Consider the following 57,671-nt stretch of genomic DNA (forward strand, 5'->3'; position numbering starts at 1 on the left):
CTTCGCGAAGCCGTTGTAGACATCATCAAGAGCATCGACGTAGTCAACGGTCGTGAGCGTGAAATCCAGAACATCGGCCACGGCATGCCCTATGAGTATATGAACCGCTTCATCTTCCCGAAGGTTTATCGCATCAAATATACGCTGACGTTCCGTCACGATGGTTTCGACAGCAACTCTGCTATGCAGCATCTGGGTTCAAACCCTGCAACGATGACGCTGGGTGAACTCTATGCCACAGCCGGATTCTATAAGAAGGGTTCTCGCGAATACAACGATATCGTGGACCTGACCGCCCGCCTCTTCCCTGATAATGCCGAGGCAAACATCAATGCAGCGGGCGTAGCTTTGACACGCAATGACGTAACCCTTGCCCATAAGTATCTCAAGCGTTGGGAGACAGATCCAAGAGCCTACTGCAATATGGGCCTTCTTTACCTTAGCGAGGGCAACCGTGATAAGGCAGAGGTTTATCTGAAGATGGCAAAGGCAGCAGGAGTGAAACAGGCAGACAACGCCCTGAACGAACTCATGAAGCTCAAATAACAAAGCAATTAAAACGATTGATCATAAATATAGCCTTATGAAACATACATTATACATATCATCAATGTTGGCGGCATGTATGCTTCTTTTCTCCTGTGCGGCGGATAATACCGCCATACCGGAGAACGGCTCCTCTAAGTCTGCCGTTGTGAACCTCTCGCTTTCCACGGGTGCCGATACGCGTGCCAACGGTGCACTGCCAACGGACAAAGGCTCAGTAGTGGGAAGTAACGAGGGAACACTGAACCATATATGTGTGGGACTCTTTGATGCCAATGACAAGCTGGTGACCCTGTATGAGTATAATTACAGCGGAAATGAGAACGTTCCTACCCGTACTGATGCGGTAAAGATGCTGGTCTTTGCCAATGTGCCTGTGGGGGCATTTGCAGGGAAGTATGTGTTGAGTGACTTTTATACAGTGGCTCAGGACTTGGGGTATACAACTTCAGCTGACGGTAAGACAAAGACTGCCGTTACCACGGCAAACTCACAGAGTATGAAGTCGCTACCGATGATGTCGGATGTGCAGACATTAAACTGGGCATCAGGTACAACCCTGAATCCGTCTGTAACGCTGAACCGTCTGGTAGCGCGTGTTGCATTGACTAATATCAGTTATAGTTTCAGTGGTTCATACACAGGCTGCTCTTTCACTCCCAAAGAGATATTCATGTATAATACAAGCAATCAGCTTACCAACTGGAATACAAAGGCTGTCAGCGGCAGTGTGAGTGGTGAGAACATTGCAGCGAATGCGAACACAGCCTATCTGGGCAGTGGAACAATCAGTTCATTCAGTAGCACTAGTCCCTATTACTTCTATGTGTTTCCTAACAGCAACACAACGGCACCGACGAAGTTGGTTATAAAGGGAACCTTCACCACAAAGAGTGGCACGACATACACAACATATTATCCGATAACGGTAAACAGTAGTTCAGCAACAGGTAATATCATATCAACGATAACAGGTGGAACAGGCGACTCAAAGATAAGTGCTAATACTACCTATGGACTGTCTGCGACCATATCAGGAACAGGAGTTAACAGTGTATCTGATGCACTTACTTCCACCAGCATTACCGTAACCACAAGTGTTGATAACTTCACGAATGCGACAATCGCGGAACATTTTGGTCCGGCTGTAGGTGATATATATTATTCAGATGGCACATATAGCAATAATTATTATGCCAGCAAGACACCTATAGGCATCATAGTAAGTACTAATCCGGTCTATTGTGAGTCGACAAATGGATATGGTCATGGACTTGTAATGGCGCTAAATGAAGCAATAAGTAGTGGCTGTTCATGGGGGGATGCAAGCGTTAATGAAAGTGTGCTGAGGGATAACCCTACTTTAAATATCGCTTATACCGATTACAGTGGATTAACAAATACAAAAGCTATAGCAAGTTCCCATACATTATCAACGACTGCTCAAACGGGATATCCTGCTTTTTATTATGCGTATGTGGCGTATAAGAGCAGTGTTCCTGCGCCGACAAGTAGCAGCGGTTGGTTCTTACCAAGCGTAGGACAATGGTGGGATGCTATGGAAAAAGCAGAAAAGAAATGTGGTTATACAGCTGATTTATTGAATCAGCATTATAATACAGGCATAGCATATATGAATAGTACGGAAACTGATCAGGCATATAGTTCTTTGATTACATTAATGAGTAATTCTGGTGCTAATTATACAGCTTTGGTTAGGACCTTTTATTGGTGCAGTTCGGAAATGAATGGTGATATATGGCGATATAATTTTGTCAATACTGATTACTTATTATGTAGTGGAAGTAAAAATAATTCAAATTGGCATGTTCGCGCCTTTCTAGCCTTCTAAACCTCAATGATAGAACTTGTTAGTAATGCATTAAATAACAAAAATATAGAATAAGAATTAATAATAAAAAACGTGAGACTATGAATAAGAATTATTTACTTATTGCAGTACTGATGTCAGTCGGAATGATGACATCCTGCTCTTCTTCCGACACGGAAGAAACCCCAACCGTCGGTAATCCAGCAGTTGTAAGTCTGCAGCTTAACGGTAAGTCTATGACCCGTTCTGTGGCTTCTACTGACGAAGCTAAAATTACTGATGGTCAAGCTGCAGCATTTGATGCTTCCGGTGCCATAGTCGGAACTGTGCAGAGCTTTTTAACAAGCACTTCAGCAACTCCGACTATCAGTACCACAACCCAGGCCACTCAGGTCAGCGTAGTTGCCAATCCTGGTTCTACTTCTGCATTTACTAGCATTGTAAATAAAACAAACCTTGAAGCAGTAACAACAGACTTGGCCAGTACAACTACATCTGCTACGACCGCAAATAGTCAGGATCCGACGAAACTTCCAAAGTATGGTAATACAACTCTTACTTTTGGCACCGATTCAAAAGCAAATCCTACGGTTGATATGTACAACCTTGTAGGGAAGATAAAGTTGAGTTCTATCAAAACAAACTTTCTCGGAACAGGTTATGCTGGAGCTACATTCGTGCCGAAGGAAGTCTTCCTGTATAATGCTAATACTACTAGTACATTCGGTGGTACAGGTTCTGCTCCACAGACTGGTGAAAATACTGATAATACAAATTATGCAGTTACCACTCCGAACAATTACTATTATTTGAGTTCTGGTGTAATTGCAAGTTATAATGAGTCTTCACCTACGCCTTATACCTTCTATGCATTTCCTAATACAAGCACAACGACACCTACAAAGATTGTCATAAAGGGTGCATTCACTCCTAGTGGGGGTACAGCAGAGTATGTTTATTATCCAATTACTATAAACAAGTTTCAGGACGGAACAACCATTACAAAGGGTGGAAGTGCACTGTCCTCAGCTGATGCAAGCGACTCAAAGATCGTGCAGAGTACAAGCTATGATGTAAGTATCACAATCAGTGGAAAGGGTGTAAAAACTCCAGACAGCAATATCACTCCTGCTACGGCAACAATCACAATGAATGTCAAGGACTGGACCGATTATACTCAGGTCGTAACTGTTAAGTAAAAATATAGGATACAATAAAACGAAATCGTATTATGAAGTTAAGATATTACCATCATCTACTGTTGTTCTCGCTGTTGTTGTTGCTTGCCTCGTGCATCAATGATGACTATTCCGACTGCGTTCAATGCTCTGTGATTGTGTCGCAAACGGACAGTGTTGGCAACGCCTTAACAGCAAATGTGAAGGGTAATATGATGGCATATCTCTTCATAGACGGTAAGTTTGACCGTATCGTCACATCAGATCCTGACAGCAGTTATAAAATTAGCTATGACGGCAGAAATGGAAATGCGTCCTTAGTGACTATAGGCAGTTCGGATAAAGACAGTGCTCAGATATTTACACCTGCAGTAGGATCAGACATGAATTCTATATCTGTAAGTGTAAAGCCCGATCCTCTCACGGGGGAATATATTCTCCCGTCTTCACTATATTATGGTACTTATGCCATCAGTTCTCAAACAGCAGGTGTAAGTACCGTATACGGTAATATTGTTATGAAGAAGAAACCTGCAACGGTTCATGTTGTTATCAGACAACTCAAGGAGTATTTCGGAGACAGGGATTATAAGGTTGTCCTGTCAGGATTCCGCAGTACCATGACCTTTGCAGGACAGATAACTGGAGATTCTATAGAATACTCTCCCTCAGCAGTTTTTGATACATCTAATCAACTGGTGACAAGCCGCGTTCATACTTTTCCAACTATGCAGAATGAATACGTGACAGTATCGGTGTTCAGTAATCCCGACGGATCAGCTAAGTCTCGTTCTTCAATGACGCAGCTTATCTGGAGTACCAACCGTGACAGTTATGGCAACAGAGTAACTCTAAATTCTGGTGATGACAAGGTAATCATCGTAGACTGTAGCAGCAAGCAGTTGACTTTGAATGTCATGCCTTGGAGTGATTATACGCAGCATGTCTTTATACCGTAACCTATAGAATTAGGCATAAACAATTATGATGAGAAGAATATCATATCTACTATATATATTATTTACATTGGCATTCGTTTCTTCTTGTAACACGATGGACGACATGCTTGATGAAAACAAGGATGCTGCTACGCTGACTGTAAAGATAGCGCAGCAGGATCCGAAGACGGTAGTCACACGAACGATCAGTGATGCGATAGAGAATGTGAATGTACTTGTCTTTGATGCTCAAGGACATTTAATAGGTAGTACGTACGCCTCAAGCAGCCCCACATCGGTTTCTGTTTCAGCGAGGGAAGGTAGTGGCTGTACTGTCTGTGCCATCGCCAACACAGGTAGTAGTTCCTATTTTGACGGTATAAGCACACTTACTGAACTACAGGCGAAGGTAACTTCAACATTGGCATCAGCGGATGCACTGGGAGCAAAGAGTAATGAGATATTATACGGTACGATTCCTGGTGTAACGCTGAGCAGTGGAATAAATACTCAGGCCGTTTCTTTAAGACGATTATACAGTAAATACACATTTACGATAACACCTTCAAGTGATATTGCAATAACTGCTTATCAGCTTTGCAATGTACCCAATGAATGTTATATTGCATCGGGGAATACATCAAATCCCTCTACAGGATTTTCTGGTTTGAGTTTCGGTTCAGTGACAACTTCAGGTTCTATCGGTTCCCCCGTTACAGCAGGACCGTATTATATCTATGAGAACTTGGCTGGTACATCCTCAGCATCAAATACTGCAGAATTGAGAACTGCAGCGAATGCACCCAGCGGTGCTTCTTATTTGTTGATAACAGCAACAAGCAAGGTTGGAGTAGGAGCAGGATGGAAGTCAACATATAGAGTGTTTTTGGGCGGGGTTACTAATGCAATAACTCCAGTTGTGGATTATACGAACTTTAATATTAATAGAGATTTTGATTATAAATGCAACATATCCATTGTTGGAAGTGGAATAAATGATGTCAGAGTTACTTATACTCCAAATAGTACTCGCACTCAATTATACTATACAGGCGATGCAACAGTCGGAAACTATTTGTATAACGATGGTTCTAACGGAACTACATTCAAGTCAGGTCAGACGGTTGGCATAATCTATTCAAATGAACTGACGCAGGCCCAATATAATGCAGGTTGCCGTCATGGTAGAGTGCTGGCACTTAAAAATGCAAATAGTAATAATTATGGCACTTGGTGTGACGATGGTTCATCATCTCCTTATACAGACCACAGCAGTACTGGTCACCCTTATGTATCAGATTTCAAGACATGCTTTCAAGATGTAAGCAGTGGTTATGATGCCCTGAGCGCCAACAGTAGCTACGTAAATACCAGCAGTAACTATGCTTGGTATTATTGTAATAATTACAGCGATGGTACTACACATAGTAATGACTTAGTGGGTAAAAATTGGTATCTTCCCAGTGTAGGTGATTGGTGGGATATAACGGAGAACCTCGGAACTTGGTCAGCTTCAGACAAGACAACGTTAACAACTAATCGTAGCAGTACAACTGGTTTGGAAAATTATATAATCTCAACTTCTAGTGGATCGTACTTTGATGCCTTGAATGTGAAATTAAATGCAGCGAGTGGCAATCCTATAGTTCCAAGTAATGGTGCGTATTATTTTTGGTCAGCCTCAGAGGCTGGTAGCGGTGCTGCGGTACGTTTCTACTTAGGCTATGAAGGCGTCTACTTGGGCGGCTACAGCAATAAGACGAATGTCAATTTCTACAGGGCCGTCCTAGCTTTTTAACTATTTATCTATTTAATAATTTATCTATAAAAAATATTATGTGTATACAACATTTTAAACACCGCCTGTGACGGTCGACAATCTAAAAACGAAAGTACCTATGGCATTATCACATGACTTACCAATCTATCGTGATACAATGAAGTTATTGAGTTTAATAATCGAAAAGACTAAATGTTACCCTCGCTTCTACCTTTATACGGTTGGCGAAAAGATGGTGAATATCAATCTGGATATGTTGTCTCTGATATATAGAGCAAACAGCAGTTACGAAAACAAGCATGATGATTGAACTTCTAATTAAATATAACAACGATGCTTAATAGCATTAGATAAAAAGATATAACTCAATTCGGATGCCTGTCAATGATTCAGCAATCGCTGCATCATGAAGAAAAAAGATTCGTGAGAACCGATGGCGTCTAATAATTATCACTATAATTAGATAGAATACTTTATTCTATCTTTCCTCGGATTGATGATAAATTGATTTGAGGAATTCACACAAGCGTGTGTGTCTTTCGAAAGCCTTTCCCCGTGAGGGGAGGGGCTTTTTTGGGTTCGCCCAGCATGGGCGGTGGTGTGAGGGGACAAAACTTAAAGTAGGAGAAAACTACTTTAAGTTTCTCCTACTCGATGGTAGTTCTATGCTATTGTTAATCCTTGATTTATTATTTTAAATATGGACATTCAAAATAATAATGTCCCGAACCAACATTGACTATTGTCTCATTGCCGATTACCTGTGATTTGTCTTTTGATAAAGGCATTCCATAATCTGTTATTTTGTCTGTCTCTGTTGTCGGCAGATGTACCACAGCTTTACTGTTTGCTGGAATGTTTATTTCCAAGGTGTACTTAGCACCGATAACTTTCCATTCACATGTTATCTTGCCATAAGGTGAAATGAAAGACGTTGTAGCTTCGTTTACGCTGCTGACAATTTGTGGATTGATGCAAACCTCTTTCCATGCAATAGAATTGTCTGTCTGACTAATTCCGCCTATGCCATTGAAAAACCATTCCTGAAGGTGGCCCAACATGAGGTGATTGTTGGATACAAAACCATAAGCTTGCCATGATTCAGTGAGTGCTGTGGCACCATGAGATAATTGCCAACCATAACCTGGTACGTCATATCTGCTGTTCATGTCGTTGATAACTTGTGAATATCCATTATCTTTTAACGTTTGAACAACATATCTGTAGCCTACGTCACCAGCAGTAAGAGAGTTTCCTCTTGACTGAATGTCTGCAACAAGATGCTTCATCACGATGTCTTTCTTGTTTTCAGGAACAAGCCCCATATATACAGCCATTGCGTTTGCCGTCTGACTATTTCGGTCATAATATCCATCACTGTTCAAATAACGTTTGTTGAAAGCCTGTTTGATACTTTCAGCCTTGTTATTGTAAAGTGTATAGTCATCTTGCTTATTAAGCAGTAAAGCTGTTTCTGCCATAATCTTTGTGTCGTAATAATAAATAGCAGTGGCTGTTACTCCATTTGATGTGAGCTGTGCCACGCCAGGTCTATCTGGTCCAATGTCAAACCAGTCTCCAAGACCGTAAGCCACAATTCCATCTTTATCTTCTCTTGAAGACAGATAAGACAGCATGCGTTTCATACTATCGTAATATCTACTGAGCAGACTTTTGTCTCCATACCATTTATAAACGTACCATGGACAGATGATAAATGCGCTTCCCCATTCAGGTGTGTCTTCAAAGCCACTGTCAAAATGAACATACTCTGGTGCAATTGTCGGAATATTCCCATTTGAAGTTTGCGAATCTTCCATGTCGCCCATGATCTTATGATAAAGCATTTCCAAATCATAGCGATATTGCATTGAATATTGCATGAGGTGGGCTTCTTCCAACCAACCCAACTTCTCCCTATGTGGACAGTCGGTGAGCAGACTTTGCATGTTGCTTCTTACTGCCCAGTCGATAAGTTCAAAAGTACGATTAAATAATCTGTTAGAACAATTGAAAGTACCTACTTCTGGAGAAGAACTGCACGTGTGAAGACCGATTAAATTTTCAACAATTGGTAAGCTGTCTGTGTTACTCTTATCTTGTGGAACAGCATCTTCTAATTGTACATATCTAAATCCATAATAAGTGAATTTAGGGCTCCATTCTTCGCTTTCTCCACCTTTAAGCGTGTAGGATAAAGTATATTTTCCAGTCGCACTTTGATTAACAGTACTGTCAGAATTTAATAATTCAGCAGGACGGAATGTAACTGTTTTACCTCTTTCGCCACGTAGTTTCACACGAATGATTCCAGAAAAGTTCTGTCCCAAATCATATACCCAGTTTCCTTTCGCATTTTTAAATACTCTGTTTACTGCAATTTCCTCATGAACTTTAACAGGAGGATTTTTCTGTGATTCTAATAATCCGTTATATGATGTGATTATAGCTTTGCGCCAAGGCGTATCCTCTTTTGTCGCATCATAGTCTTCACCGCTGTATATGCCAGAGTGAGTGATGGCACTTTGTGATGCTTTCCAAGTGTTATCGGTAATAATGTCTTTTACTTTGCCGTCTGCATATTCAAGGCGAAGCAGCATTCTAACTTTTGGAGCACCAAATGAGCCCAACCATTTAAAATATCCTTGTCTTGGAATGTTGTAAAATCCGTTACCTAATGAAATACCGATTTCATTATTTCCTTCTTTAATCTCTTTGGTTACGTCGAAAGTCACATAAAGTGCTTTCTTATCGTATTTCGTCCATCCAGGATCAAGGAAATCATCACCTACCTTATTTCCATTTATGCACAGTTCGAATTGACCGAGTCCGCAGACATAAGCCAATGCTCGTGTGATTTTTTTATTAGCGATGAAAGAATGTTTGAACTTCGGTAGCATATATTTGCCGAAGTCTTTATCGCTAATATGTTTCTTCACTAAAGGAGCGTGTATGCCTGGAACGACATACCAGTCTTTGCGATCTTTTTCAAGAGCAATCCATTTAGCTCCAGCCCAATCTTTGTCAGTAAACAAACCTGTGGTGAAACTACTTGGTTGACTCCATTCTGAAGTTTCCCCATTAGCTGACCAAATCTTTACTTTCCAAGTATATTGGGTTGCAGGATTTAGTTGTGGTCCATTGTATGGAACTAAAATAGATTCAGAACTATTAATTCTACCACTATTCCAAATAACTTTATCGTTTGATGAAAGTTCAATTTGGTATGCTTTTTGGTTAAATCCCCTTTTCTCAGAATTTATATTCCAACTGAAGCATAAATGTTCTGTGTTATCATAACCAAGTGAAGTGTTGTTTATCCGTAGATTATATGTGGAAGGATTTTCCTGTGCAAATGTCATGTTTGGCATAAGCATAAATAATACAATTGCGAATAATGTTTTGATAGCATTTTTCATAATAATGGTAGAAATTGTTTATATTAGAATCTATATCCCCATCCGAGATTTAGGTAGATAGGATACATATTAAATGTAACAGTTTTGAAATTACTTTCAAATATATTGTTTACGCCAAACTCCATGTCGGCATTTACACAAAGATGCTTATTGGCTAACCATGATGCACCGAATTGAACGCCCGGTTGTAGTTTTCTAAGATTACCAGAAAAATCATACGTGCCACGTTTGCCGTCGGTGAATTGTAGCTTCTGACCGATTGGTGTTCCTTCTCTCAGATATCCGTCGGTAACATATCCTGTAAATTCTCTGTTCAAAGCATAAGAAAGATACATTCCTGCTCTGAATTTCCATCTGTCATTAAGGCGATAGTTAGCCATTATAGGAACAGACACAAGGGTGGTGCTATATTTTGTGTTTACATATCCTGTCCAATATCCGCTAACCTTGCTACCGTCGTCGATTACTTCCGTCTGATAGCTTTTTACTTTGGCACCAGCATTCATACTCTTAGCTTCTATTCTAATTCCGGTTGATATACCCCAATGTGAATTAGCACTCATCCAATGTGTGATATCACCTTCGATAACACCATTGAAGCGTGGATTGTAACTTTCTATAGAACGAATTTCACGTGGCATAGACCAGGGAGCAGTACCTCCGATATTGATGCCGCATTTCAGTTCATATTCCAAATTATCTTTTACGATGCTGTCTGTTGGAATTTTACTTGCATTTGCGAGCATGGTGCAAGAAATTAATATATATATTGTTGATATTATCTTTTTCATCTTATCTTTATCTTATTTATAAAACAATTGCATTTCGTCTACATACAGTGTACTGCCTACAGCACCGTTGAATGTCGCTCCGTCAATACTTGATGACATGATTATTGAAATGTTGTATTTACCGTTTTTAAGTTTATCGGCATCAATAGTTTTACCGTCTTTCATTACAAACGGAATTGCAAATCTTGTCCAAGTGTCTGTTTCTTTCTTGTTTTCCAGTCTTGCTATTGATACGATATTGTCACTGGTAAGTGAGTTAGTCCCGTCAAGATATTGCACATCATCAGTTACCTCATACAGTATTGCATAGATGTCAAAGTTATCTCTCTTTCCTTTCACTTCATTGCTGTTAATGTCTGTATATACATCTCCAGCTTTGTATTTATAGTAACCTACAAGTTCTGTCGGCGTATTTTTGAAAGGTACACCGAAGTGTGTAGATTTAGCTGCGTTAGATAAGTCTATTTGAAATGAACCGATGAATAGATTTCCTGCAGCTATTGGTGCCTTAAACATAGCTCCTAATGTGCCTGTACTTTGAGTTGTGAGCTTTGCACATTTGCCAATATATCCATTATCATCCTGACATGTAGGGTAGGAATTTGCTGGTCCGTTATAGTTTGTAATCATGAATCCTGCGTTTCCGCTTCCCCATTCAATAGATGAACCGTCAGGTGTGTCACTGTAGAATATTTGGTAAAACGGTCTTGTCTCGTTTGTATTATAATCGGTATCATAATAGTATTTCACGTTATCAAAGTTGTACGAAGTAAGAAGATTCGAGAATGTGTATTCCACATTGTAAGTCTTCTTCCATTTAGCGTCTTGTGATGTGACAACATAAGTTTGTGGTGTTAAGAAGTTACGTGTTGTTCCGCTTTCTGGACTTATAGTAGCTCCTTCCGTGAGACTGAATTTTGGTGATTGTTGGCTAATATCAGTAGAGTCTTTTACGTAAAAAGTTACTTTCTCGTTTGATATTACCGGGTCACGAATAAGAATGTTTTTGTCAACTTCGCATGATGTGATGTCGGCTTCACTGTTAAGTGCTTCTTCTGAAATACAAGAAGTAAAAGTCATAAGTGTTAAAAGGCTTATGGCCATAATAAATTTTAACTTCATCTTTTACCTTATTATTTATTTCTAGCTTACAAATGTAATATAACTAAGGTTAAACTCAAAATTATTTAATTCTTTTTATACCGTGAATATAAAAAAAAATTGCTTAATATTGATGTTTTATAAAAGAAAGAAGTATATTTGCAGATTAAAACTAAAGTGAATGGGCATTACTGCTGACGTCATATTATCCGAACTAAAATATCTTGTTGATGAAGATAAAAGGATTGTATTGCCAAAATTCTTCAAGACTGGTAAAGGCGAATATGGAGAGGGCGATAAGTTCCTCGGAGTTGTCGTACCAAATATTCGAAGTGTAGCAACATCACATCTTGATGCTGCTGACAGTGATATTGCTATTTTGCTTTCTTCACCATGGCATGAGATGAGAATGTGTGGTCTGCTTATTATGGTGGAAAACTGCAAACAAACACGAAAAAGATCGTGGATAAAATCGCATTCTGATGAAGATGCAGAAAACTTACGTAAGCAATATCTAGATATTTATCTTTCGCATACTGATAGAATAAATAACTGGGACTTAGTTGATTTGTCTGCGCCAACGATAGTCGGTGAATATCTTGCTGATAAAAAACGTGATATTCTGTATAATCTAGCAGAAAGTCGTTTGCTTTGGGAACAGCGCATCGCGATTGTTTCTACGTATGCATTAATACGCAATAATGATTTAGACGATACTTATATGTTGGCAGAAAAACTTCTTCAGCATCCTCACGACCTTATGCAAAAGGCTGTTGGTTGGATGTTGCGTGAGGCTGGCAAACGAGATAAGCCACGACTCATGGATTTCTTGGATGAACATTCTACTGATATGCCACGTACAATGCTTCGCTATTCCATAGAGAAGTTCACTGATGGAGAACGTGAATATTATATGAAGAGGAAATAGTTTTATTAATGAAAATATGAGAGTTTTGGTTATTAACGGTAGCCCACGTAAAAAGGGCAATGTTGCAACAATGCTTCATGCTGTATCCGACACTATAAATGATGCTGATGTACATTGGATTGATGTAAACGACTTATCTATTCGCCCATGTATGGGCTGCATGAAATGTAGAGATACAGGAACTTGCGTGTTGCCTGAAGACGATGGTCACCGCATGGCTAAGGAAATTAAGGATTGTGATGCTATTATAATCGGAACACCTGTATATTGGGGAAACATAAGTGGACAGATGAAACTGATGTTCGATCGTATTGTTCCATCAATGATGGGGGAGTCTAAACTTGGAATACCTATCGCTCTGCATAAGGGTAAGAAGGCTGTTATCGTAAGTGCCTGCACTACGATGTGGCCGTTTAGTTGGATTGCTAGACAAACTAGTAATGCAAATCACGCTATGAAAGAGATATTGGGCTATTCTGGTTTTAAGATTGTTGGTAAATTAGTCTTACCAGGTACTAAGAAAAGAAGTGGCGTTCCGCAAAAAATAATAAATAAAGCCAGACGGTTGGCTTTAAAATTATATAAATAATTAAATTATGATAGATAAAAAAGAGGCTGCTTTATCGTCAATTATAGCCGCCGTGTTCCTTACGACGATGAAGTTTGTTGTGGGTATTCTCACATTTAGTTTGGGTATTATATCAGAGGCAATTCATTCACTGCTTGATTTGCTTGCCGCTATGATTACGTATTTCTCTGTGAGCATGTCTGATAAGCCAGCAGATAGGCAACATCAATATGGACATGGTAAAATCGAAAATCTTTCTGCTTTCCTGGAGTCTGTATTACTTGTTATTACATGTGTTTGGATTGTTTATGAAGCTGTAAAGAGGTTGTTGACTAATGAGTCTAGTGTTACTGTCACTGTATGGAGCTATGCTGTGGTAATAGTTTCTATGATTATAGATATCAGTCGTTCACGTATGCTATTTAAGGTTGCAAAACGTGATAACAGTCAAGCTCTGGAAGCTGATGCAATACATTTCTCAACAGACATATTGAGTTCCGGTGTGGTCTTGTTAGGTTTGATTTGTGCTCATTTCGGATATTATAGGGCTGATGCTATATCAGCTATAGGTGTGGCAATAATTGTATTGTTTATTTCATATCGTCTTGGAAAGAGTGCCATTGATGTATTGCTAGATCGTGTACCAGACGGATTGACGGAGAAAGTTGAGGCTAAGTTAAAGTTAAATACAGATATTGTTGGTTTTCATGATTTAAAGATACGTGTTGCAGGACCTGATACTTTTGTTAAGGTTAATGTGCACATCGGACATGACTTGGATCTCGAAGCAGCTCATGACATCTGTGATAGAATTGAAAAAGATATATGTACTATGATTCCAAAATGTGAAATCATCGTACATGCAGAACCTGAATAATATAATGTTGGAGGTGTCCTTAAAAATACCTCCGACATAATTGTCTGCTCCTAAATTTATTGATTTGAGAATTCAAAAACTTACCTATATTATTTCATCCTGATTATATTACTAATCAGGATTTTTTATTTCATAATCCACTAAAGCCTTTCTTTGTGAGTGTTTTTTATTTTAAAAATCTTTTTATTATGAAATATCCTACATGTTTTTGCATAACCATTTATTATTCAGTGTATTAGTTTATGTATGATTATCTAAAAACATACATAAAACGGAGTGATAAGGGCCTTATTACTCTGTAATCCTACATGCTTTGCTGAGTAATATGGCCCTTATTACTCAATAGCGCAACGAAAAAGGTGTTTTTGTATTTAGTGCGTTAACCATAAAACGGAATCGGTATGTACATTTTAGTTATACTTACCGGATCACTATACATCTTTCCAAAACTATTACGATTGTCTTTACATATTCTTATATTCTATACTGAAAAGGTTGACATCGCGAAATGTTATTACAAATTAGTTTGAGATGCATTTTTCTTTTAAAAACTTAAATTAAAATCGCTGTATCTAATATCCTGTATTAATGTAGAAAACATGTAGGAAGCATGTATGAAACATGTATGATATGGCAACATCATACATAAGTAAACTTACTGATATTGAATGACTTAATCTAAAAGATGTATGTTATGTATGTTTTTGCTAAATATTTTTTAAGTAAATCTATTTAGGTTAACATAAACTTATGACGATAATTTTATAAATCTATAAATTTATGAAGCATTATAATACGTAATATACAAAACGTAAAAAGCCTACTTAACATAAGAGACAAACAATTATTGGTATAAATGCTCATTTCGTATGCTAGGTAAGCCTCAATTCTTTATGTCTTTTAACCAACAGCTATGTTGGCTTATTTATCAAACTGAATCTTTACGGCAACCATATCCTTCTTTCCTTGTTCCAGTTCAAAAGTCACGGCATTACCAGTCTTTATTCCCTCAGGTGCGTTGCTAATATGGAAGAAATATTTATTACCATTGTTCTTATCTTTAATGAAGCCATATCCTTTGTCATCATTAAAGTAGTCTACAACTCCTCTCATCGTAGGATCTTCTTCAACCTTCTTTGGCGTAGCGATTTCTATTGAGTTTACATCAATATCCTCTTTCTTCTCTGTCAAATCTGGTGGAGTATCCACAATGTTTCCGTTGACATCAACATAGGCAATCATGTCGTCCATTGAATTGCCACCGTTAGCTTTGCGCTCATCCTTACGGTGTTGCTTCTCTTGTCTCTTTTTTTGTTTCTGTTTTTGAATTTCTCTTTTGTTGTTTCCTATAAAACTTCCCATAAATATAATTTTAATTTAGATCATTAAGCCTTAGGCTGATTGTTTTGCTACGACATTCAGTTTTTTTCCTGTAAGTTTTTGTATGTCACGTAGCATGACACGCTCATCAGACGAACAGAAAGTTATGGCCGAACCATTATGTCCCGCACGCCCAGTACGTCCGATACGGTGTACGTAGGTCTCGGCAACATCAGGTAGGTCGTAGTTAATAACCAGTTGTAGGTTGTCTATATCAATTCCTCTTGCGGCAATGTCAGTGGCTATAATAACATGAGTCTTGCCTGCTTTGAAATTCGTAAGCGCGCGTTGGCGTGCATTCTGTGACTTGTTGCCGTGTATGGCATCACATTGAATTCCATTTTTATTCAATATCTTTGCAATCTTATCAGCTCCGTGTTTTGTTCGTGAGAAGACAAGTGTTGATTTTATACCATCTTGTTTCAGCAAGTTAAGCAAAAGTTTGCTCTTATCTGTTTTTTCTATCATATACAAGCTCTGCTTAATTGTGTCAACAACTGATGAAACAGGTGCAACTTCAACTCTTGTAGGTTTGTATAAAATCTTTCTTGACAGTTCTGCTATTGATGATGGCATTGTTGCAGAGAACAGCATTGTTTGGCGCTCTTTTGGCAAAAGTGGCAATATGCGTTTTATGTCATGTACAAATCCCATGTCAAGCATGCGGTCTGCCTCGTCAAGAATAAAGTGCTTTATGTTGTCAAGATGAATAAATCCTTGACTAATAAGGTCTAACAGTCTGCCAGGTGTGGCTATAAGGATGTCAGTACCTTGCTTGATTTGTCTAACTTGTGGATTCTGATTAACTCCTCCGAAAATAACTGTGTGTCTCAATGAAGTATGTTTTGCATAGTCTGAGAAGCATTCGTCTATCTGTATAGCTAGTTCGCGAGTAGGAGTGAGAATAAGTGCTTTAATATTGTGTTTGTTGTCAGTTGCATTTTCCGTAAGCAGTTGTATGATTGGAATAGCAAATGCTGCTGTTTTTCCGGTTCCTGTTTGTGCAATACCAATTATGTCTTGGTTTTTTAGTGCAACTGGTATAGCCTTTTCCTGTATAGGTGTTGGATTTTCGTATTTTTTTTCTATTAGAGCTTTTAATATCGGCTCTGTTATATTTAATTCCTTAAATGTCATAAATGATTTATTAATATATATAATACTACTTACGAATAGATAATTTTTCTATCCGTAATTGTACGTAAGTATTATGATGGGAGAAGAGGGTGCTAAAAGCCCTGCACAATAGTAGTTACGTTTAACGATAATGTGCTATAAGGTTTTTAAACATTCTCATATAATTGTTTTGTTACCTTAAAACACCAATTTCGTTTGCAAAGGTAATATTATTATTTGGATAAACCTAATATTTAATATTACTTTTTAATTACGAGACAATCTAGACATTCGGATTAATGTTACTATTCTGCTAACCACGGAAATTGTTAACCTAGGAATATTACCTAATAAAAATATCCCAAGTCCTTTATTTATTGGACTTGGGATATTGAAATATTATTGATATTGAAAAGGCTATATTATAGTGATAACTATTTATAGCATAACTATAGATAATAATTATTTAACTTTTGTCTTGCCGGCACATTGATAATTGGCAATAGCTCTATGTAACAATGTGTTGTTAATAGTATGTTGCTCAGCACCTGTATTCAAAGAGTATTTATCGTGTGATAACTTAAACTGTTGTTGTTTATGTCCGGCACTGAGAACAATCATATTGTTGTTTTCTATATAACCAAGATTCTGGTATGTCGCCGCAAATGCACGTTGATGATACAATGGCGTTAGGACGTTCTGACCGAAGAAGCGAGACACATAGTTGAAATGCAAAATACCAAATACTGTTGGCATCAAGTCAATCTGGGAAACAAGCTTTTCGTTTACCGATGGAGCTATTATATCTGGTGCATAAATGAGTCCTGGAATATGGTATTCGTTTAAAGGAATAGCCATGCTTCCTGCACTAGATGCGCAGTGATCAGCTGTGATAATAAAAATTGTATTCTTAAACCAAGGTTGCTTCTTTGCCATTTCGAAGAACTTGCCAATTGCGTAATCTGTATATTTCACACCACCTTCACGACATTTCTTAGATGATGGTATATCTATCTTTCCATCAGGGTACAAGTATGGACGATGATTGCTTACTGTCATGATGTGAGTAAAGAATGGTTTACCCGTTTTTGCATTGTTATTCAATACCTTAATAGACTTGTTGAATAAGTCCTCATCGCAAACACCCCAAACAGTACCAAATGTCTTTTCGTAATCCTTAAAATCAGATTGATCGATAACCTTAAATCCATTTCCACTGAAAAATTCCTTCATATTATCGAAGTAGCTATCACCACCATATATGAAATCAACATTATATCCCTTTGAACGCAATACATGGGCAGTAGAGAAAAGATTTTCGTTATTTTTTTGCTTAATGACACTTTCTCCAGGACTAGGTGGTACACATAGTGTAACAGCTTCGAGCCCACGAACTGTGCGATTGCCAACAGCATATAGATTGTCGAAACACATGCCCTGTTTCATTAATTTGTCAAGATTTGGCGTGAGATTCTCTGTGTTGCCATATCTTTCAAGGAAATCACCGCTCATACTTTCAATGGTGATAAGTACGATGTTCTTGTGAACTTCAGGGTGTTTAGAGTGGATATGCTGCACATGATCAGCCATTCTCCAATACATAGAGTCTAGTATTTTGTTAGCTTCCTTGTTTGGAATCTTAGTGTAAAAGTCCTTATACGACAAGTCGTTATTAAAATATGCTTGACAGAATTTCACGCATCCATTAGCCTGTAACTCATTTACAAAACTATTTGTGTTGTGCTGAAATGAAAAATTGAAAGAAAGAAGTGCGTATGAAGCACCGGATAAAATGCAATAAACAAATGTAAAGATTATCTTGTTGCGAATAGTCATAGTATTCTTGAAGCAATCTTTCTTTATGTCGTGGAGTAGGAATATAGATACAACAATAGCAATTAATACGACTATTGATATAAGTGGAATCATAGGATATGATTCAAAGAAGTTTCCAATGACTTCATTTGTATATACCAAATAATCAACTGCTATGAAATTATAGCGCAGTCCAAATTCACTCCAGAAAAAGTATTCTGCAAAAGCGTTTACTATAATTAATAATACGTAGATGAAGAATAGAGCATAATATGTGTATTGTCGCCATATATTCCTAATAGAAGGAACTAACAGACGTATAGAATAACTTATTATTCGATATAGTATAATGTAACTTATTATTCTTGTAAGTGCGGCATTGAATTCTTTCAGTGGTGTGTTGAAGAATTGCAATACTATAAATGTGATGCCAAGCAATCCATAGATAATGAATACCCAAGGCTTATTATATTTCTCTTTCGAGAAGAATAATAGAAATACCCAGAAAAAAGAAAAGCTGAGTGTTGCGAAAAATAGGTCGTTAAAAGTACCTAGAATGAATATTTGTATCCATTCGATAAAAGAATAGTTGACAACTGTAGTAGGGTTAAACAGTAGAACTATTCTTAATAGTAATCCCAGTACAATAATTAGACCTGAAATTTTAAGAAATGCAGATCCTATAAGTTTTAGATTTTTCATGTCCCAATTATAATATATTTTAGTCGAATATGTAGTATTATATACTAGCTATTCATTCTAACATTTATATCTATTATGCAAAGATAAGTCTTTTATTCCAAAGATTAAAATAATTTTTCATTAATTGAGTATTTTCTTTCAGAAATTGCACAATTCTGTGTTTAAAAATGTGAATACTTTTGTTTAGTAAAGCCTTTTTATATGAAATAAAGTTGTTTATGCTAGAAAAAGTATGAATACTTTATTTCCATTCTTATTTTAAATAAGATAAGTTTGTGTCATGAATAAATAGCAAAAACTTCCTTATTTATTTTGTTCTTCTCTCATCTTACTGTATCTTTGCATTATAATGTTCGCTCCAAGCAAGTTTTCGCCATTGGATTCATTTTGACTAAAAAACGGAAAGTATGAAAAAGACATTTTTAATTATTGTATTAATAATACTAATACCTTTGGTAACTATAGCTGAAAGCTATACGTCCTTGTGGAAAAAATATCAGCATAATATAGAAATAGGTCATCCCGTGGCAGCATTTTCTGTGCTTGACAAGATCATCTCAAAGGCTACTGTAGAGAAGAAATACGGTGATGTTATCAAAGCCGAACTTGAGAAGTCTAAAAATCAAATTGATATTTCTTATGACTCCTTGAATGTTGTTATTGCTAATTTAAAGCAGAAAGCAATCAGAGTAGAGAAAAGTAATAAAGCTATGGCTTCAATATACTATAGTGTGCTTGGAACAGTGTATGAAAATCAATTTAGTGGAAATAACGATTCTTTAGCGGTAGGAAAAGAATATTTCCGTAAGTCGTTAGCACATCCTGAAGCCTTAGCAAATGAACAGGCAAAAGACTATGAACCAATAATGATAGAAGGAAGCGATAGCCGTATATTCTATAATGACCTTTTGCATGTTATAGGAATTGCTGCTAAAGACTATAAAACTCTTCATGATTGGTATCAGAGTCACAATAATAGAAGTGCAGCATGTCTATGTGCATATTATATGAATAAACGAGATATTAACGAAGATTGCTCTGAAATGTGTAAATCTGCATATCTCCAAAAGATAGATTCTTTAATAAATGTTTATAAAGATTTAGATGTTGCAGGTGAGTTGGCGATAGAGCATTTTAACTTTATGGATAAAGCGACTGATGCTACCGCAGAGGAAAAAATCGATTTCATCAATTATGCACTGAGCAGATGGGGAGGTTGGAATAGAATGAATATCCTCAGAAATGCTCAAAGCAGACTTACGTTGCCTAGTTATTTGGTAGATTTAGGAAGTCGTGTTCAAACACCAAACACGGAAAGAATAGTAGAAATACGACAGATTACTAATGTTGGTGCTATTACAATGACTGTAACAAAACTAGATGCTAAAGGGACTTTGAAGTTAAATGCTGCAGACAATGACGATTATTCTAAGATTGCCAAGATGCTGATGCGAGAAACTGCTGTTTCTGTGACGCATAAATATATTGGTGTGCCTAGTTATAAAGTGAGTTGTGATTCTATGAAGATGCCAAAACTTGATAAAGGTGTTTACCTTGTTGAGTTTAGTACAGATAATAAGAATATGCGACCTGAAAGAATGTTGCTGCATGTATCAGATATGTTTGCACTTACCGAAGGATTACCAGATAATAACTTGAGATTTGTTGTTGTAAGTGCTACAACAGGACAACCAATTCCTGGTGCGAAGATAAAACTCACGGCAGATTTTGGGAAAGATAGTCGTAAAAACAATAAAACATTGGCAACTCTGGTTGCTGATAAACACGGCGAAGCAATATTTCATTATGTAGATGGAAGAGCTCAACTTAAAATGTATGTTTATACAGACCAAGATGGGTTCTGCCCCGAAACATATACAACCTCAAGTTATTACTATTATGATGGGAATGAAGACAACAAGGATGAGGATGTAATAAATTTATATACCGATAGAAGTTTGTACCGTCCTGGGCAAGTTGTATATGTGAATGCAATGGCTTATTCCGTGGAGCATCATAAGGATAAGGTTTCTGCGAATGCAAGAAAGAATATTACTCTTAAATTGCGTGATGCTGATTACAATATTGTTAAGGAAATTAGTGTCATTACTGATGAATATGGTAGTGCATCTGCTAAGTTTGAACTTCCAAAGACAGGACGTACTGGGCATTTCTCAATATCAACAGAAAGTGGAAGTGCGTATTTTAGAGTAGAGGAATATAAACGCCCAACTTTCAATGTGGAATTTGATAAGTTAAGTAAAGCATACAATAGTGGTGATACTGTAAAGTTTGTTGGTATAGCAAAAACTTATGCTGGAGTTCCTGTGCTGAATGCCCAAGTTAAATATACAGTTACACGTCGTCCCAACAGATTTTGGTGGAGACTTGGTGCCGATGATGATGTTGTAGTTGCAAAGGATACCATAAAAACTGATGCCAATGGAAAGTTTGATATTCCAGTGTTGTTAACTCTTCCAGAGCGGAAAGGTAATGCTGCTCGATATTATACTTATAATGTCAATGCTCAGGTTACTGATGCTTCTGGTGAAACTCATGAGGCTGAAACTTCAATACCTTTGAGTAACAGAAATACAGTCTTTAATATTGATTTGCCACAGCGTATAGAACGTGATAGTTTGAAGACGATAACTTTTGATTATAGCAATATTGCAGGTGAAAAAGTGGATGCAAAGGTATATTATAAGATTGATGAAACCCCATATACAGCAAAAACAAATATTGTAACAGACTTTCCCGCAATGAGTTTAAAAAGCGGTGCTCATGAACTTGAGGCTATATGTAATGGTGATACCATCATGACAAAGTTTACAATATTCTCAATGAAAGACAAAAAACTCGCTGAACCTACATGTGATTGGTTTTATCTAAGTGATCAACACTTCCGCAATGACGACAAACCAATTTATGTTCAGTTGGGATCTTCAGACGATAATGTGCATCTTGTATATTCAATTGTTGCAGGCGACAAAGTAATTGATAACGGAACTCTAGAAATGTCTGCTAATGAAGTCTACACACGTTCATTTAAATATAAAGAAGAGTATGGTGATGGCATAACAATTGATTATGCTTGGGTAAAAGATGGCAAGATGTTTCAACATTCTGCTAAAATACCAAAGGCTTTGCCTGATATGAAACTGAATGTTAAGTGGACAACATTCCGTGACAGATTGACTCCCGGACAGAAGGAAACGTGGACTTTGTCTGTGACAGATGAAAAGGGGAAACCAGCTAAAGCGCAGCTTATGACAACAATGTATGACATGAGTCTTGACGCAATATATCCACATAATTGGAACTTTTATTTAACGTTAGATAGATTTGTTGCTGCTCTCTCATGGCGTGGTACCATATTTGAAAATAGTTCGCTGTATGGAGAAATGCCTATTAAATATTTGAATCAGAACGATTTGGATTTTACACATATGGTTGATTTGGGTATGGATGGCTCTAGTGAAAGTTGCTTTGCAACACGTTCTGTAATGATTAGAGGGGTCAACTCCACTAAAAGAATTGGTGTTGTCGGATCAGTAACAATGTCCAAAGCAAATTATGATATGCTTGCTGAGACTATGGTAGTTGGTCCAACATTAGCGAAATCAGCAACTGGTAACACTACAAATAAGAAACCAAATAATGATTATGTGCGAGATAACCTAAACGAGACAGCTTTCTTTTATCCAGCACTTCAAACTGATAAAAATGGAAACGTGGCATTGACGTTTACTTTGCCAGAAAGTGTTACTACATGGAAGCTTATGGGACTTGCTCATGACAAGAATATGAACAGTGGTATGATTACTGCTGAGGCTGTGGCAAATAAAAACTTGATGATAATGCCTAATGTTCCTCGTTTCGTGAGATTGGGTGACAATGCCACAATCGCTGCTCGCGTTATAAATAAAACAGATAAAAGACAGATTGCCAAGGCGTATATGACAATCCTTGACCCAGAAACAGAAAAGGTCTTGTTGGAAAATCATGTTCCTGTAACAATAGAACCTAATAGCAGTAGTAATGTAAACTTTAAGTTATCTCCATCTGAAATTAAAATTAATGATATAACGTCTCCGCTCATTTGTAGAATGACGATTGAAGGAAAGAACTTCAGTGATGCTGAACAGCACTACCTGCCTATACTTTCTGATAAGGAACATGTTGTTAACACCATTGCTTTTAGCCAGAATGTACCTGGTACATATAAACTTGATATAGATAAGTTGTTCCCTGTAAAAGAGAATAACAACAAGTTAACTGTGGCATACACAAACAATCCTGCATGGATGATGATTGAATCATTGCCATCTGTTGCTAAATCTAATGTAAAGGATGTAATGAGTTTGGCTGCTAAGTATTATACGAATAGTATTACTGCATATTTGCAGAAAAATATGGGTAATACAGATTCGCTGAAGTTGTTGAATACATATAAGGAAGATGCACTTTTCGCAATGAGACAGTTGCAGAATGGTGACGGTTCTTATAGCTGGTGGCCTGGTATGCATGGTAGTTTTTACATGACAGTAGCCGTAACAGAAATGTTGCAACGACTTAACGTGATGATTGGTGAACAGAATGCAACTAGCAGTATGATAGATAGCAGCATGAAATATCTATCTGATAGAGTTGCAGAAAATGTTGCTGATTTGAAGAAACTTGAGAAACAAGGTGTTAAGAAACTTTTGCCAGATGAAACTTCTGTAAGATACCTATATATATGCGCATTGAGAAACAGGGGACTGGACAATCCAAACAGCAAGTATCTTTTGAAGTTACTTGAGAAGCGCGACAATGTTTTCACGATATATGGTAAGGCAATGATGTCTGTAATCTTTGCAAAAAGTGGAAATATGGAACTCGCAAATCAGTATTTGTCTAGCGTAAAAGAATATTCTGTTTACACGGATGAAATGGGACGTTACTTTGATACTAGAAGAGCCGAATATTCATGGTTTGACTATAAGATACCTACAGAGGTGGCTGCGATAGAAGCTCTTAAGATAGTTACACCAAATGATAAGCAAACTATCGCTGAGATGCAGAGATGGTTGTTGCAGAGTAAGCGTACCCAGAATTGGGACACTCCAATAAACTGTGTTGAGGCTGTATATGCATTCCTTCAGGGGGAAACTCGTGAAAGTATTATAGGCTATGGCGATAATACGGTCCTAAAGCTTAATGGAGAAATACTAAGAACCACAGAACCTACTACTGGAAGAAATGTTGTTAAGGCAGAGGTAACCGGTAAGCATTTCGGAACTTTAACAGCAGAAAAAAAATCTTCGAATATCAGTTGGGGTGGTGTATATGCAGAGTTTGACCAGAATATTTCTGATATTGAAAGTAATTCTATGTCACTTTCTGTAAAGCGTGAAATTGTTGATGCGTCAGGTGCTGTTATAAAAGATAACGGAAGTCTGAAAGTGGGCGATAAGATAAAAGTTAGACTCACAATAAAAGCTAACCGTGACTATGATTTTGTTGATGTTCAGGATAAACGAGCTGCGTGTATGGAACCGGTAGACCAAACAAGTGGATATGGTTGGGGATACTATTATGCTCCAGGTGATAATACAACAAATTATTATTTTGATCGTTTATCTAAAGGTATTCACGTCGTAGAGACCGAATATTACATAGATCGCGAAGGTGAATATATGAGTGGTATATGTACAGCACGTTGCACATACAGCCCAGAATTCAGCGGGCGTGACAAGGCAATGAAATTAAATATTAAAGATGAAAAGTAAAATAATTATAAGTACGATGTTTCTGTTGGCTGCATTAGATGCGAATGCCCAGAAAATATCTGTTGATAATGACGTTATTAACGTTGGTCAGGTGCTATATAGAGTTCCTGTTAAGGCAGATTTTAAATTAAAAAACAAGAGCTCGCATTCTTTACATATAGAGAATGTTGAAGCATCTTGTGGTTGCACTACAGCTGATTATCCCAAGACAGTTGGAGGAGGAAAAGATTTTGTCATTTCAGCAGAGTATGATGCTCAGACTTTAGGTCACTTCCAAAAGATGTTGTGCGTGTATAGTACAGGCAGTAAAAAGCCTGTTATATTAACAGTAAAAGGTGTTGTTGTTAGCGAATTGAAGAGTTTCTCAGGTGAGTACACTTATAAATTAGGCGATCTTAAAACAGATGTGCATAATGTGGAGTTTGATAATGTGAATGTCGGAGATAGTCCTAAACAAAAAATTTATATATTAAACACTTCCGAAGAAACTGCAGAGCCTGTGTTTATGCATTTACCTAATTATCTTGAGGTAGAAATGTTTCCTGCAAAGATAGCTCCACATCACACTGGTGTTGCGGTGTTATCTCTTGACTCAAAAAAATTGCATGATTTTGGATTGAACCAGACTGATATCTATTTGGGATTTGCTCCTGGTGACAAAGTAGCAGACGAAAAGTTGATCACTGTATCTTCTGTATTGCTTCCTGCTTTTCAGAATCTTACAGCTAAAGAAGTTGCTGATGCTCCTAAAATAAAACTGTCAACAGACGTGTTGGACTTGGGAAGCTTTAAAGGAAAGAACAAACTAAAAGGAGAAATAGAAATTAAAAATACAGGTAAGTCAGTATTGGAAATAAGAAATTTGCAGATGTTCACGATGGGACTAGAAGTAGCTTTAAACAAAACGAAAATAGAACCAGGACAGAGTGCCAAACTGAAAATCTCGGCTTATGCAGAACAGATTAAGAACATAAGGAGCAAACCTCGTGTTCTGATGATTACTAATGACCCAAGTATGGGTAAGGTAACAATTGAGATAAAAGTAAAAAAATAAGGTAGATGCTTCAAATTGAGATAGACAATGGTAGTGGCTTTTGCTTTGGTGTCACTACGGCAATAAAAAAGGCAGAGGAAGAACTTGCAAATGGTGAGACCTTGTACTGCCTTGGAGATATTGTGCATAATGGAATGGAGGTTAAGCGGCTTCATGAACGTGGTTTGGTAACAATTGATCATGATCAGTTGGCAGAATTGCACAATGTAAAGGTATTGCTTAGGGCTCATGGTGAACCTCCTGAGACGTATGAAGTGGCAAAGCGTAATAATATAGAGATTATAGATGCTACATGTCCTGTTGTACTGCAACTACAAAAAAGAATAAAAAAGCAATACGAAAATCATGATGTTAAATCTACTGATAACAGGCAGATTGTGATATTTGGCAAGAATGGTCATGCAGAGGTACTTGGACTTGTTGGTCAAACTCACAGTGAAGCTATTGTTATCGAAAAGTTTGATGATGTAAAGAAGTTGGATTTTAATCGCGATATCTATCTTTATTCACAAACAACAAAGAGTCTTGATGAATTTCATAATATAATTCAGTATATCCAGACACACATATCAAAGAATGCTACGTTTAAGAGCTTTGATACGATATGCCGTCAGGTAGCAAACAGAATGCCTAATATCGCTCTTTTTGCAGGTAAGCATGATGTTGTGCTGTTTGTTGCAGGAAGGAAAAGCTCAAATGGAAAAGTTCTGTTCAAGGAATGTCAGATAGTGAATAGTAACAGCCATCAGATAGAAAGTCCTGAAGAAATAGATATGGCATGGTTTGATGATGTTTCAACCGTTGGTATATGTGGAGCTACAAGTACTCCTAAATGGCTGATGGAAGAATGTCGTGATTATATATTAAGGAGACAGATGAAATAAAAAAAGAAGGGCATCTATTCTCACGAATAGATGCCCGATTAAAAACAGTAATTAACTCAAAATTTATAATCTTAATTGAATCTATTACGCTTTTTTCGTCAAGGTACCAGAACTAAAAGTCCTGGTACGTCGAAATTAACATAAACAAAAACTTAATTATTATTAGTATCGCGCTTGATACTCTTCTTTGATTACAAAGATAACAATAATTCTTTCATATCCCCAATTTTGTTCAACGAACAGGCTGATTCTTTCAGCAAATAGTTCATTGTGCTATGTTAATTGCCTATGCTGATATTTTATTGAACTTTTTCGCAAGCAGCAGTGTATTTCTGCATTAGCCACTCACTTTGTTCTAAAATAGTCATATTACTATTATCTAGCTCTATGGCATCTTCAGCTTTGCGTAATGGACTGACCTCACGATGACTGTCAATGTAGTCACGTTCTTCTACATTCTTTAATATATCATTAAAGTCCGTAGGCATTCCTTTTTCTTTTAATTCGTCAAATCTACGTTGCGCACGAACTTTAGATGAAGCTGTAACAAAAATCTTTAGTTCTGCTTCTGGAAATACAGTCGTACCAATATCACGACCGTCCATAACCAGACCTTTGTCTTTACCCATGCGTTGTTGTTGTGCCACCATGGCCTTACGCACAAAAGGTATTGCTGCAATCTTACTTACATGACTGCTTACATCAAGAGTGCGAATGTCTTTCTCTACAAGTTCGCCGTTAAGAAATGTATCAGGACGCCCTGTCTCATTATTGAATACAAATGATATTTGAATATTGTTCATCATTTTTTCCAACTCAGTAGTCTTTACAGAACCGTCTTCGTTGAAAAGATTATTGCGCATGGCAAATAATGTTACAGAACGATACATTGCGCCGGTGTCGACGTATACATAACCTATTTTTCTAGCCAGATCCTTAGCCATGGTACTTTTACCACAAGATGAGAATCCGTCAATAGCGATAGTTATTTTCTTCATAAAGAGTATGCTATATTTATTATTAATGAATTACTACTGATATGATATTTGCCGTAAGCAATATTCAGTTTGAAACGTTCTAGATTGATACCTCCACCTAAAGAAAAACCAGCTCCGTGGCTGCTTTCATCATTGTTTGTATCCATAATCTTCATCTCGTTTGCACGTCTGAAGTTGTATCCTGCACCAACCCAAATGTTTGGTGACAACATTACGTCTACTCCAGCGACAAAATGATTGATAAACTTATAATTCCATTTAGTAAGATCAACTATTGTTGCTGAAACTCTGAATGGGGTATTGGTGAGTTTCTTGCTTAATCCCGCCTGCAAGTCAAAAGGCATTTTCTCAAATTCATCATTATATGCTTTGAGTTGTCCGCCAAGATTCTTGGCAACAAGAGACAGAGACCATTCATAATCAGGATCATAATAGTTGATGCCAAGATCAACACCCATAGCGATAGAGTTGTAGTTTCCAATATACGACGTGATAAATTTTGTTGTGATTCCGGCTGCAAGTCTATCTGTAAGAAGATATGAAAAATAAGCTCCAAGAGAAATATCCTTTGCAGTGAAGTCACCATTCTGAACATTATTTTCATCAACTTCCTTCATCGAACCATAATCAATATATTGTGCTGAAACAGCCCAAGATGCACGTTCCTTCACTATTCTGTTGAAAGTTGCACTTGAAGTGTTGACACCTTGCATATAGTTCATATAGTTTAGGTTGATGGTTTTATCACTTACACTTGATAATAAAGCTGGATTATTGAAAATCATTGATTCGTCGTCTTCAATTATCGTAATATTGTCACCACCTAAAGCTGCAGCATGAGCACTTGCTGGAAGACGCAGAAAGTTGTATCCGGTCTGGCTTTCCTGCGATATTGCTGAAACACAAAAAAGGCCCATAATAAGTACACATGCCGTTTTTTTCATTTATTTTTCCTAATTATTTGGCAAAGATAATGCTTTTTTCAAATATAAGCATTACTTTTGCGTCACAAAGTTATAACGCTATTTGAAAAGATATATTTTCTAAAAAGTGGAAATAAAGAAAACGCATAGTGCTGATATCGCAAACAAGTTGGCTGCTAATTTCCTGCTTGTACTAATACTTTTTTTGCTATGATATATTTGGCTTAAAATACCCTTCACGCCTTTCTGATATAGCAATAATGATGAAATCCTTGATGGTATAAGTTATTATATAGATATGACGCATGAATGTAAACTCGGAATAGAAAAGACAAACCTTGTTGTACAATGTTTGCTATACCGATAAACTTTAAATTATAATATGACCGCAGACGAGATTCTAGTTAAGGTTAATGAATTTTTAGATAACCTTAGATATGACAGAAAGCCTAATGGCTTGTATGATCCCATAAAATATGTATTGTCTATGGGTGGTAAGCGTATACGTCCAACGCTAATGTTATTGGCATATAATCTTTATAAGGATGATCCTGAGAGTATTCTGATGCCAGCGTGTGCTTTAGAAACATACCATAACTATACGCTTTTGCATGATGACCTAATGGATAATGCTGACGTGCGTAGAGGAAAAACCACAGTTCACAAAAAATGGGATCCTAATACTGCTATTCTAAGCGGTGATTCTATGTTGGTGCTTGCCTATGAACGTATGACTAAATGTGGTAACAAGTATCTTAAGGACGTATTAGATGTGTTCACTGAAACCGCATTGGAAATTGGTGAAGGACAGCAATATGATATGGATTTTGAAACTCGTAACGATGTTACTGAAGACGAATATGTAGAAATGATTCGTCTCAAGACTAGCGTATTGTTAGCTTGCGCCATGAAAATAGGTGGAATCCTTGCTGATGCTCCAAAAGAAGATCAGGAAAATTTATATAAATTTGGTGAACTTATCGGACTTGCATTCCAACTTCAGGATGACTATCTTGATGTATATGGAGATGCTAAGGTGTTTGGAAAGAAGATAGGTGGAGATATCACCAGCAACAAGAAGACTTACATGCTTATCAATGCCTTCAATATGGCTAATAACATTCAAAGAAAAGAACTTGATTCTTTGATTGGAGCTGAAGAGTTTGATAGAGATGAAAAGATTGCGTCGGTTACAAGGCTGTATAATGAAATAGGTATAGACAAGTTGGCGCAGAAAAAGATAGAATATTATTTTGAGCAGAGTCGTAGATATCTCGACGCAGTAAATGTTGAGAGTTCAAGAAAGGCTGAATTGGCACTCTATGCACAAAAGATGATGAAACGTAAATATTGATAATGATTTCTTTTACTGATACACATACTCATTTAGATGGAGAGGAGTTTGTTAATGATTTCCCTGATGTCGTCCAGCGTGCAAAGGATGCTGGTGTGGCAAGAGTGCTTATTCCCGCAATTGATTTGAAGAATGTTGGTTCAGTAGTGAAATTATGTCATAACTATTCTGGTTATGCCTATCCAATGATAGGACTGCATCCTGAAGAAGTGAAAGCTGATTGGGAAAGCGTACTTCATGAAATGAAAAAAATATTGAATTCCAATACTGATTTCATTGCTATTGGTGAAGTTGGATTGGACTATTATTGGAGCCGTGAGTTTGAAAAAGAACAACTGATGGCTTTTGAAGAACAAGTTAAATGGGCGGTAGAAACACAGTTGCCATTGATGATTCATTGTCGAAAAGGGCAGAATGAGATGGTGACGATACTGAAAAAGTATGAACATGATTTGCCTGGTGGTGTATTTCATTGTTTCACAGGCAATCAAAAAGAAGCAGAACAGTTGTTGCAATTCGATAAGTTTGTACTTGGAGTAGGAGGTGTGCTTACTTTCAAAAGCAGTCATCTAAGAGAAGATCTTCCAGCTGTTGTTCCACTAGAACGTATCGTACTTGAAACAGATAGTCCTTATATGGCACCTGTTCCACATCGTGGAGAGCGTAATGAGAGTTCTTATGTAAAACTAGTTCTGGAAAAATTGGCAGAAGTGTATGGTGTTTCTGCAGAAACGGTAGCCGAGATAACAGAAAATAATGTGAGGAGAATATTCCCCAAAATATAAATAATAGTAGCAAGTATTATAGATGTTGTAATTTTTTGCTACTGCTTTAATTTTATCTTTTATATTCTAACAGATATTGATGCTACAGATAGTATTGTCGAGAATTTATGTTTTCAAAATTGTTGAAAATAAAGTTCTTTGGTAATAATTTGGTGAGCCAATTTGTTATAAATCTTCAATAGTAAACATGAGCTATTCATGTTTTGTACATCCAATTTGAAGTCATGCTTCTATGACTTCTATCGAAGTTGTTTATTACGTTTCTGAAGAAAAAACAAAATGTCGTCAGAATTAATGTAATTGAAGAGTGTATCAATAAAAGCCTATAGAAATACCAAAATGAGTGTGATAGCTGATATAAAACAAGCATTACGTCAGATGAAAGGCTATAAAATTAACTATTCGTTAGTTGAAACAAAATAAATGTTATTCTTAAAAAGAATTACAGTTTAATACAAATGTTATTAATTTGTTGCAAAAGTCAAACATTTATACTAACTTTGCAACCAAATTAATATATAATATGTCACATCACAATTTAGATTCACTTGACAAGAAAATTCTTCGTCTAGTTTCAGAGGATGCTAGAGTTCCTTTTTTGGAAGTCGCACGTGCGTGCAATGTTAGCGGTGCTGCCATTCATCAGCGTATTCAAAAACTAACAGCACTTGGCGTGCTTAAAGGTTCTCAGTTTATCATTGATCCAGAAAAAATAGGTTACGAGACTTGTGCTTATGTAGCATTGTATCTTAAGAATCCGGAGAAACATGATGTAGTTGTTGCTGCTTTGAAGAAGATTCCTGAGGTAATAGAGTGCCATGCTACAACTGGTGGTATGGATCTTTTTATTAAGATGTATGCTAGAAACAATCATCATCTGATGGAAATTATCCATGATAAGTTGCAGCCATTGGGCTTGTCACGCAGTGAGACAATAATCTCATTCAACGTTTCAATAGATCGCCAGCTTCCAATCCTTGATAATCCTGTAGAAGAAGAGGATGACACCGATGAGGATGTTGTTACTGATTAAAATTTTATTTTATAAATATTTTAAAGGCGAATGCATAATCATTGTATTCGCTTTTTTTGTGTTCTTCAGATGAAACGCATTTCCATTTGTTGTAATCAGGAAAAAATGTGTCGGCATTACCAGGACAGTCATCTATTTCTGTGATATATAATTTGTCGGCAATATTAATAGCCTCGTTGTATATCATGCTGCCGCCAATTATAAACACTTCTTCTTCTTTTCTACATGCGTCAACAGCTTCGTTGATAGATTTCATGCATTCGCATCCGTCAATGTGTTTTTTGCTATTGGTGATAACTATGTTTCTTCTGTTGGGCAATGCTCCGAAAGGTAATGACTCAAAAGTATTTCTTCCCATAATCACGGTATGTCCTGTTGTTATGGATCTAAATCTTTTCATGTCATCATTAATTTGGTATAAAAGTTTGTTCTTATACCCGATGGCCTTGTTTTTTGCTACTGCTGCTATTATGGATATAGTCATTCAATAATGGTTATGTTTTCTTCTGGAATATGTGAACTTTTTATTCTCCATTCCTGTGGATAAAGGTTGTTGGCTCTGTTACCGATATTCTTAGCAAATCCTAAAGGATATTTCTTGTATGTGAGTATCACAATACCTTTTGGTGCATTGCTGTCAAGAGTTATAGCTTCTTTTCTTAAATAAGCTATAGCTTGATTATAGTCTATCTCCACGTTTGGGTATTCCTTTTTGTTTAGTGTTGTAGATATAGCTTTTGAATGATGTGGAATCGCCTGTTTACCCTTTATTGTGTCAGCCGGTATACCATTATATAATATATTTAAAGGCTTTAGAGTTTTTGCGTCGATATTACTGGTCGACATGCTGCCATCATAGTTTCCATGCTTTTTCAGTACTGCCATGAAAATGCCCTCTCCACGAGTTTTGCCAGGAATGAAGCGATACACAGGATTATTGTCTATAAGACTTCCGGTAATGTTCCATTCCTTTTTTGTGTCTATGCTAATGAAGCCAGCTCCAAGATTTTCTGCTATCCAAGCAATATTTTCCTCGTCTTCATGAGCATTAAAAGTGCAAGTAGAATATATCAGTATTCCCCCAGGTTTTAGGTTGCCCCATATATCACTTACTATTTCTCGTTGTAGCCTTTGACAGATCTGAACGTTATTAGTACTCCATTCGTTTATAGCCCCTTCGTCTTTTCTGAACATACCCTCGCCCGAACATGGTACATCAGTAAGAATTACGTCAAACATCAGTTTGCTTTTATTGTAATCTTTTGCGTAGTTATTAGTTACACATATATCGGTAATGCCGAATTTTTGAATGTTTTCGTTAAGAATCTGTGAGCGTTGTCTTATTGGTTCGTTGCTGAACATCTTGCTTCCTTTCGGCAAAGCCGACATAGCGCATGTGGTCTTTCCTCCAGGAGCTGCACATAAGTCGAGCATTAGCACCTGATTGTTCACAACCTGCTTCAATACATGATATACAAACATTGATGAAGCTTCCTGTACGTAATAAAGTCCAGCATGAAGCAGTGGGTCAAAAGTGAAGTTAGGACGTTTCTTTAGATACATTCCATATTCGCACCATTCAATGTTCTCACTTTTCAGCGGAATATTTATATTGTCTATGTCTGTCTTGAAAGGGTTTATGCGTATGCTTACAGGAGGCTCTTCTAACATCCCTTTTTCAAAAGTAGCATATAGTTCTTCGCCCATAAGACGACGGGTATAATCGGTAAATTCTTTCGGAAGGTTCATACTTTCTATTATATAACAGTGCAAATTTAAAAAAAAAATTGTTCCTTTGCAACTAAATAACAATACGTTTCGTCTAACATTCAGAAATAATAAAAAAAATATATTATGAAACAGATTTTAATGGCATTAACAGTTGCCCTTACGCTTAGTACATCTATGCAAGCAGGAGTTCGTTTGCATCGCCATACACCTCGTACAGAGGCTGCGGCTACAAAGGCTGATTCTGCGAAAAATCAAGGAGTTGAGGCCTTCTCTGATACAACATCAAATTATAATCAGGCGGCTGATGATACAACTTATACAAGTTCACCGGCCAAAAGTTATGACCATGATTATGACATTGATGGTAGTAATTGGTTTTTTAAGGCAATAGGAGGAGCATTGGGCGTTGGAGGCTTCTTCGTAGTAGTATTGATATTGCTTCTCTGCGCATTGATATTCCTAGCTCCTGTAATAATAATAATCTTGGTGTTAAGATATTTGCTTAAGAGACATAACGATAGTGTGAAACTGGCAGAAAAGGCTATGGAAACAGGGCAGCCAATTCCTAATACTATTAAGCCAACCAAAATTTACACAAGTGAGGAACAGTGGCAGCGTGGTGTCAAAAATGCTTCAATTGGATTAGGACTTATGATACTTTTCTGGTTTATTGATGCAGATTCAATCATCGGTGTTGGTGCACTAATATTATGTATGGGTCTTGGACAGATGTTTATAGCACGCACTACGCCCAAAAAGCATAATGATTCAGATGATGATTTAAAGGATTAATCGCTTTATTATAACCATAAATTACTTAAAGTGAAAGAATTAGACGATATTTCTCTCGTTACGCAGGTGGCTGTGTTTCACAACAGAAAGGCTTTTGATAAGCTTGTTGTGAAATATCAGTCTCCTATACGTCGTTTCTTTCTTACTCAGACTCGTGGAGATCAGCAATTGAGCGATGATCTCGCGCAAGACACATTTGTTAAGGCTTATACCAACATAACTAAATTCCATGGACTGTCCAGCTTCTCCACATGGCTGTATAGAATAGCTTATAATACTCTCTATGACTATTTTCGCCGCAATAAGATAACTGATGATATAGATGGTGTACCGGCTGTTGCAAGCCGAAACTCTGAGAATGGTGACAGTAATTTAAAAATGGACCTTAAAGATGCAATGCAAATACTTTCTGACAAAGAACGTTCCTGTGTTTCGTTGCAGTTAATAGAGGGGCAAAGCATTGATAAAATTGCTGAAATCACTGGTATGAATCAAGGCACTGTGAAAAGTCACTTGTCTAGAGGAAAACAGAAACTGACGAATTTTCTAAAACAGAATGGATATGATTGATAATAACATAGACGACGAACTCCTTGCGAAGTTCTTTGAGGATAATAGGATAGGCGACATTCCTGATGATGGCTTTTCTAATAGGGTAATGCATAACTTGCCAAATCATAATGAGTGGATTAATACACTTTGGACAGCAGCTTGTGCTATCGCAATAGTTATATATTTCATTATTCGTAATGGATTTGATGTTATAAAACTGGCGATACTTAATATATTTGGCGATGTTTCAGGAGCTGCGGTGTCATTCAAGTTCGGTGACCTCACTCCAATACTTATTTATATAGGCATTGTTACAGTCACGCTTGTTGCAGCATATAATGTAATCATGCGTGAGCGCCATATAGTTTGATTTGTTATTTGAGTTAAAATGTAACTTATCAATCATTTTATAGTATTATATTTACAGTTATGAATAGTATGTTCATCCTGTAAATATAATGCTGCGTTTATGTACTATATTTGGTCAATGATTTTTTGCTCGCGATTATAAAAGAATTTTGCTTTTATGAAAGCGGTATGATTCAAATGTAAGTGTAATAATCATTACTTGGCTTTATTAATATATATATTATTGAAATTCGTACACTCAGTTGTCTATAACCGTTGGAATTATGTCTACTCTTAAACAATTTTTTATGTATCTAAAAAGTATATTTGGACCGCTTAATATAAAGAATGTTTCAATTAAATGATCAATAGCTTTTGTTTATTCCTTTCGTGGGTATCACATCGGGACAAGTTTTAATTTACTTGTCCCCTTATTTTGTTTATCTTTCTTAAAAACTCGTGGCTCTAATCGTCGTGATGAATTTTTATTTGGCTGAGATAAATAAATGTAGTATATTTGCACTTCTAATAATATCTAGTCGTTTATACTTCTTAATAATACATATACATAAAATATAAGATTGTAACGATGAAATACTAAAATGCTGCAATGTGCAAGGAAGGTAAATAATTAAAGTTTAAATACAACAGGAATGGAATATGCCCTAATAACAGGCGCATCGCGCGGAATCGGAAAGGCTACTGCCATAAGGCTTGCCAGTAAAGGTTATGGAATTGTTATTAACTATAAAACTAATGACGAGTCTGCGCAGGCAACTCTTAACGAAATAACAACTCTTGGTGCACAGGCCGAACTACTTAAATTTGATGTTTCGGCGGAATCAGAAATTGAGTCCGCTCTTGAAAAATGGGAACTTGAACATCCTGATGATTACATATCTGTGCTAGTAAATAATGCCGGCATAAGAAAAGACAACCTAATGATATTCATGCAGAATGATGAATGGCATAATGTCATTGATACCACAATGAACGGTTTTTTCTATATCACGCGCAGATTGTTGAAGAACATGCTGACTCACCGTCATGGAAGAATAATAAATATCACTTCGCTTTCAGGAATAAAAGGTATGCCTGGACAGACAAACTATTCTGCTGCTAAGGCTGCATTGATAGGAGCAACAAAGGCTTTGGCACAGGAAGTAGCCAAGCGCAAAGTTACAGTAAATGCTATAGCTCCTGGATTTATTGAGACAGATATGACTGAGGAGCTTGATATTGCGGAACTTAAAAAACTAATTCCTGCCGGAAGATTTGGAAAACCAGACGAAGTGGCTGCTCTAGCAGAATTCCTTGTAAGTGAAGATGCTGAGTATATCAATGGGCAGGTGATACAGGTTAATGGTGGTTTATATACATAAGTAGTTGTTTGTACTTTAAGGATATATCCGAAGATAATAATAGTTATATGGAAAGAAGAGTAGTGGTGACAGGCATGGGCATTTGGTCATGTATTGGAACAGATAAAGATAAAGTTACTGAATCGTTAAAAGCAGGTCGCTCCGGAATAGGACTTGATAAAGATAGATTGGAATATGGTTATCAGTCGGGACTTACCGGTATAGTGGAACGTCCGGTATTAAAAGGCTTACTTCATCGCAGGCTAAGGCAAGGACTGTCTGAAGAGGCAGAATATGCATATATGGCATCAAAGGAGGCTTTTGAACAAGCTGGTATCGACGATGCTTTTCTTGCAAAGAATGAGGTCGGGGTGATATTCGGAAACGACTCTTCTGCTCGCCCAGTTATAGAAGCTGCCAATATAATGGCAGAAAAACATGATACCCAACTGCTTGGTTCAGGTTTCATCTTTCAGTCTATGAACTCCACGGTAAACATGAACCTAAGTAGTATATTTCATCTCAAAGGCGTAAACTTCTCCGTAAGTTCTGCATGTGCAAGTGGCAGCCATTCAATAGGACTCGCCTATCTGCTAATAAAGCAGGGATTGCAGGATCGGGTGCTATGCGGTGGAGCGCAGGAAGTTAACTATTACTGTATGGCTACATTTGACGCATTGAATGCTTTTTCAAAGCGCATGGATGAACCTCAAAAGGCTTCACGTCCGTTTGATCGCGATCGTGACGGACTTATTCCAAGTGGAGGTGCGGCTGCATTGATGTTGGAAGATTACGAAAGTGCCGTAAATAGAGGTGCTACGATATTGGCTGAAGTCTGTGGATATGGCTTCTCTTCAAATGGCGGTGGCATTTCTGAACCATCTGATGAAGGCAGCGTAATAGCGATGACAAGAGCTCTTGACGATGCGGGTGTTACAGCAGATGAAGTAGACTATATAAGCGCACATGCTACAAGTACCGTTCAAGGTGATATGTTTGAGGCAATGGCAATAGATCGTATGTTTCGTGGAAAGCATGCCCTTGTTTCATCCACGAAAGGAATGACTGGACATGAGTGTTGGATGTCGGGAGCAAGTGAAGCTGTATATTCAATATTAATGATGCAGGGTGGATTTGTCGCTCCAAATATAAACTTTGAAAACTCAGATGAATACAGTGAACATTTGAATCTAGCTACACATACTGTAGAAACAGAAATAAACACTGTGTTGAGTAACAGTTTTGGCTTCGGTGGAACCAATTCGGCACTTGTAATTAAGAAAATATAATTATGCATCTGTCTGAAGAACTTAAAAAGAGATACACAAAAGATAAGCATTCTGTACGTGAAGCACAAAGAATAGCTGAATTTATAGCTTTTGGACCTGTCGTATTTCAAGTGTCAAGACTGATGCTTAAATGGGGTATTTTGGAAATGCTTCGTGATGAAGAACTTACTTCCGATGAGGTTGCTGAACGTGCTGGTATTACAAAATACGCGGCAAAATGTATTATGGAGGCTTCACTTACAATAGGTACAGTCTTGGTTGATAGTAACAGTGGTAAGTTTACGATTTCAAAGGTAGGATGGTTTCTTGTAAATGATCCTGCAACGATAGTCAATATTGATTTCAACCATGATGTAAACTATCTTGGTATGTTTGATTTGGAAACGGCGTTGAAGGAAGGGCGCCCTGCAGGATTGAAACAATTAGGCAACTGGTCTACCATATATGAAGGACTCTCAACATTACCTGGTAAAGCTAAGTCTAGCTGGTTCGCATTTGATCATTTCTACAGCGACAGTTCCTTTGAGGAGGCATTGAATATCGTGTTTGCCTCGTCTCCAAAAACATTAATGGATGTTGGCGGTAATACTGGTCGTTGGGCGATGCAATGTGTGAGCTATGACGAGAATGTAGATGTGACAATTGTTGATTTGCCACAACAACTAGATCTGATGCGTGAAAATGTTTCAGGCAAGGACGGTGCTGATAGAATACATGTATATCCAACTAACCTTCTTGATGAGAACAATGGTTTGCCTGATAATTCGCATTGGGATGTTATCTGGATGAGTCAGTTTCTTGACTGTTTTAGTGAGAAAGAGATACTTAGTATATTGAAACGTGCCGTGAAGGTGATGGATGACGACAGTACGATGTACATAATGGAGACTTTATGGAATCGTCAGAAATATGAACCTGCTGCTTTCTGCCTTACTCAGATAAGTTTGTATTTCACAGCAATGGCAAACGGAAATAGTAAGATGTATGGTTCTGACGAACTTACTGAGTTGGTGGATAAGGCTGGATTAAAGATAGAAGCGATACATGATAATCTTGGACAGGGACACAGTATACTGTGCTGTCGTAAGAAATGAAAATATAATAAAAACAAACAATATTTTATGGAAAGAAACGAAATTGAAGAAAAAGTTAGAGAGTTCCTTATTGATGACCTGGAGGTTGAAGAAGAGAAGATTGCTCCAGAAGCATTACTTAAAGACGACTTAGGTATTGACAGTCTTGACTTCGTGGATATCGTTGTTATAGTAGAGAAAAAGTTTGGTTTTAAAATCAAGCCTGAAGAGATGGCTAGTGTTAAGACATTGAATGATTTTTGTGACTATATACAGTCAAAGGTTGCTTAGAAAATATGAGTGCAGAACAGGAATGGAAGGGTAGGACATTTGGTGCTAGATGGATGCACCTAAGTCTGATATGGATGATGCATAATCTTCCATATAGAGGAGTGTACTTATTTGCTTGCATCTTTGTGATTCCTTTCTGCATGTTGTTTTCTCATAAGGGATATATCGCCATATATCATTTCTTCGTAATGCGCAGAAACGAGAATATGGCGCTTGCCTTTTGGCATACATATATGAATCATTGCATGTTTGCGGGAATAATCCTTGATCGTTTTTATACATATTCAGGAGGTAAACTGAATATCGAAGTGGAGGATTGGGACTTATATCATAATCTTGTAGACTCAAAAGATGGCTTTGTTATACTTAGTGCTCACATAGGAAATTATGAAGTGGCTGGTTATACTTTAGAAGCTGAGTCAAAACGTTTTAATGCACTTGTCTATGCCGGAGAAGCTGAAACCGTTATGGATAATAGGCGTAAGATGTTTGAAACCAAGAACCGCCACATGATAGTTATAAAGAAAGACATGAGCCATCTGTTTGAGATGAGCAATGCTCTTGCAAACGGAGAAATACTCAGTTTGCCTGCGGATAGAATATTTGGTAGTAGTCGTCATTATGATATAGATTTCCTAGGATGCAAAGCAAAGTTTCCGGTAGGTCCGTTTGCTGTTGCCGCACAACGTGAAGTTGCTGTTTTGGCAATAAATGTGATGAAGACTGGTGCAAAAAAATACCGCATATACATAAAGCAGTTGCAACAGACTGAAGGTAACATAAAGCAGCGTGCCGAAAATCTAGCATGCCAATATGCTAACAATCTTGAGAATGTTGTGAATGAATATCCAACACAATGGCTTAACTATTTTGAATTCTGGAATTGATGGAACTTGAAAAGATTGATATACACGAACTTTTGCCTCAGCAGGAACCTTTTGTGATGGTAGATACATTGACTTTCTTTGATGAAAAGGAAACGTCGACAACGTTTACCGTTAGAGAAGATAATATATTTGTTGAAGATGGAGTTCTAAACGAATGTGCTATAGCTGAGAATATTGCTCAGACATGCGCTGCACGCCTAGGATATATAAATAAATATATTCTAAAGCGTGGAATACAGATAGGTTTCATTGGTGGAATAAAGAATTTGGTGTTTTCAGAAACTCCAAAAGTTGGTGATATTCTTGATACCACAATATACGTTACAGAACAAGTGATAGAGATAACGTTAGTCAATGCCACTGTGAAATGCTGTGACAGAATCATTGCTACAGCTGAAATGAAAATTGCAATGGCAGAAGAAGTAAAATTACAATAATGGAATTAAAGGCATCTAAAGAGTTTGAAATAAGATTCAGTGAAGTTGATTCCATGCAGTTTGTATGGCATGGTTCTTATCCTTTGTATCTCGAAGATGCACGTGAGGAGTTTGGGCGTAAATATAGTCTGGAATATATGACGATATACGGCAATGGATGTTTTGCTCCTTTGGTGGATATGAATATCCATTACCGTAAGCCTATGAGATATGGAATGAAACCAAGAATCGACATCATATACCGTCCTACTGAGGCGGCTAAAATGGTGTTTGATTATGAAATATATGATACTGAGACGGATGAACTACTTGTAACAGGACATACCGTACAGGTGTTTCTTGACAAAGAATACAACTTGATGTGGGAAAATCCGTTATTCTATCAAGAATGGAAAAAGAAATGGCTAAGTAAATGATAAGGAAAATCGCTGATAACATAACATCACCGTTAGGTTTTACCACCGCAGACAACTATAAGGCTGTATGCGAAGGTAAATCATGCCTTAAAATATATGAAGGCAAGTGGAAACTTCCAGAACATTTTGTGGCTTCCCTCTTTCAAGATAATCAGATTGGGGATATTTTTGCCTCTGAAATTCATACAGACAATATATATACACGATTTGAAAAGATGGTTTTGCTGTCAGCAACCAAGGCAATTCAAGACAGTGATATTGACGCTTCTTCTGAAAGGACAATATTTATATTGTCAACCACGAAGGGAAATGTCTCATTGCTCGAAAGAAGTGTACGCGGTGTCGATGGTGACCGTGTGTTGCTAGGAGTTATGGCGAATGTTATATCACGCCATTTTAATAATACCAATATGCCTGTTGTCGTTTCAAATGCCTGTATTTCTGGCGTTTGTGCGCAGATTGTTGCAAATAGATGTCTGGAAAGTGGCAAATATGATAACGCTGTTGTTATAGGTGCAGATGAACAGAGTCCGTTTATCGTGAGTGGTTTCCAGTCATTCAGGGCACTTTCCCCTGAAGTATGCCGCCCTTTCAGTAAAAATAGAAATGGACTGAATCTTGGTGAGGCTGCCGCAACGATTATATATCAGCACTGTGACAACTTGATTGACGGTTGGCAAGCTGTGAAAGGAGCTATAAGGAATGATGCTAATCACATATCTGGTCCTTCACGGACAGGTGAGGGAAGTTATCGCGCGTTGAAATACGTGATGACTGATGAAGTTGCGCCTGATGATATCGCTTGTGTTAACGTACATGGTACAGCAACTGCTTATAATGACGAAATGGAAAGTATCGCAATATCACGTGCCGGACTTTCTGAAACACCGATAAACGGATACAAAGGTTATTATGGTCACACAATGGGAGCAGCCGGAGTTCTTGAGAGTATCTTGTCTATGAAGGCTCTTGATGATGGACTGATACTAGCCACAAGAGGTTTTGATGAAATAGGAGTAACTCATCCTGTGAACATAAGTAATAAAATTCGCCATACAGACAAGAAGACATTTATCAAATTGCTTTCTGGCTTTGGAGGGTGCAATGCTGCAATGCTTTTTAGTAGAAGATGAATATGAAAAAAGCTGTTCATAAAATAACGATAACCACAACAGAAGTAGTGGTAGACGGGAAACCGCTTGACGTTACATGTTTGGGAAGTAGTATACTTACAGAAGTGTATCGAAAATATGTGAATGACTACCCAAAATACTTCAAGATGGATATTCTTTCTAAGTTGGGATTCATAGCCACAGAATTACTATTGCAAACAGAAGCGAAAGTAAGATTTGAACCACGTGAGGACAGAGCTGTAGTATTTTTCAACAGAAGTTCGTCATTGCATGCTGATAAATCTTTTGAAAGCAATATCTGTAATCGTGAAAGTTTTTATCCAAGTCCAGCTATGTTTGTCTATACATTACCTAACATAGTTACAGGCGAGATTGCAATAAGAAATAAATACTATGGTGAGACTAATTTCATCGTTATAGAAAAACGTGATGAAGATGTTCTTGAAAACATCATCGACGGAGTGTTTACTGACAATATGACGACTAGTGTCGTTACTGGTTGGCTGGAAGCAGAAAGTGAAGCAGAATTTAATGCGGAAATCTACATAATAGAAAAATAATATGGAACTGAAAGAAGAACTGAAAGGAAAAATAATTGATGCTCTAAACCTAGAGGATATAGTAGTTACAGATCTTGAAGACGATGCTCCTTTGTTTGGTGAGGATGGTCTTGGACTAGATTCTATTGATGCGTTGGAACTTATCGTATTGCTAGAGAAAAACTATGGTATAAAAATCAGTGATCCTAAGGAAGGGAAAAACATATTCAAGTCAGTCAATGTCATGGCTGATTACGTAGAGAAGAACAGAAATAAGTAATGAATAAAAGGATATTGATAACTGGTATGGGTGTCGTTTCGGCAATAGGTAATAATGTTGTTGAAAACTATGATTCGCTTAGAAAAGGTGAGTCAGGCATCTGTAAGGTCAAATATCTTGATACTGAGCATATAGAGTTTCCTGTTGGTGAGGTCAAACTTAGTAATGAGGAGATGTGTCTGTTGCTCAACATTCCTTATACTGATAAGGAGAGTCGTACAGATCTGCTTGGTATGCTAGCCGTTAGTGAGGCTTTGCAATCTGCCGGATTGAAAGATATTGAGCATTTAGCTTTGATATCAGGTACAACTGTTGGAGGAATGGATAGAACGGAAAAGTTTTATCCCGACAATCTTAGTGCAGATATACTTGAAAATCATGACTGTGGATCAGGTACGGACCGTATTGCTGACTATTTTGGTAATTTTGACTTTGCCACAACAATCTCCACGGCATGTTCCTCTGCTTTGAATGCTATAATAGTTGGTGCAGAAATGATAGAGTCTGAACTGAAAGATATTGTCGTTGTTGGTGGAACAGAGAGCCTAAGTCGCTTCCATCTTAATGGTTTCAAGTCGTTGATGATATTGGATCACTCAATCTGTCGTCCTTTCGATGCTGACCGAGCTGGACTAAACCTTGGTGAAGGTGCTGGTTTTATAGTTATCGAATCCGAGGATAGCGCAAAGAGACGTGGAGCCAATGTGTTGGCGGAACTGAAAGGAACAGGTAACGCATGCGATGCATATCACCAGACTGCATCATCAGAAAACGGAGAGGGTGCTTTCCTTGCCATGTCAAAAGCTATTGCTGAAGCTGACATTCAAGTTACTGATATACAATATGTAAACGCTCATGGAACGGGCACTCCTAATAATGACGCATGTGAGAGTACTGCGCTTATGCGAGTGTTTGAAAATAAAATGCCAAAAGTGTCATCCACAAAGATGTATACTGGTCATACAACGAGTGCTTCTGGAAGTATTGAGGCTATTTATTCCATTCTCTCGTTGCAGCATCAATTTGTTCCTGCAAATATCGGATGGTCAAAAGCTGACGAAAGTTGTGTAACACCTTATTTAATTGGTAGTTTAGGAAGGATAGACAATGTAATGTGTAATTCTTTTGGATTTGGTGGCAACGATTCATCTATAATAATTTCACGATATGGAGAATGATGTGTATGTTATAGCCGAAGTGGATAATGTTTCTGAAACAGAATATCGGGAATATCTTAATCCAATAAAGACCCGTAGATACGGCACACTTCTTAAACGTGCATTGGTCTCGGCATTGAAAGCCATAAAGATAAGTGGAATAGGGCAGCCTGATGCTATTATAAATGGTACTGCTTTGGGGTGTATAGAAAATTCAGAGAGACTTCTTACTGCATTATCTGTTGAAGGAGAATCTGTAAGTATGCCAACAAACTTCATGCAGTCTACCCATAACACGATAGCATCTCTCATTGGTATGTACACCCATAATCATGGATATAACTGTACGTATTCTCATAAGAATATTTCATTTGAGAGTGGAATGCTTGATGCCTATATGCAGATAAAACTCGGAAAGATAAAAACAGCTTTGGTTTGTGCAAACGATGAGATAACTCAAGATCTTCATTCAAAGGCTGATAAGGTTGGATTTAAGTCTACTATTAAGGATCGCTCTTATGCTGTTATGCTTTCTTCTGAAAAAACAGATAAAGCCTATAAGGTGATAGAGGATATAAGGATAAGCCACGACCGTATAAATGGTGATGCAGCAGAAATAATATACTCAAAGATATGAGACTGATAATATTATCTATATTGCAAAGCATGTTGTTATGTGGAGGACAAGTCTTTCTTAAGTTTGCCCTGCGTAAGATGGGCGACTTTCACATGTCATTGTCTTTCGTCTTCGATCAACTCGCCAATATGTATTGGTTGGGATGTGGTATATGCTATGGTGTGGCAACAATACTATGGATGTATATCATAAAGAACTTTCCTTTTTCAATGGCATACCCAATGATATCGCTAAGTTATATATTAGGAATGTTTGCAGCAGTGATATTCTTTCATGAATCAATTCCATATACACGTTGGGCAGGCGTATTACTTATTATGGCTGGCTGTGTGCTTGTGGCAAAATAAAGAGAATAAAAAAATAAAGAATATGAAAAAGTTACTGTTTTTTATAGTGTTGCTGTATTCGACGTTAAGCGTTTCAGCACAAAGAATGCAGAAGGTGAGCGGTGCTCAACAGGCAAAAATGATAAGCATCATAAATGCCACAGCTGCAAGTATAAAGACAATACAAAGTAACTTCTCGCAGGTTAAGTCTGTTTCTTTCCTCAACGAGAATGTTAAGTCGTATGGTAGGATGTATTACAGCAATCAAGGTAAGCTTCGTTGGGAGTATAATTCACCTTACAAATATACTTTTGCTATCAATGGTGGAAAGGTTTATATTAAGTCTGGAGCTAAAAGTCAGGTCATAGACATAAGAACTAGCCAACTATTCAAAAGCATTGCGCAGATAATGATCAACAGCATTACAGGGAAGAGTCTTAAAGAAAATAATGACTTTAATACTCAGATGTATGTTGATGGTAATGAATGGATAGCTGTGCTCACTCCAAAGAAAGCACAGATGAAGAAGATGTTTCGCACTGTTCAACTTCATTTCAACAGTCGTCACAATATGGTGTCGCAGGTTGTGATGACCGAGACTTCAGGTGATGCTACAGTAATAACCCTTTCAGGTGTACGTACAAATGAAAATATTTCAGACCAAATATTTTTTGTTAAGTAGTCTGCTGCTATTTTGTGTTTCATTACATGCGCAGAAGCATTATATTCTTGGCTGTACAGATAGTATTGGCAGACAGGAATATAAGATGAACATTGGTGTAAAGGATGCTGATGTAAGTGGAATACTTATAATGAAATGCGATTCTACCGGAGTCATTAAATGTGCTCTTATGAATGAGTTTGGTATCAGTGCTTTAAATTTTAGTATCAGTGAAGACAGACGTAAGGTTGAATTGGTAAATGTTATATCATTCTTGGACAAATGGTATATAAGGAAAGTATTGAAGTCGGACCTTGAATACCTTTTCTCTGCAACTGAAGATGATTTAGAAAAAGAAAACCATAATAGGGTGATAAAGCGTGCTGATGAAAGCGTGATACTAGAAAATAAGAAGTACAGCATAATATACACTTTGGAACAATTAAAAGGTAAGAATGATGAAGCTGATCAATGATATGTATTCCATAAAGACATGGAGCGATGACGGTAGGAAAGCTCACATAGAGTTTAATGCTGATCATATAATATATCATGCTCACTTCCCTGGAAATCCAATAACTCCAGGTGTCTGTATAATAAAGATTATCAGTGAGATAGCCGAACTGATTATGAAGAAGTCGCTTCGTTTATCTATGGTCAAAAACTTGAAGTTTGTAAGTCCTATATCTCCTGTTGACAGTCCTTCTGTCTGTGTAAGTATTGACAGAATAGAAGAAGACGGTGAAATGCTTAAGATAAAGGGAGTGATAGCAGACGAAAATAAGATATATACAAAATTCTCAATAATATATAATTGCCTGTGATGTACGATACAGCTGAGTTTATGAACCATGAGAGGATATGCGTTATAGTTCCTACATATAATAATTCAGGAACCATAGCCGACGTGTTGTCGCGCATATACAAAGTAACTCAGAATATCATTGTTGTTAATGATGGTAGTGATGATGACACACATAGCATATTGCAGAATATTCCTTTCCCATTGACGGTTGTGGAATATGACCATAATGGAGGAAAGGGATATGCTCTTAAATGCGGATTTAAAAAAGCATTGAGTATGGGATTTCTTAATGCTGTTACGATAGATTCAGACGGACAGCATTTCCCCGAAGATATACCTCTTCTTATTGATGCTTATCGTGAACATCCTGGATCACTGATAATAGGAGTGAGAAATCTATGTGAAGACAATATGCCTAGTGGTAACACGTTTGCAAATAAGTTTTCTAATTTCTGGTTTACTGTGCAGACTTTGGTTAAGTTGGACGATACACAAAGTGGCTATCGTCTTTATCCTATCAGTCGCATTAAAAATTCGTGGATATTTACGTCACGATATGAAGCAGAATTGGAGTTGTTAGTGTTTTCTGCTTGGCATGACATTGATATACGTCAGGTTGATGTACGTGTGTATTACCCTTCTCCTGAAGAACGTGTGACGCATTTCCGTCCTGGGTATGATTTCTTCAGGATAAGCATCCTAAATACCATGCTGTGCATGGGGGCTTTGTTTTATTATTTACCTAAACTTATATATAAGTGGTTAAGATGTTGAAGATATACGATATATTATCAAAGAATAAGGTTATAGCATCACTTATACTGTTTATATTCTGCGTCGTTGCAATTATTCTTGCAACGGGTATGCATTATGAAGAGGATATAGCGAAGTTCCTTCCGCATAATGCACAGAACGAGAAGTATCAGGATGTCTATCAGCGCATTGCTTTGCAAAACAGAATCGCAGTGATGTTTACGGCAAAGGATTCTACACGTACTGTTGATGCCGACAGTCTCGAAGCTGCTATGGAAATGTTTGGTGGAGAGATTAGCCACAGCAAGTTGATTGAAAATTTACAGGTGAGCGTTAACGAGACAAAGGTATTTGATATAATTCAGTTTGTCGGACAGAATTATCCTTATTTCCTTACGAAATCGGATTATCAGCGTATTGATTCGCTTCTCAGCGATGATAATTACGTTAAAGACCAACTTACTGATAATAAGAAACTGTTAATGCTGCCTACAGCAGGGATGGCTTTGCAGAACATAAAATATGATCCTGTTCATCTGTTTTCTCCGGTTTTAAAGAGATTGCAGAACTTCCAACTTAACAGTAGATTCCAGATCATAGATGGTTATCTGTTCTCTGAAGACGAAAAAATGTCGATAATCACGATGAACAGTAAATATGGTTCTAGTGAGACACATGAGAACGGTGAGATAGCAGATATGCTTGACCGAGCTATTGCAAAAACTCAGAAGCAGTATCCTAATATTCATATAAGTGCTATTGGTGCACCTTTGATTGCAGTCAGCAATGCTAATCAGATTAAATCGGATTCATTGCTTGCCGTGTCTATTGCTTCAGTATTGATACTGTTAATATTATGGTTGCATTATCGAAAGATCAGTGATATAATTTGGATAGGAATATCGCTAGCTTTCGGTTGGTTGTTTGCAATAGCTGGAATGGCTTTGTTCAATGATGAAGTGTCGATAATTGTACTTGGTATCGGGTCGGTGATAATAGGTATTGCTGTTAATTATCCGCTACATTTTCTTGATCACATACGTGAAGTTCATGACCGAAGGGTTGCGTTAAAGGAGATGATTCCTCCTTTGTTAATAGGTAACATCACTACAGTTGCTGCTTTTCTGTGTCTTATTTGGCTTGATGCTCAGGCGATGAGAGACCTTGGCGTATTCGGTTCACTGATGCTTGTGGGCACAATATTATTTGTGCTTGTATTCCTTCCTTTATATGCTAAACAAAGCAAGGGGAATGATAATCATGATACTGGTAGCATTGTAGGTAAACTGATTGAAAAGGTTGAAAACTATATTAATACAGGTGCTACTCGCAAATATGTATTTCCGGCTGTTGTAATTATAACTTTGATACTCGGATATTATTCCCTTCAAACCTCTTTTGATAGTGATTTAAGTCATATCAATTACATGACTGCTGACCAGAAGCGAGATATGAAGATGCTTTCTGGTATGCAAACCGAGGCTCCTTTATATGCAGTTGCCGAAGGCAGAAATCTTGATGAGGCTCTTAATGCGAATGAACATATTGATAAAGTTGTTCGGGGCACAGGTTGTAAGATGAGTGGAATAGGTAATTTCGTTCCATCAGAGATGATGCAGCGTGAGGCTTTAGCAAGATGGAACAACTACTGGCAGCATGGAAAGGGAAAGGCTTTCGTTGCTAAGATAAAGAAAGAAGCCGCTTTGCAAGGCTATTCATCAGGCGCATTTACGCCTTTCTATGACATGATGAATGCTGATCATCACGTTAAGGATATCACTTATTTTAATCCGATAATTAATTTGCTCAATGGAACTTTTATCTTGAATGATAATCGTAACTGCAAGATTGTAAACTATCTCACTTCTGTAAGCGATACCACAAATATACGGCAAAAGATAAATTCAACGAATTGTTATGCCTTTTCTTCAAAAGACATAGGGAATCAATTGGTAATACTATTAAATAATTCATTCAACTATATAGGAATTGTCTGTGGTTTTGTGGTATTCTTCTTCCTCTGGCTTTCATTTGGAAAGATAGAACTCTCGTTGATGTCTTTTCTTCCATTAGCTGTCAGTTGGGTGTGGATATTGGGAATTATGCATATTTTCGGTGTTCAGTTTAATATTGTCAACATCATTCTTGCAACGTTCATATTTGGACAGGGTGACGATTATACGATATTTATCACAGAGGGTCTGATGTATGAATATGCTACAGGTAAGAAACGACTTGCTTCCTACAAGCGTAGTGTAGCCATTTCCTCAATTCTTATGTTTATAGGTATTGGCAGTCTTGTCATTGCTCGTCATCCAGCTTTGCGCTCTTTGGCTACTGTCACGATAATAGGCATGTTTACGGTTGTCGTTATGGCATATTATCTTCCTCCTTTGGTGTTCCGTCTGCTTACCGTTAAGAATGGAAGTATACGTAAAGTTCCGCTTACATTAAGGCGTTTTGCCTATTCTTTAGGTTCTATGCTTTTCTTCCTTGCTATTATGTATTTCTTCCTTTTACCATATACATGGTTTTATTTCCATATAGGCAGGGATACGGAAAAGAAGAAACTGCGCTATCATAAACTCTTGTATAATATGGCAAATATTATAGTTAACAAGATTCCTGGAGTAAAGTTCAGATTTAATAACCTTTTTGGTGAGAAGTTTGATAAACCAGCTGTAATAATAAGTAATCATCTAAGCCATCTCGACACGCTATGCCTTATGACGTTATGCCCCAAGATAATATTTCTTACCAATAAATGGGCATGGAAGAATCATTTTTATGGTGCCGTAATACATCGTGCTGAGTTCTTGCCAGCATCTGATGGACTAGATGCACACATAGATGAATTGAGGTCTCTTTATGGTCGTGGATATTCAATATGTATATTCCCTGAAGGTACAAGGTCTCTAGACCATAAGGTACATCGTTTCCATAAGGGAGCGTTCTATCTAGCTGAACTTCTTCATGCAGATATCGTTCCTGTCGTTATGCACGGACAGGACCATATACTTCCTAAGACAGATTTCATGTTGAGAGAAGGAACAATGAGTGTCAGAATATTGCAACGCATATCTTCAGATGACACTTCTATGGGAACTGGATATCGTGAATTGACTCATAATATTCATAAACTCTATGTTGATGAATATACAAGAATGTGCGCCGAAAATGAGGACGCTGCATATTATGTCAATTTTGTTAAGTCTCAGTATCGATATAAGGGACTTGAAATAGAGCGTAGATGTATAAGAAACATAAAGTCTAACGATAGTTATTCTTCTGTTGTTGACACAGATAGTGAGAAAGGTCTTACTGAGCGTACTTTCCATAATGCCGGATTGTGTGAACTTCCTTATCTCTATGCACTCGTCCATCCTAGTACATCTGTGAATGCGTATGTTGATAGTGAGGATGACTATGTCGTTGTAAAGAATATGGCATACCTGCCACAAAACCTAAATATATATCATAAAGACAGATGACAAAGAAGTGTGTTATAATAGGAAGCGGTTTAGGCGGTCTGTCAACTGGAGTCATACTTGCCAAGAACGGATATGATGTGACTGTGCTTGAAAAACATTTCCAGATAGGCGGATGCCTGCAATGTTTCTGTCGTGACGGAGTAAAGTTCGAGACAGGAATGCATTTCATAGGGAGTGCTGACAAAGGACAGACAATGGATGCTATGTTTAAGTATCTTGAAATTGACCGTGATGTCGAATTGAGTCGACTTGATGAAACTGGATATGATGTCGTGTCTTTTGCTGGAAGAAAATATCGCTTTGCCAATGGACGTTACAATTTCATCAAGCAGATGCTTGAGTATTTTCCGGATTCAGAAGATGATCTCAATGCATATTGCGATATCATTGATAAGGTTTCTGCTGCGTCTTCATTGCATAGCCTTCAACACACTCAAACAGATGAGGCGATAAACAATGAGTATCTTCTTCGTAGCATAGATAATGTGCTCAACGAGACTATTCATAATGATGAACTTCGTAATGTCCTTGTCGGGAATCTTCCGCTTTATGCTGCTGAGAAGGGAAAAACTTCTTTCTCAACTCATGCTTTTGTTGCTGATTTCTATAACAAGAGTGCCTTCAGAATTGTTGGAGGTAGTGATCTCATCGCCAAGTCTCTTGCTCAAACTATAGAAAAGTATGGAGGAAAGGTTCTCACTCATAAAAATGTCGTACAAATAGAGTGCGATGACACTCATGCCGTTGCTGTCGTTACTGATGATGAAACACGATATGATGCCGATGTGTTTATTTCTGATCTTCATCCTGCTCGTACAATAGAACTTACTGATTCGCCATTGCTGAGAAATGCATATAGAAAAAGAATAAAGGCTTTACCTAATACAGTTGGCTGCTTTACCGTTTATATTAAGTTCAAGGACAAAACCCAACATTATATGAATAGTAATTTCTATGGCTATACAGAGCACTCTCCTTGGGACTGTGAAAAATATTCTGATGCCGATTGGCCAAAGGGATATTTGTATATGCACTTTTGTGATACAGCAAGCCATGAATATGCCAAGAGCGGACTTATCATATCCTACATGCAGTATGATGATGTTGTTAAATGGGAAGGAACTTCCGTCGGACATCGTGGTCAAGATTACGAGCAGTTTAAAAAGTTGAAGGCTGAAAAGCTTATAGCAAGTGTTGAAACAGAGTTCCCTTGTTTGCGTGACAGTATTGAGTCATATTACACTAGTACTCCGCTTACATATAGAGACTACACAGGAACTGAGGTTGGAGGAATGTATGGCATAGCTAGAGACATAACTCTAGGCCCTGCTGCAAGAGTCCATCATCGTACAAAGATACCTAATCTGTTACTTACTGGACAGAATGTAAACAGTCATGGAATATTGGGAGTACTTGTAGGTACTATTGTTACTTGTGGCGAGTTGATAAGTTCGGAAGAGATAATAAGACAAATGACTGAATCTACTGAATAAGATGAAAAACGATAATATACTAAATACAGTAACCGTTATAGGTGGTGGACTTGGTGGCTTGTTCGTCGCTGCTTTCCTTAGTAAGGAGGGCTACCGTGTCACGGTGTTAGAGAAAAATAAAGTTATAGGTGGTGGCTTGCAGACTTTTAATCGTCATGGCGTAAGTTTCGAGACTGGTATGCATTTGCTTGGGGGAATGCGCGAAGGCGGAGCTTTGAATAAGATATGCCGTTATCTTGGAATTTATGATAAGATGGATATTCGTGATACCGATCATGACTGTATGGACCAGATAACATATTTTTCTGACGGAAAAACTTATCGTGTGCCTGAAGGACGTGAGGCTTTCGCTGAATATTTTGCTTCGGAGTTTCCTTCTGAGCGAGACAATATACATGCTTATGTTGATGCCATTTATAAAATGGTTGATGAGATTGACTTTTTCTATCTTCGCCCTAATAATGAACATGTATACACCCATTCCGAAAAGTTTATGTGGCCTGCAGATGAGTTTGTTGCTCATTATATAAAGGATCCTAAACTTAGAGATTTATTGAGCTATATGAACCCTATGTTTGGTGGTGTCAAGGGTAGAACTCCAACTTATATTCATGCACTTATCAACGTGCTATATATAGATGGACCTAGCAGGTTTGCTGTTAATAGTCAGCAAATGGCAGATGCCCTTGCCGATATAATAAGTCAGAATGGCGGTGCAGTTATAGGCGGTGATAAGGTCGTTAATATTGATATTGTCGACAAAATGATGACAGCTCTTCATACTCAGAAAGGAAACGTATATTCATCTGATTATTATATTTCAGCAATACATCCGTTTGAAATGTTGAAGATGACAGACAGTAAGGTTTTTTCCAAAGCTTTCAGAGATAGAATTGCCGAAGCTCCAAATAGTTATTCTTCTTTCTGCGCCTATTTCATCTTCAAGCCAAATAGTTTTCCATTTATAAACCATACGTGCTATTGTCAGAATGATTATGGTAAAGTGTGGAACTATTCTGAATATGATGCTGAAGACTGGCCTCGTGGATTCATGTATATGACACCATTTGAAAAAGAGCAGGGCAAGTATGCCGTGAAAATGGTTGTCAATGCCATTATGCCGTATAGTGTGGTGGAACAATGGAGTGATACTTCTACCGGTAAAAGAGGTAGAGAATATGAGGAATGGAAACAACAGCATATTAATAAAATACTTGATAGAATGGAAATTCTCTATCCTGGATTTGTCGATAAGGTGGAATATATGTTCGGTTCGTCTCCGCTCACGATAAGGGATTACTATAATGAACCTGAAGGTGCCTTGTATGGAATGTCCAAGGACTGTAATAACATTGCCCAGTCACAGGTGTCGATATATACAAAGGTTAGAAATCTTTTTATGACAGGTCAGAATATAAACCTGCATGGATTCTGTGGCGTACCGCTTACTGCTGTTAATACTGCAGAAGCTATCGTGGGGCATAATGTTATATTGAATAAAATCAATGAATATAATGCGTGTGTTTAAAATAATATTCTTACTTTTGCTTATTGCCTGTCCGTTAAATGCACAGAATAAGATTGATGGTTTCAGCAGTCTTGTTGAATACCAACCCGCATGCAAAACTTCTACTGCCGTTATAGTATGTCCTGGTGGAAGCTATTGTTGGCTTAGCAAGAAGTATGAGGGAAGTGAGGTCGCTAAATGGCTAAATTCCAATGGTATAGCTGCTTATGTGCTTTATTATCCTACTGCTGGTTGGGCGGGTTTTGCATGGCACAGTAGGTTGGTCTTTCGTGGACATCAGTATCCCGATCAGATTCAAGCTGTGGAAAGGGCAATGAAGTTAGTGAAAAGTAAGGGATATAATAGGGTCGGAATGATGGGTTTCTCGGCTGGAGGACATCTTGTTCTATGTGCTGCCGAATATCTGCAACCATGCTATAAGCCTGATTTCGTAGCATCACTATATCCTGTTATCACTTTTTCACGTGATGAATTTGTGCATCGCAGAAGCCGAAGGGGATTGCTTGGCGAGCGCATGTGGCGCAATAAGACTATATGTGACTCTTTGTCTGTTGAGAAGCATGCTGATTTGATGCCGTGTCCTTTGTTTATTGCTAATTGTAAGGACGATCCGATTGTTAATTATCGCAACTCTGAGTTGATGGATAGTGCTCTTTCCGCCAATCATAAACCGCATCTTTATATACAATATAAGACGGGTGGTCATGGATTTGGAACTACAGCCTCAAAAACCAGTGCTGAGGCTATTATGTGGAAAGAACGTTTCCTTGCTTGGATGAAGGGAATAGACTAAATAATAAAGTAGAAAATGAAAGATATTGAATTTGAGTCAATAGATAATATCAAGGTTTTTCAAGATGAAAAGCTGCGTAAGGCTGTTCTTTATTTAAAGGAACATTCAACATATTATCAGCGATTATTTGACAAGTGCCATATAAACATTAACAATATATGTCAAATAGAAGACTTGGTAAACATTCCGTTTACAGAGAAGAAAGATTTACAATTGTTCAATGAAGATTTCTTGTGTGTACCTAAAGAAAAGATTATTGACTATATCACAACAAGTGGAACGTTAGGTGAACCTGTTACCTTCGGTTGTACAGAGGTTGATTTGCAGCGTTTGGCTTATAATGAAAAGAAGAGTTTTTCGTGTGCGGGTCTTCATCCTGGAAACATATTGCAGTTGATGACTACAATTGATAAACGTTTCATGGCAGGACTTGCTTATTTCCTTGGTATCAGAGAGCTCGGAGCCTCTATCATCAGAGTTGGCAATGGTATTCCTGAATTGCAATGGGACACCATAATGAGAATAAAGCCCGATAGCATAATGTGTGTACCTTCATTCATTCCGCGTCTCATCCAGTATGCCGAGGAGCATAACATTGACTATAAGAATTCAAGCATAAGGAAAATCATCGGTATTGGTGAGGGGTTGCGTAATCAAGATTTCTCATTAAATCTTCTTGGACAGCAGATAAAGAATAAATGGAACGTACAGCTCTTTGCCACATATTCAAGTACAGAAATGGGTTCTACATTCAGCGAGTGTGAGTATGGTTGTGGTGGACATGTGCATCCAGAACTTATCATTGTCGAGATTATCGGTGAGGATAACATGCCTGTTGCCGATGGTGAGATAGGAGAGGTTGTCATAACAACTCTTGGAGTTGAGGGAATGCCACTTCTTAGATTTCGCACTGGTGATATGTGTGCCAAGATAGTTGAGCCTTGCAAATGCGGCAGAAACAGTTACCGACTTACTCCTTTGGTTGGTAGAAAAAATAACATGATCAAACTGAAGGGTACTACTCTCTATCCGCCTGCTATAAATGATATACTTGATAATACAGACTATGTGCAGAATTATGTGGTATATGTGCAGGAATCCGAGGCTGGAACTGATGATGTTGTCGTAAAGGTTGGACTTAAATCTGATGCTTTGGCAAAGCACAAGGCTATTGCCGAGAATCCTGGTGCCATAGTGGAAGACCTTAAAAATAGGTTCCGTGCTCATCTGCGTGTGTCTCCGAAGGTAGAAATACATCCTGTTGCCGAAGTTCAGGCGATAAACTTTCCACCAAAGACAAGAAAGCCTGTTAAGTTTATTGACTTGAGAAAGAAATAGAATATACATCAAAAATATATTATATCTAATGATTACATCCGAATATGACGATATCCGTCCATATAATGATGAGGAGATACCTTCTGCCATGAGGCGCATTGCTACAAGTGATGCTTTTCCAGTATTGGCTTCATGGATATTTCCTGGTAGAGATTTGGAAGATGTGCGCGGAATGGTGCTTTCATTCAAGACAATTAAGGATTTTCAGTATGGTGTCATGATACCTGTGAACAGACAGATTATTGAGCGTTCTATGACTGAACTTACCTTTAGGGGTTTTGAAAAATTGAATCCTGATACGCAATATCTTTTCGTGAGTAATCATAGGGATATAATGCTTGATGCCTCTTTGTTGCAATATCTGTTTGCACAGAGAGGACGCGATACCACAGAGATTACGTTTGGTGCAAACCTCATGACGAAGGGACTTATTACTGATATAGGTAAGAGTAATAAGATGTTTAGAGTTGAGCGTGGTGGTAAGCTGAAAGATTTTTATATGTCGTCACGACATCTTAGCGATTATATACGTTATACGGTAACTGATAAAAAACAAAGCGTTTGGATTGCGCAGCGTAATGGAAGAACAAAGGACGGCGATGACCACACTGATCAGGGAATTATAAAAATGTTTTGCATGAGCCGTCCTGAAGATAAGATAAAAGCTTTGAGTGAACTCCATATTATTCCTGTCAGCATCAGCTATGAATGGGAGAGCTGTGATGTGTTAAAGGCTATTGAATTGTATGAGAGCCGTCTGGAGAAATATATAAAAAAGCCTGGTGAGGATTTAACAAGTGTGCTTACTGGTATTGTGCAGAAAAAGGGTAGAGTGAACTTCTCTCTTTGCGATGAAGTTACAGAAGATGATTTAAGGCAGTATGATAGTTGTACAAATAACGACTATCATCGCTTGGTAGCCAATCTGCTGGATAAAAGAATCAACAGTGCATATAAACTTTATCCAAATAATTATTTGGCTCATGATATCCGTCATGGTCAGACTCGTTTCGATGCATATTACACTCCTGCCGACAAGATGCATTTCATGAAATATATGGATTGTCTAAACGATTATGATGTTGACGAACCAGATATTTTAAAAGATTTATTTCTTGGAATATATGCTAATCCTGTAAGTAATAAAATCAAATTGGGAGCTATATAGCATGATGATTAGTAATACATATAGTTGTTGATTTGTCTGTCAGAAGTATATCTCGGTATCTGAATCTTTATTCTTATTCTTTGTCTTAGGTAATTCTTTCAGATTGCCGTTCTTGTCAAACAAACCATAAGTGGTTCTGATGACACGAAACTCTGTGCGACGGTTTAACTGGTTGCATATCTCCTGTTTATCGTTGCTTAATTTCTTAATGTATTCTGCTGTAAGTTGGTCGCCTTCTTTCAGCCAATCATATTTTTCTGTGATTTTCTTTTTTATTGTCTTTGGATTCTCTTTTCCATATCCTACTGGGGTGAGACGGTCTGCTGCAATACCTTTGCTGATTAGATACCTCACAACGGTTTCTGCACGTTTCTGAGATAAAATTTTATTGTATTCATCACCTCCACGATAATCGCAGTTTGCCGACAACTCTATTGTTACATGAGGATTCTCATTCAGCAAAGTAACTAGTTTGTCTAGTGCTGTTGCTGACTCTGGACGAAGAGATGCTTTGTTGAGATCATAGAATATGTTGTCAATAAGTACGGGGGCAGCTATTGATGCCAACGGGAATTGCAAAGTATATTCCTTTGACTCTTTTACATTTCCAATATTTA

At 37.6% G+C, this 57,671-nt stretch carries 53 protein-coding genes (1 of these 53 running past the window's edge); 41 read left to right on the forward strand and 12 right to left on the reverse strand.

Translation table 11 applies throughout. From position 1 onward, the window contains the following. A partial coding sequence (locus B045_RS15570; protein WP_240470529.1) for a hypothetical protein occupies positions 1 to 192 on the reverse strand: 192 nt, incomplete at its 3' end. Between B045_RS15570 and B045_RS14095 the strand changes: the two genes are divergently transcribed. The 6 genes from B045_RS14095 (at position 184) to B045_RS15230 (ending at position 6,583) form a co-directional block, all read left to right on the forward strand. Continuing rightward, positions 184 to 546: a tetratricopeptide repeat protein gene (locus B045_RS14095; protein ID WP_240470530.1), complete on the forward strand. Its 363-nt coding sequence runs from the start codon at positions 184 to 186 to the stop codon at positions 544 to 546. The two genes, B045_RS15570 and B045_RS14095, sit on opposite strands and share 9 nt — an antisense overlap. A 37-nt stretch (positions 547 to 583) precedes the next feature. Then, a complete protein-coding gene (locus tag B045_RS0101020; protein WP_154650073.1) occupies positions 584 to 2,398 on the forward strand; it encodes a hypothetical protein in 1,815 nt (604 codons plus the stop codon). An 80-nt stretch (positions 2,399 to 2,478) separates the two neighbouring features. Continuing rightward, positions 2,479 to 3,576: a hypothetical protein gene (locus B045_RS0101025; RefSeq protein ID WP_154650074.1), complete on the forward strand. Its 1,098-nt coding sequence runs from the start codon at positions 2,479 to 2,481 to the stop codon at positions 3,574 to 3,576. A gap of 32 nt (positions 3,577 to 3,608) precedes the next feature. Then, entirely contained in the window at positions 3,609 to 4,514 is a 906-nt protein-coding gene (locus B045_RS0101030) for a FimB/Mfa2 family fimbrial subunit (RefSeq protein WP_238311984.1), read from the forward strand. Positions 4,515 to 4,539: 25 nt separating this feature from the next. Further along, positions 4,540 to 6,291: a DUF4906 domain-containing protein gene (locus B045_RS0101035; protein WP_154650075.1), complete on the forward strand. Its 1,752-nt coding sequence runs from the start codon at positions 4,540 to 4,542 to the stop codon at positions 6,289 to 6,291. A 100-nt stretch (positions 6,292 to 6,391) separates the two neighbouring features. Then, positions 6,392 to 6,583 carry a four helix bundle protein gene (locus tag B045_RS15230; protein ID WP_154650076.1) on the forward strand — a complete coding sequence of 64 codons (192 nt, stop codon included), beginning with the start codon at positions 6,392 to 6,394 and terminating at the stop codon, positions 6,581 to 6,583. A 379-nt stretch (positions 6,584 to 6,962) separates the two neighbouring features. Here the strand turns inward: B045_RS15230 and B045_RS0101040 are convergent, their stop codons facing one another. Genes B045_RS0101040 through B045_RS0101050 form a run of 3 tightly spaced genes read right to left on the reverse strand, consistent with a single transcriptional unit; the run spans position 6,963 to position 11,605 of the window. After that, on the reverse strand, positions 6,963 to 9,692 hold the full coding sequence (locus B045_RS0101040; protein WP_025882997.1) for an alpha-L-rhamnosidase: 2,730 nt from the start codon (positions 9,690 to 9,692) through the stop codon (positions 6,963 to 6,965). A gap of 23 nt (positions 9,693 to 9,715) precedes the next feature. Next, positions 9,716 to 10,483: a porin family protein gene (locus B045_RS0101045; protein ID WP_025882998.1), complete on the reverse strand. Its 768-nt coding sequence runs from the start codon at positions 10,481 to 10,483 to the stop codon at positions 9,716 to 9,718. A 12-nt stretch (positions 10,484 to 10,495) separates the two neighbouring features. Continuing rightward, the gene (locus tag B045_RS0101050) at positions 10,496 to 11,605 is read right to left on the reverse strand and encodes a PCMD domain-containing protein (RefSeq protein WP_018462411.1); all 1,110 of its coding nucleotides are present in this window, start codon (positions 11,603 to 11,605) and stop codon (positions 10,496 to 10,498) included. Between the two features lie 160 nt (positions 11,606 to 11,765). Here B045_RS0101050 and B045_RS0101055 point away from each other — a divergent pair, with 160 nt between their 5' ends. The 3 genes from B045_RS0101055 to B045_RS0101065 are packed head-to-tail and all read left to right on the forward strand — an operon-like array spanning position 11,766 to position 13,957. After that, positions 11,766 to 12,512, forward strand: coding sequence for a DNA alkylation repair protein (locus tag B045_RS0101055; protein ID WP_018462412.1), 747 nt, complete (start codon positions 11,766 to 11,768; stop codon positions 12,510 to 12,512). Between the two features lie 16 nt (positions 12,513 to 12,528). Then, positions 12,529 to 13,101 (forward strand): flavodoxin family protein, encoded by a 573-nt coding sequence (locus B045_RS0101060; protein WP_018462413.1) that lies wholly within the window; start codon positions 12,529 to 12,531, stop codon positions 13,099 to 13,101. Positions 13,102 to 13,108: 7 nt separating this feature from the next. Beyond that, positions 13,109 to 13,957 (forward strand): cation diffusion facilitator family transporter, encoded by an 849-nt coding sequence (locus B045_RS0101065; RefSeq protein ID WP_018462414.1) that lies wholly within the window; start codon positions 13,109 to 13,111, stop codon positions 13,955 to 13,957. Between the two features lie 921 nt (positions 13,958 to 14,878). On the opposite strand, the gene B045_RS0101070 is transcribed toward B045_RS0101065, so the two are convergent. The 3 genes from B045_RS0101070 to B045_RS0101080 form a co-directional block, all read right to left on the reverse strand. Further along, positions 14,879 to 15,319, reverse strand: a complete 441-nt coding sequence (locus B045_RS0101070; RefSeq protein WP_018462415.1) for a cold-shock protein — start codon at positions 15,317 to 15,319, stop codon at positions 14,879 to 14,881. 30 nt (positions 15,320 to 15,349) lie between these two features. Further along, entirely contained in the window at positions 15,350 to 16,474 is a 1,125-nt protein-coding gene (locus tag B045_RS0101075) for a DEAD/DEAH box helicase (RefSeq protein WP_018462416.1), read from the reverse strand. Between the two features lie 441 nt (positions 16,475 to 16,915). Then, positions 16,916 to 18,970 (reverse strand): LTA synthase family protein, encoded by a 2,055-nt coding sequence (locus B045_RS0101080; RefSeq protein WP_018462417.1) that lies wholly within the window; start codon positions 18,968 to 18,970, stop codon positions 16,916 to 16,918. Positions 18,971 to 19,377: 407 nt separating this feature from the next. Between B045_RS0101080 and B045_RS0101085 the strand changes: the two genes are divergently transcribed. Genes B045_RS0101085 through B045_RS0101095 form a run of 3 tightly spaced genes read left to right on the forward strand, consistent with a single transcriptional unit; the run spans position 19,378 to position 26,682 of the window. Further along, positions 19,378 to 24,744, forward strand: a complete 5,367-nt coding sequence (locus B045_RS0101085) for an alpha-2-macroglobulin family protein (RefSeq protein WP_018462418.1) — start codon at positions 19,378 to 19,380, stop codon at positions 24,742 to 24,744. After that, entirely contained in the window at positions 24,734 to 25,798 is a 1,065-nt protein-coding gene (locus B045_RS0101090; RefSeq protein WP_018462419.1) for a DUF1573 domain-containing protein, read from the forward strand. The genes B045_RS0101085 and B045_RS0101090 overlap by 11 nt, the downstream gene beginning before the upstream one ends. Positions 25,799 to 25,803: 5 nt before the next feature. Next, positions 25,804 to 26,682 (forward strand): 4-hydroxy-3-methylbut-2-enyl diphosphate reductase, encoded by an 879-nt coding sequence (locus B045_RS0101095; RefSeq protein WP_018462420.1) that lies wholly within the window; start codon positions 25,804 to 25,806, stop codon positions 26,680 to 26,682. Between the two features lie 299 nt (positions 26,683 to 26,981). Here B045_RS0101095 and cmk read toward each other — a convergent pair whose 3' ends face one another. Further along, on the reverse strand, positions 26,982 to 27,680 hold the full coding sequence (cmk, locus tag B045_RS0101100; RefSeq protein ID WP_018462421.1) for a (d)CMP kinase: 699 nt from the start codon (positions 27,678 to 27,680) through the stop codon (positions 26,982 to 26,984). After that, a complete protein-coding gene (porQ, locus tag B045_RS0101105) occupies positions 27,677 to 28,624 on the reverse strand; it encodes a type IX secretion system protein PorQ (RefSeq protein WP_018462422.1) in 948 nt (315 codons plus the stop codon). Before porQ ends, cmk begins: the two co-directional genes overlap by 4 nt. Before the next feature lie 361 nt (positions 28,625 to 28,985). Between porQ and B045_RS0101110 the strand changes: the two genes are divergently transcribed. The 3 genes from B045_RS0101110 (at position 28,986) to B045_RS0101120 (ending at position 31,775) form a co-directional block, all read left to right on the forward strand. Further along, complete coding sequence (locus tag B045_RS0101110; protein WP_018462423.1) at positions 28,986 to 29,957, forward strand: polyprenyl synthetase family protein; 972 nt, start codon at positions 28,986 to 28,988, stop codon at positions 29,955 to 29,957. Between the two features lie 5 nt (positions 29,958 to 29,962). Then, on the forward strand, positions 29,963 to 30,742 hold the full coding sequence (locus B045_RS0101115) for a TatD family hydrolase (protein WP_025883008.1): 780 nt from the start codon (positions 29,963 to 29,965) through the stop codon (positions 30,740 to 30,742). Between the two features lie 523 nt (positions 30,743 to 31,265). Then, positions 31,266 to 31,775, forward strand: a complete 510-nt coding sequence (locus tag B045_RS0101120; protein WP_018462425.1) for an Lrp/AsnC family transcriptional regulator — start codon at positions 31,266 to 31,268, stop codon at positions 31,773 to 31,775. A 4-nt stretch (positions 31,776 to 31,779) separates the two neighbouring features. On the opposite strand, the gene B045_RS0101125 is transcribed toward B045_RS0101120, so the two are convergent. Further along, positions 31,780 to 32,259, reverse strand: coding sequence for a dihydrofolate reductase (locus B045_RS0101125; RefSeq protein WP_018462426.1), 480 nt, complete (start codon positions 32,257 to 32,259; stop codon positions 31,780 to 31,782). Further along, entirely contained in the window at positions 32,256 to 33,524 is a 1,269-nt protein-coding gene (locus tag B045_RS0101130) for a methyltransferase RsmF C-terminal domain-like protein (protein ID WP_018462427.1), read from the reverse strand. Before B045_RS0101130 ends, B045_RS0101125 begins: the two co-directional genes overlap by 4 nt. Positions 33,525 to 33,629: 105 nt before the next feature. Between B045_RS0101130 and B045_RS0101135 the strand changes: the two genes are divergently transcribed. The 26 genes from B045_RS0101135 to B045_RS0101255 all read left to right on the forward strand — a co-directional run bounded on the left by B045_RS0101135 (position 33,630) and on the right by B045_RS0101255 (position 57,054). After that, positions 33,630 to 34,298, forward strand: coding sequence for a DUF6249 domain-containing protein (locus B045_RS0101135; RefSeq protein WP_018462428.1), 669 nt, complete (start codon positions 33,630 to 33,632; stop codon positions 34,296 to 34,298). A 30-nt stretch (positions 34,299 to 34,328) separates the two neighbouring features. Continuing rightward, a complete protein-coding gene (locus B045_RS0101140; protein ID WP_018462429.1) occupies positions 34,329 to 34,868 on the forward strand; it encodes an RNA polymerase sigma factor in 540 nt (179 codons plus the stop codon). After that, positions 34,861 to 35,220 carry a DUF5056 domain-containing protein gene (locus B045_RS0101145; RefSeq protein ID WP_162163147.1) on the forward strand — a complete coding sequence of 120 codons (360 nt, stop codon included), beginning with the start codon at positions 34,861 to 34,863 and terminating at the stop codon, positions 35,218 to 35,220. The genes B045_RS0101140 and B045_RS0101145 overlap by 8 nt, the downstream gene beginning before the upstream one ends. 631 nt (positions 35,221 to 35,851) lie before the next feature. Then, entirely contained in the window at positions 35,852 to 36,580 is a 729-nt protein-coding gene (fabG, locus tag B045_RS0101150; protein ID WP_018462431.1) for a 3-oxoacyl-ACP reductase FabG, read from the forward strand. 47 nt (positions 36,581 to 36,627) lie between these two features. Continuing rightward, positions 36,628 to 37,848, forward strand: coding sequence for a beta-ketoacyl-[acyl-carrier-protein] synthase family protein (locus B045_RS0101155; protein WP_018462432.1), 1,221 nt, complete (start codon positions 36,628 to 36,630; stop codon positions 37,846 to 37,848). A 2-nt stretch (positions 37,849 to 37,850) separates the two neighbouring features. Continuing rightward, on the forward strand, positions 37,851 to 38,942 hold the full coding sequence (locus B045_RS0101160; protein WP_018462433.1) for a class I SAM-dependent methyltransferase: 1,092 nt from the start codon (positions 37,851 to 37,853) through the stop codon (positions 38,940 to 38,942). Positions 38,943 to 38,969: 27 nt separating this feature from the next. Beyond that, positions 38,970 to 39,212 (forward strand): acyl carrier protein, encoded by a 243-nt coding sequence (locus B045_RS0101165; protein WP_018462434.1) that lies wholly within the window; start codon positions 38,970 to 38,972, stop codon positions 39,210 to 39,212. Between the two features lie 5 nt (positions 39,213 to 39,217). Further along, positions 39,218 to 40,099: a lysophospholipid acyltransferase family protein gene (locus B045_RS0101170; RefSeq protein WP_018462435.1), complete on the forward strand. Its 882-nt coding sequence runs from the start codon at positions 39,218 to 39,220 to the stop codon at positions 40,097 to 40,099. Further along, positions 40,099 to 40,536: a hypothetical protein gene (locus B045_RS0101175; RefSeq protein WP_018462436.1), complete on the forward strand. Its 438-nt coding sequence runs from the start codon at positions 40,099 to 40,101 to the stop codon at positions 40,534 to 40,536. Before B045_RS0101170 ends, B045_RS0101175 begins: the two co-directional genes overlap by 1 nt. Next, a complete protein-coding gene (locus B045_RS0101180) occupies positions 40,533 to 40,952 on the forward strand; it encodes an acyl-CoA thioesterase (RefSeq protein WP_025883015.1) in 420 nt (139 codons plus the stop codon). Before B045_RS0101175 ends, B045_RS0101180 begins: the two co-directional genes overlap by 4 nt. Beyond that, on the forward strand, positions 40,949 to 42,085 hold the full coding sequence (locus B045_RS0101185; protein WP_026234288.1) for a beta-ketoacyl-[acyl-carrier-protein] synthase family protein: 1,137 nt from the start codon (positions 40,949 to 40,951) through the stop codon (positions 42,083 to 42,085). The genes B045_RS0101180 and B045_RS0101185 overlap by 4 nt, the downstream gene beginning before the upstream one ends. A gap of 2 nt (positions 42,086 to 42,087) precedes the next feature. Continuing rightward, the gene (locus B045_RS0101190; RefSeq protein ID WP_044067535.1) at positions 42,088 to 42,645 is read left to right on the forward strand and encodes a hypothetical protein; all 558 of its coding nucleotides are present in this window, start codon (positions 42,088 to 42,090) and stop codon (positions 42,643 to 42,645) included. A 1-nt stretch (position 42,646) separates the two neighbouring features. Beyond that, positions 42,647 to 42,904, forward strand: a complete 258-nt coding sequence (locus B045_RS0101195; RefSeq protein ID WP_018462438.1) for a phosphopantetheine-binding protein — start codon at positions 42,647 to 42,649, stop codon at positions 42,902 to 42,904. Next, positions 42,904 to 44,082, forward strand: coding sequence for a beta-ketoacyl-[acyl-carrier-protein] synthase family protein (locus tag B045_RS14100; RefSeq protein WP_044067528.1), 1,179 nt, complete (start codon positions 42,904 to 42,906; stop codon positions 44,080 to 44,082). The genes B045_RS0101195 and B045_RS14100 overlap by 1 nt, the downstream gene beginning before the upstream one ends. Next, a complete protein-coding gene (locus B045_RS15480; RefSeq protein ID WP_044067530.1) occupies positions 44,072 to 44,698 on the forward strand; it encodes a beta-ketoacyl synthase chain length factor in 627 nt (208 codons plus the stop codon). Before B045_RS14100 ends, B045_RS15480 begins: the two co-directional genes overlap by 11 nt. Further along, positions 44,695 to 45,045 carry an EamA family transporter gene (locus tag B045_RS0101205; RefSeq protein WP_025883017.1) on the forward strand — a complete coding sequence of 117 codons (351 nt, stop codon included), beginning with the start codon at positions 44,695 to 44,697 and terminating at the stop codon, positions 45,043 to 45,045. The genes B045_RS15480 and B045_RS0101205 overlap by 4 nt, the downstream gene beginning before the upstream one ends. A 22-nt stretch (positions 45,046 to 45,067) precedes the next feature. After that, positions 45,068 to 45,706, forward strand: coding sequence for an outer membrane lipoprotein carrier protein LolA (locus B045_RS0101210; RefSeq protein WP_025883019.1), 639 nt, complete (start codon positions 45,068 to 45,070; stop codon positions 45,704 to 45,706). A gap of 85 nt (positions 45,707 to 45,791) precedes the next feature. After that, a complete protein-coding gene (locus B045_RS0101215) occupies positions 45,792 to 46,160 on the forward strand; it encodes a hypothetical protein (RefSeq protein WP_154650077.1) in 369 nt (122 codons plus the stop codon). Further along, a complete protein-coding gene (locus B045_RS0101220) occupies positions 46,141 to 46,509 on the forward strand; it encodes a hotdog family protein (RefSeq protein WP_018462442.1) in 369 nt (122 codons plus the stop codon). Before B045_RS0101215 ends, B045_RS0101220 begins: the two co-directional genes overlap by 20 nt. Beyond that, complete coding sequence (locus B045_RS0101225) at positions 46,509 to 47,264, forward strand: glycosyltransferase family 2 protein (RefSeq protein ID WP_018462443.1); 756 nt, start codon at positions 46,509 to 46,511, stop codon at positions 47,262 to 47,264. Before B045_RS0101220 ends, B045_RS0101225 begins: the two co-directional genes overlap by 1 nt. Next, positions 47,258 to 50,734, forward strand: coding sequence for a 1-acyl-sn-glycerol-3-phosphate acyltransferase (locus tag B045_RS0101230; RefSeq protein ID WP_018462444.1), 3,477 nt, complete (start codon positions 47,258 to 47,260; stop codon positions 50,732 to 50,734). The genes B045_RS0101225 and B045_RS0101230 overlap by 7 nt, the downstream gene beginning before the upstream one ends. Next, positions 50,731 to 52,227, forward strand: a complete 1,497-nt coding sequence (locus B045_RS0101235) for a phytoene desaturase family protein (protein ID WP_018462445.1) — start codon at positions 50,731 to 50,733, stop codon at positions 52,225 to 52,227. Before B045_RS0101230 ends, B045_RS0101235 begins: the two co-directional genes overlap by 4 nt. A gap of 1 nt (position 52,228) precedes the next feature. Further along, complete coding sequence (locus tag B045_RS0101240; RefSeq protein ID WP_018462446.1) at positions 52,229 to 53,755, forward strand: phytoene desaturase family protein; 1,527 nt, start codon at positions 52,229 to 52,231, stop codon at positions 53,753 to 53,755. Beyond that, positions 53,733 to 54,548, forward strand: a complete 816-nt coding sequence (locus tag B045_RS0101245; RefSeq protein ID WP_018462447.1) for an alpha/beta hydrolase — start codon at positions 53,733 to 53,735, stop codon at positions 54,546 to 54,548. Before B045_RS0101240 ends, B045_RS0101245 begins: the two co-directional genes overlap by 23 nt. Before the next feature lie 15 nt (positions 54,549 to 54,563). Then, positions 54,564 to 55,886 carry a phenylacetate--CoA ligase family protein gene (locus B045_RS0101250; protein ID WP_018462448.1) on the forward strand — a complete coding sequence of 441 codons (1,323 nt, stop codon included), beginning with the start codon at positions 54,564 to 54,566 and terminating at the stop codon, positions 55,884 to 55,886. Between the two features lie 28 nt (positions 55,887 to 55,914). Beyond that, a complete protein-coding gene (locus B045_RS0101255; protein WP_018462449.1) occupies positions 55,915 to 57,054 on the forward strand; it encodes a 1-acyl-sn-glycerol-3-phosphate acyltransferase in 1,140 nt (379 codons plus the stop codon). A 39-nt stretch (positions 57,055 to 57,093) separates the two neighbouring features. Here B045_RS0101255 and porE read toward each other — a convergent pair whose 3' ends face one another. Beyond that, on the reverse strand, positions 57,094 to 57,671 hold the end of the coding sequence (porE, locus tag B045_RS0101260; RefSeq protein ID WP_018462450.1) for a PorE family type IX secretion system protein. It continues 1,474 nt past the right edge of the window; 578 of the gene's 2,052 nt are visible here — the last part of the coding sequence; its start codon lies beyond the right edge, outside the window; it ends in the stop codon at positions 57,094 to 57,096.

The sequence above is a fragment of the Segatella paludivivens DSM 17968 = JCM 13650 genome, from assembly GCF_000373185.1.
Lineage (GTDB): Bacteria > Bacteroidota > Bacteroidia > Bacteroidales > Bacteroidaceae > Prevotella > Prevotella paludivivens.

Bases quoted from the DNA above. Each gene is read 5' to 3' on its own strand.
- B045_RS0101120 (WP_018462425.1), top strand. From the start codon at position 31,266: ATGTCACATCACAATTTAGATTCACTTGACAAGAAAATTCTTCGTCTA.
- B045_RS0101195 (WP_018462438.1), top strand. From the start codon at position 42,647: ATGGAACTGAAAGAAGAACTGAAAGGAAAAATAATTGATGCTCTAAAC.
- B045_RS0101165 (WP_018462434.1), top strand. From the start codon at position 38,970: ATGGAAAGAAACGAAATTGAAGAAAAAGTTAGAGAGTTCCTTATTGAT.
- B045_RS0101080 (WP_018462417.1), bottom strand. From the start codon at position 18,970: ATGAAAAATCTAAAACTTATAGGATCTGCATTTCTTAAAATTTCAGGT.
- B045_RS0101190 (WP_044067535.1), top strand. From the start codon at position 42,088: ATGAAAAAAGCTGTTCATAAAATAACGATAACCACAACAGAAGTAGTG.
- cmk (WP_018462421.1), bottom strand. From the start codon at position 27,680: ATGAAGAAAATAACTATCGCTATTGACGGATTCTCATCTTGTGGTAAA.
- porQ (WP_018462422.1), bottom strand. From the start codon at position 28,624: ATGAAAAAAACGGCATGTGTACTTATTATGGGCCTTTTTTGTGTTTCA.
- B045_RS0101020 (WP_154650073.1), top strand. From the start codon at position 584: ATGAAACATACATTATACATATCATCAATGTTGGCGGCATGTATGCTT.
- B045_RS0101175 (WP_018462436.1), top strand. From the start codon at position 40,099: ATGGAACTTGAAAAGATTGATATACACGAACTTTTGCCTCAGCAGGAA.
- B045_RS0101255 (WP_018462449.1), top strand. From the start codon at position 55,915: ATGATTACATCCGAATATGACGATATCCGTCCATATAATGATGAGGAG.
- B045_RS0101025 (WP_154650074.1), top strand. From the start codon at position 2,479: ATGAATAAGAATTATTTACTTATTGCAGTACTGATGTCAGTCGGAATG.
- B045_RS0101225 (WP_018462443.1), top strand. From the start codon at position 46,509: ATGTACGATACAGCTGAGTTTATGAACCATGAGAGGATATGCGTTATA.
- B045_RS0101060 (WP_018462413.1), top strand. From the start codon at position 12,529: ATGAGAGTTTTGGTTATTAACGGTAGCCCACGTAAAAAGGGCAATGTT.
- B045_RS15480 (WP_044067530.1), top strand. From the start codon at position 44,072: ATGGAGAATGATGTGTATGTTATAGCCGAAGTGGATAATGTTTCTGAA.
- B045_RS14100 (WP_044067528.1), top strand. From the start codon at position 42,904: ATGAATAAAAGGATATTGATAACTGGTATGGGTGTCGTTTCGGCAATA.
- B045_RS0101095 (WP_018462420.1), top strand. From the start codon at position 25,804: ATGCTTCAAATTGAGATAGACAATGGTAGTGGCTTTTGCTTTGGTGTC.
- B045_RS0101145 (WP_162163147.1), top strand. From the start codon at position 34,861: ATGATTGATAATAACATAGACGACGAACTCCTTGCGAAGTTCTTTGAG.
- B045_RS0101130 (WP_018462427.1), bottom strand. From the start codon at position 33,524: ATGAACCTTCCGAAAGAATTTACCGATTATACCCGTCGTCTTATGGGC.
- B045_RS0101240 (WP_018462446.1), top strand. From the start codon at position 52,229: ATGAAAAACGATAATATACTAAATACAGTAACCGTTATAGGTGGTGGA.
- B045_RS0101170 (WP_018462435.1), top strand. From the start codon at position 39,218: ATGAGTGCAGAACAGGAATGGAAGGGTAGGACATTTGGTGCTAGATGG.
- B045_RS14095 (WP_240470530.1), top strand. From the start codon at position 184: ATGCAGCATCTGGGTTCAAACCCTGCAACGATGACGCTGGGTGAACTC.
- B045_RS0101055 (WP_018462412.1), top strand. From the start codon at position 11,766: ATGGGCATTACTGCTGACGTCATATTATCCGAACTAAAATATCTTGTT.
- B045_RS0101065 (WP_018462414.1), top strand. From the start codon at position 13,109: ATGATAGATAAAAAAGAGGCTGCTTTATCGTCAATTATAGCCGCCGTG.
- B045_RS0101035 (WP_154650075.1), top strand. From the start codon at position 4,540: ATGATGAGAAGAATATCATATCTACTATATATATTATTTACATTGGCA.
- B045_RS0101215 (WP_154650077.1), top strand. From the start codon at position 45,792: ATGAACATTGGTGTAAAGGATGCTGATGTAAGTGGAATACTTATAATG.
- B045_RS0101185 (WP_026234288.1), top strand. From the start codon at position 40,949: ATGATAAGGAAAATCGCTGATAACATAACATCACCGTTAGGTTTTACC.
- B045_RS0101050 (WP_018462411.1), bottom strand. From the start codon at position 11,605: ATGAAGTTAAAATTTATTATGGCCATAAGCCTTTTAACACTTATGACT.
- B045_RS0101045 (WP_025882998.1), bottom strand. From the start codon at position 10,483: ATGAAAAAGATAATATCAACAATATATATATTAATTTCTTGCACCATG.
- B045_RS0101250 (WP_018462448.1), top strand. From the start codon at position 54,564: ATGAAAGATATTGAATTTGAGTCAATAGATAATATCAAGGTTTTTCAA.
- B045_RS0101245 (WP_018462447.1), top strand. From the start codon at position 53,733: ATGAATATAATGCGTGTGTTTAAAATAATATTCTTACTTTTGCTTATT.
- B045_RS0101135 (WP_018462428.1), top strand. From the start codon at position 33,630: ATGAAACAGATTTTAATGGCATTAACAGTTGCCCTTACGCTTAGTACA.
- B045_RS0101110 (WP_018462423.1), top strand. From the start codon at position 28,986: ATGACCGCAGACGAGATTCTAGTTAAGGTTAATGAATTTTTAGATAAC.
- B045_RS0101075 (WP_018462416.1), bottom strand. From the start codon at position 16,474: ATGACATTTAAGGAATTAAATATAACAGAGCCGATATTAAAAGCTCTA.
- B045_RS0101125 (WP_018462426.1), bottom strand. From the start codon at position 32,259: ATGACTATATCCATAATAGCAGCAGTAGCAAAAAACAAGGCCATCGGG.
- B045_RS0101235 (WP_018462445.1), top strand. From the start codon at position 50,731: ATGACAAAGAAGTGTGTTATAATAGGAAGCGGTTTAGGCGGTCTGTCA.
- B045_RS0101040 (WP_025882997.1), bottom strand. From the start codon at position 9,692: ATGAAAAATGCTATCAAAACATTATTCGCAATTGTATTATTTATGCTT.
- B045_RS0101210 (WP_025883019.1), top strand. From the start codon at position 45,068: ATGAAAAAGTTACTGTTTTTTATAGTGTTGCTGTATTCGACGTTAAGC.
- B045_RS0101085 (WP_018462418.1), top strand. From the start codon at position 19,378: ATGAAAAAGACATTTTTAATTATTGTATTAATAATACTAATACCTTTG.
- fabG (WP_018462431.1), top strand. From the start codon at position 35,852: ATGGAATATGCCCTAATAACAGGCGCATCGCGCGGAATCGGAAAGGCT.
- B045_RS0101070 (WP_018462415.1), bottom strand. From the start codon at position 15,319: ATGGGAAGTTTTATAGGAAACAACAAAAGAGAAATTCAAAAACAGAAA.
- B045_RS15230 (WP_154650076.1), top strand. From the start codon at position 6,392: ATGGCATTATCACATGACTTACCAATCTATCGTGATACAATGAAGTTA.
- B045_RS0101090 (WP_018462419.1), top strand. From the start codon at position 24,734: ATGAAAAGTAAAATAATTATAAGTACGATGTTTCTGTTGGCTGCATTA.
- B045_RS0101230 (WP_018462444.1), top strand. From the start codon at position 47,258: ATGTTGAAGATATACGATATATTATCAAAGAATAAGGTTATAGCATCA.
- B045_RS0101155 (WP_018462432.1), top strand. From the start codon at position 36,628: ATGGAAAGAAGAGTAGTGGTGACAGGCATGGGCATTTGGTCATGTATT.
- B045_RS0101220 (WP_018462442.1), top strand. From the start codon at position 46,141: ATGATGAAGCTGATCAATGATATGTATTCCATAAAGACATGGAGCGAT.
- B045_RS0101160 (WP_018462433.1), top strand. From the start codon at position 37,851: ATGCATCTGTCTGAAGAACTTAAAAAGAGATACACAAAAGATAAGCAT.
- B045_RS0101030 (WP_238311984.1), top strand. From the start codon at position 3,609: ATGAAGTTAAGATATTACCATCATCTACTGTTGTTCTCGCTGTTGTTG.
- B045_RS0101205 (WP_025883017.1), top strand. From the start codon at position 44,695: ATGAGACTGATAATATTATCTATATTGCAAAGCATGTTGTTATGTGGA.